At 60.9% G+C, this 57,671-nt stretch carries 35 protein-coding genes and 2 pseudogenes; 15 read left to right on the top strand and 22 right to left on the bottom strand.

What is annotated here, in order from left to right:
- Positions 1-22: 22 nt before the first annotated feature.
- Entirely contained in the window at positions 23-3,964 is a 3,942-nt protein-coding gene (locus HMPREF2757_RS10010; protein WP_070576156.1) for a proline dehydrogenase family protein, read from the top strand.
- Positions 3,965-4,075: 111 nt separating this feature from the next.
- Here the strand turns inward: HMPREF2757_RS10010 and HMPREF2757_RS10005 are convergent, their stop codons facing one another.
- From HMPREF2757_RS10005 to HMPREF2757_RS09990, 4 genes are all read right to left on the bottom strand, one after another.
- A complete protein-coding gene (locus HMPREF2757_RS10005; protein WP_218079093.1) occupies positions 4,076-9,472 on the bottom strand; it encodes a DUF7507 domain-containing protein in 5,397 nt (1,798 codons plus the stop codon).
- Between the two features lie 424 nt (positions 9,473-9,896).
- Positions 9,897-12,050, bottom strand: coding sequence for a choline BCCT transporter BetT (betT, locus tag HMPREF2757_RS10000; protein ID WP_083304234.1), 2,154 nt, complete (start codon positions 12,048-12,050; stop codon positions 9,897-9,899).
- Entirely contained in the window at positions 12,047-13,795 is a 1,749-nt protein-coding gene (gene betA / locus HMPREF2757_RS09995) for a choline dehydrogenase (RefSeq protein WP_070576150.1), read from the bottom strand. The genes betT and betA overlap by 4 nt, the downstream gene beginning before the upstream one ends.
- 43 nt (positions 13,796-13,838) lie before the next feature.
- Positions 13,839-15,332: an aldehyde dehydrogenase family protein gene (locus HMPREF2757_RS09990; protein ID WP_070576147.1), complete on the bottom strand. Its 1,494-nt coding sequence runs from the start codon at positions 15,330-15,332 to the stop codon at positions 13,839-13,841.
- Positions 15,333-15,457: 125 nt separating this feature from the next.
- On the opposite strand from HMPREF2757_RS09990, the gene HMPREF2757_RS09985 reads away from it, so the two are divergent.
- Together HMPREF2757_RS09985 and HMPREF2757_RS09980 are read left to right on the top strand one after the other, a co-directional pair.
- Entirely contained in the window at positions 15,458-16,267 is an 810-nt protein-coding gene (locus tag HMPREF2757_RS09985; protein ID WP_176745923.1) for a TetR/AcrR family transcriptional regulator, read from the top strand.
- A gap of 281 nt (positions 16,268-16,548) precedes the next feature.
- Positions 16,549-17,481 carry a hypothetical protein gene (locus HMPREF2757_RS09980; RefSeq protein WP_070576142.1) on the top strand — a complete coding sequence of 311 codons (933 nt, stop codon included), beginning with the start codon at positions 16,549-16,551 and terminating at the stop codon, positions 17,479-17,481.
- A 228-nt stretch (positions 17,482-17,709) separates the two neighbouring features.
- Here the strand turns inward: HMPREF2757_RS09980 and HMPREF2757_RS09975 are convergent, their stop codons facing one another.
- The 3 genes from HMPREF2757_RS09975 to HMPREF2757_RS09965 form a co-directional block, all read right to left on the bottom strand.
- Positions 17,710-19,614: a heavy metal translocating P-type ATPase gene (locus HMPREF2757_RS09975; RefSeq protein WP_070576140.1), complete on the bottom strand. Its 1,905-nt coding sequence runs from the start codon at positions 19,612-19,614 to the stop codon at positions 17,710-17,712.
- A gap of 274 nt (positions 19,615-19,888) precedes the next feature.
- Entirely contained in the window at positions 19,889-21,457 is a 1,569-nt protein-coding gene (locus HMPREF2757_RS09970) for an L-piperidine-6-carboxylate dehydrogenase (protein ID WP_070576135.1), read from the bottom strand.
- 80 nt (positions 21,458-21,537) lie between these two features.
- On the bottom strand, positions 21,538-22,728 hold the full coding sequence (locus HMPREF2757_RS09965; protein WP_083304232.1) for an NAD(P)/FAD-dependent oxidoreductase: 1,191 nt from the start codon (positions 22,726-22,728) through the stop codon (positions 21,538-21,540).
- 218 nt (positions 22,729-22,946) lie between these two features.
- Here HMPREF2757_RS09965 and HMPREF2757_RS09960 point away from each other — a divergent pair, with 218 nt between their 5' ends.
- Positions 22,947-24,023, top strand: coding sequence for a LysR family transcriptional regulator (locus tag HMPREF2757_RS09960; RefSeq protein WP_070576132.1), 1,077 nt, complete (start codon positions 22,947-22,949; stop codon positions 24,021-24,023).
- A 184-nt stretch (positions 24,024-24,207) separates the two neighbouring features.
- Here HMPREF2757_RS09960 and HMPREF2757_RS09955 read toward each other — a convergent pair whose 3' ends face one another.
- From HMPREF2757_RS09955 to HMPREF2757_RS09935, 5 genes are all read right to left on the bottom strand, one after another.
- Positions 24,208-26,046 carry a thiamine pyrophosphate-dependent enzyme gene (locus HMPREF2757_RS09955; protein WP_083304231.1) on the bottom strand — a complete coding sequence of 613 codons (1,839 nt, stop codon included), beginning with the start codon at positions 26,044-26,046 and terminating at the stop codon, positions 24,208-24,210.
- Positions 26,047-26,177: 131 nt separating this feature from the next.
- The gene (locus tag HMPREF2757_RS09950) at positions 26,178-26,816 is read right to left on the bottom strand and encodes an SDR family oxidoreductase (RefSeq protein WP_070576130.1); all 639 of its coding nucleotides are present in this window, start codon (positions 26,814-26,816) and stop codon (positions 26,178-26,180) included.
- A gap of 172 nt (positions 26,817-26,988) precedes the next feature.
- Positions 26,989-30,744: a DEAD/DEAH box helicase gene (locus HMPREF2757_RS09945; RefSeq protein ID WP_070576127.1), complete on the bottom strand. Its 3,756-nt coding sequence runs from the start codon at positions 30,742-30,744 to the stop codon at positions 26,989-26,991.
- 34 nt (positions 30,745-30,778) lie between these two features.
- Positions 30,779-32,254: an alanine/glycine:cation symporter family protein gene (locus HMPREF2757_RS09940; protein ID WP_070576124.1), complete on the bottom strand. Its 1,476-nt coding sequence runs from the start codon at positions 32,252-32,254 to the stop codon at positions 30,779-30,781.
- A 170-nt stretch (positions 32,255-32,424) separates the two neighbouring features.
- The gene (locus tag HMPREF2757_RS09935; RefSeq protein ID WP_176745922.1) at positions 32,425-33,705 is read right to left on the bottom strand and encodes a dicarboxylate/amino acid:cation symporter; all 1,281 of its coding nucleotides are present in this window, start codon (positions 33,703-33,705) and stop codon (positions 32,425-32,427) included.
- A gap of 133 nt (positions 33,706-33,838) precedes the next feature.
- Here HMPREF2757_RS09935 and panB point away from each other — a divergent pair, with 133 nt between their 5' ends.
- The 3 genes from panB to HMPREF2757_RS09920 all read left to right on the top strand — a co-directional run bounded on the left by panB (position 33,839) and on the right by HMPREF2757_RS09920 (position 37,165).
- Complete coding sequence (panB, locus tag HMPREF2757_RS09930) at positions 33,839-34,786, top strand: 3-methyl-2-oxobutanoate hydroxymethyltransferase (protein WP_070576121.1); 948 nt, start codon at positions 33,839-33,841, stop codon at positions 34,784-34,786.
- 13 nt (positions 34,787-34,799) lie between these two features.
- Positions 34,800-35,861 (top strand): threonine aldolase family protein, encoded by a 1,062-nt coding sequence (locus tag HMPREF2757_RS09925; RefSeq protein WP_070576119.1) that lies wholly within the window; start codon positions 34,800-34,802, stop codon positions 35,859-35,861.
- A gap of 98 nt (positions 35,862-35,959) precedes the next feature.
- Positions 35,960-37,165, top strand: a complete 1,206-nt coding sequence (locus HMPREF2757_RS09920) for a CaiB/BaiF CoA transferase family protein (RefSeq protein WP_070576116.1) — start codon at positions 35,960-35,962, stop codon at positions 37,163-37,165.
- A gap of 56 nt (positions 37,166-37,221) precedes the next feature.
- On the opposite strand, the gene HMPREF2757_RS09915 is transcribed toward HMPREF2757_RS09920, so the two are convergent.
- The 4 genes from HMPREF2757_RS09915 to efeU form a co-directional block, all read right to left on the bottom strand.
- Positions 37,222-38,352 (bottom strand): aminotransferase class V-fold PLP-dependent enzyme, encoded by a 1,131-nt coding sequence (locus tag HMPREF2757_RS09915; protein WP_070576114.1) that lies wholly within the window; start codon positions 38,350-38,352, stop codon positions 37,222-37,224.
- A 90-nt stretch (positions 38,353-38,442) separates the two neighbouring features.
- Positions 38,443-39,738, bottom strand: coding sequence for an iron uptake transporter deferrochelatase/peroxidase subunit (gene efeB / locus HMPREF2757_RS09910; RefSeq protein ID WP_070576111.1), 1,296 nt, complete (start codon positions 39,736-39,738; stop codon positions 38,443-38,445).
- On the bottom strand, positions 39,735-40,985 hold the full coding sequence (gene efeO / locus HMPREF2757_RS09905; RefSeq protein ID WP_070576109.1) for an iron uptake system protein EfeO: 1,251 nt from the start codon (positions 40,983-40,985) through the stop codon (positions 39,735-39,737). The genes efeB and efeO overlap by 4 nt, the downstream gene beginning before the upstream one ends.
- Entirely contained in the window at positions 40,982-41,977 is a 996-nt protein-coding gene (gene efeU / locus HMPREF2757_RS09900) for an iron uptake transporter permease EfeU (RefSeq protein ID WP_070576106.1), read from the bottom strand. The genes efeO and efeU overlap by 4 nt, the downstream gene beginning before the upstream one ends.
- 209 nt (positions 41,978-42,186) lie before the next feature.
- Here efeU and panC point away from each other — a divergent pair, with 209 nt between their 5' ends.
- From panC to HMPREF2757_RS09885, 3 genes are all read left to right on the top strand, one after another.
- On the top strand, positions 42,187-43,080 hold the full coding sequence (gene panC / locus HMPREF2757_RS09895; protein ID WP_070576103.1) for a pantoate--beta-alanine ligase: 894 nt from the start codon (positions 42,187-42,189) through the stop codon (positions 43,078-43,080).
- Positions 43,081-43,170: 90 nt separating this feature from the next.
- On the top strand, positions 43,171-43,983 hold the full coding sequence (locus tag HMPREF2757_RS09890; protein WP_070576099.1) for a DUF805 domain-containing protein: 813 nt from the start codon (positions 43,171-43,173) through the stop codon (positions 43,981-43,983).
- 286 nt (positions 43,984-44,269) lie between these two features.
- Positions 44,270-45,751 (top strand): APC family permease, encoded by a 1,482-nt coding sequence (locus tag HMPREF2757_RS09885; protein WP_070576096.1) that lies wholly within the window; start codon positions 44,270-44,272, stop codon positions 45,749-45,751.
- Positions 45,752-45,808: 57 nt separating this feature from the next.
- Here HMPREF2757_RS09885 and HMPREF2757_RS09880 read toward each other — a convergent pair whose 3' ends face one another.
- A complete protein-coding gene (locus HMPREF2757_RS09880) occupies positions 45,809-47,056 on the bottom strand; it encodes a trans-sulfuration enzyme family protein (protein WP_070576094.1) in 1,248 nt (415 codons plus the stop codon).
- Positions 47,057-47,377: 321 nt separating this feature from the next.
- Here HMPREF2757_RS09880 and HMPREF2757_RS12245 point away from each other — a divergent pair.
- From HMPREF2757_RS12245 to HMPREF2757_RS09865, 4 genes and pseudogenes are all read left to right on the top strand, one after another.
- Positions 47,378-47,626: pseudogene (locus HMPREF2757_RS12245) on the top strand (MFS transporter); the annotation flags it as partial.
- A 115-nt stretch (positions 47,627-47,741) separates the two neighbouring features.
- Positions 47,742-48,770 carry an MFS transporter gene (locus HMPREF2757_RS09875; protein WP_256278307.1) on the top strand — a complete coding sequence of 343 codons (1,029 nt, stop codon included), beginning with the start codon at positions 47,742-47,744 and terminating at the stop codon, positions 48,768-48,770.
- Positions 48,771-48,957: 187 nt separating this feature from the next.
- A complete protein-coding gene (locus HMPREF2757_RS09870) occupies positions 48,958-49,680 on the top strand; it encodes an alpha/beta fold hydrolase (RefSeq protein ID WP_070576090.1) in 723 nt (240 codons plus the stop codon).
- A 66-nt stretch (positions 49,681-49,746) separates the two neighbouring features.
- Positions 49,747-50,223: a MarR family winged helix-turn-helix transcriptional regulator gene (locus HMPREF2757_RS09865; protein WP_070576087.1), complete on the top strand. Its 477-nt coding sequence runs from the start codon at positions 49,747-49,749 to the stop codon at positions 50,221-50,223.
- Positions 50,224-50,352: 129 nt separating this feature from the next.
- On the opposite strand, the gene HMPREF2757_RS11755 is transcribed toward HMPREF2757_RS09865, so the two are convergent.
- Positions 50,353-51,852 carry a hypothetical protein gene (locus HMPREF2757_RS11755; RefSeq protein WP_141750249.1) on the bottom strand — a complete coding sequence of 500 codons (1,500 nt, stop codon included), beginning with the start codon at positions 51,850-51,852 and terminating at the stop codon, positions 50,353-50,355.
- A gap of 1,135 nt (positions 51,853-52,987) precedes the next feature.
- Between HMPREF2757_RS11755 and HMPREF2757_RS09855 the strand changes: the two genes are divergently transcribed.
- Positions 52,988-53,887, top strand: a complete 900-nt coding sequence (locus HMPREF2757_RS09855; protein WP_083304230.1) for a DUF1206 domain-containing protein — start codon at positions 52,988-52,990, stop codon at positions 53,885-53,887.
- A gap of 117 nt (positions 53,888-54,004) precedes the next feature.
- Here the strand turns inward: HMPREF2757_RS09855 and HMPREF2757_RS09850 are convergent, their stop codons facing one another.
- From HMPREF2757_RS09850 to HMPREF2757_RS11945, 4 genes and pseudogenes are all read right to left on the bottom strand, one after another.
- A complete protein-coding gene (locus HMPREF2757_RS09850) occupies positions 54,005-54,370 on the bottom strand; it encodes a GntR family transcriptional regulator (protein ID WP_019174168.1) in 366 nt (121 codons plus the stop codon).
- Positions 54,370-55,362, bottom strand: a complete 993-nt coding sequence (locus HMPREF2757_RS09845) for a hypothetical protein (RefSeq protein WP_070576081.1) — start codon at positions 55,360-55,362, stop codon at positions 54,370-54,372. Before HMPREF2757_RS09845 ends, HMPREF2757_RS09850 begins: the two co-directional genes overlap by 1 nt.
- A gap of 237 nt (positions 55,363-55,599) precedes the next feature.
- Positions 55,600-56,253: a biliverdin-producing heme oxygenase gene (locus HMPREF2757_RS09840; RefSeq protein WP_061941810.1), complete on the bottom strand. Its 654-nt coding sequence runs from the start codon at positions 56,251-56,253 to the stop codon at positions 55,600-55,602.
- A 60-nt stretch (positions 56,254-56,313) separates the two neighbouring features.
- A pseudogene (locus tag HMPREF2757_RS11945) lies at positions 56,314-57,671 on the bottom strand (hypothetical protein); the annotation flags it as partial.

Genomic DNA, 57,671 nt, shown 5'->3' with positions numbered 1-57,671 from the left:
AGCTCAGTGAAGAGGAGTGATCATGTCGCAGACACAACCAGCAGATTTCGTCACCGACGCCGAACTGTCCGCAGTCAGCACCGACGCCATCAACACCGTCCGCACGTGGCTGCGCAGGGCGAGAGAAAAGGATGAGGCGAGCTCCACCTCGGGGACCGGGACAATCGCGAAAGCCCGCCCCAGCGGCTCAGCAGAATCCAGCGCGAACCCCCAAGCAAACGGAGCAGCCAACAAGGCCACCCGCCAGGCAGACAAGGGGGCCCGCCTGCTGGCGGCAGTGCTGAAAGACCCGAACGGACTGCCGTTCACGCAGGGCTTCGTGGACCGAGTGATCCGCACGGAAGACCCCCGGGCCGCCGCAAAAGCACTGACCGAAATCGCCGAGCTCACTCCGAAGTCCCTGCCTTTGGCCGAGCGCATGCAGATCAAAACCGGTGCGGCCATGGCTGAGAAGCTGCCGCACGTGGTCATTCCCATCGCCAAGGCTCGCCTGCGGCAGATGGTCGGGCACATGGTGATCGACGCCCGCCCCGAACCTTTCGGCAAGGCAGTCAAGGCCATGCACGAAGCCGGGCACCGCCTCAACATCAACCTGCTGGGCGAAGCAGTGCTCGGCGAACAGGAGGCCGACCGTCACCTGCAGGACACTCGCAGGCTTCTGGCCAGGGACGATGTCGACTACGTGTCGATCAAGGTGTCCTCGGTCGCCTCGCAGATCAGCATGTGGGACTACCCGGGCACCGTCGACTACGTGGTGAACCGCCTGCGCCCGCTCTACGAAGACGCCGTCGAACTCGAAGCCGCTGGCCGCGGCCCGAAGTTCATCAACCTCGACATGGAGGAATACCAGGACCTCCACCTGACAATCGATGTGTTCGAACGCTTGCTGAGCGAACCGGTATTCAAACAGCTGGAAGCCGGCATTGTCCTGCAGGCCTACCTGCCGGACGCACTCGAAGCCACCCAGCGGATCGCCGAATTCGGCGCACAGCGCGTAGCCGATGGTGGTGCTGGCATCAAGGTTCGGCTGGTCAAGGGTGCGAACCTGTCCATGGAACGCGTGCACGCCGAAACCGCCGAATGGCCCCTGACCGTCAACCCCTCCAAGCAGGCCACTGACGCCAACTACAAGCGGGTCCTCCACTGGCTGCTGACCCCGGAGAACATGAAGGGCCTCCGATTGGGCGCTGCCGGACACAACCTGTTCGACATCGCGTTTGCCCATCACCTATCCAAGCGGCGAGGTGTTGAAGACCGCGTCGAGTTCGAAATGCTGCACGGCATGGCCGAAGAACAGTCCGAGCAGGTCGCAGCTGACGTCGGCAATGTTCTGCTCTACGTTCCGGCCGTGGCACCCGAACAGTTCGACGTCGCAATCTCCTACCTGGTACGCCGCCTGGAAGAAAACGCCGCGAACGAAAACTTCATGTCCGGCATTTTCGACCTCACCGACGGTGGACCCATCTTCCAGCGCGAACGCAGCCGCTTCCTGGCCTCGGTAGGCGATCTCGAAACCGTGCTTGCCCGCGAAGGCGACACACCTCCCGGCCCCAACCGCACACAGAACCGACTGCACGAGGCGCCGCTCACCTCCCAGCCCGGCACCTCGGGTGAGAGCGCGGGCACCGGTGAGGGTGAGGGAAGCGCGGCAGACGGTATCGACGTGGCAGCCGAGGGCGCCTCGGGCGAAGCTCCCGCCGAATCCACCGCCGCCACCAGCACCGCGGCAGACCCAGCAAACCGGGACCCGAAAGAACCCACAGCGCTCCCGATGCGCGGCTTTGCAAACGAGCCGAACACCGACCCCGCCCTGCCGGCCAACCAGGAATGGTCGCGGCAGGTGATTGCGGCAGCTGAACGCATTGACATCAGTCCGCGAACAGCAGACGACTTCGACGTCAACGCAACTGTGCAGACCGCCAAGCAGGCTGCTGCCGACTGGGCGAAGCTCGGCTCGCGCGGCCGCCTGCCCTACTTCCAGCGGGCAGCTGAGCTGTTTGCGCAGCGACGCGGTGAATTCCTAGCAGTCGCAGCGGCTGAAGCGGGCAAAACACTCGCCCAGTCCGACCCCGAACTGTCCGAAGCCATCGACTTCATCCGCTACTACGCCGATCAGGCTCTTGAGATCGAAGAAATCGAAGCCCGTGACGGCGTGCAGTTCACACCTGATCAAGTAACTGTCATTACACCTCCGTGGAACTTCCCCGTAGCAATTCCGACGGGATCGACCGTGGCAGCGCTGGCCGCAGGTTCAGCGGTCATCCACAAACCGTCGGGCATGACGCCCGCGTGTTCGCGGATGATCGTCGAAACGCTGTGGCAAGCCGGCATCCCGCGCAACGTCCTGCAGCTGGTGCCGCCGATCGAGAGCGACACCGGCAAGGCCCTGATCAGCCATCCGGACGTTGACAGGGTCATCCTTACAGGAGCCTCTGACACAGCCGCGCTATTCCGCTCATTCCGCCCCTCGCTGGCCATCAACGCCGAAACCAGCGGCAAGAACGCAATAATCATCACCCCGTCAGCCGACCGTGACCTCGCCGTGGCTGACCTCGTGAACTCAGCATTCGGACACGCGGGCCAGAAGTGCTCAGCCGCATCGCTGGGCATTCTGGTGGGCTCGATGTACGATTCACAGCGCTTCCTGCGCCAGTTGGTCGACGCGACGGAATCCCTCATCGTGGACTCTCCTCTCAACCTGGCCTCCACCGTCGGACCGTTGACGGGAGCCCCCAGCAACAAGCTCCAGCGCGGGCTGACTCGCTTGGAAGTCGGCGAAGAATGGCTCATCAAACCGAAACTGCTCGCCGCGGCACCCGGCATCCCAACCGGGGATATTTCCCCTGGTGAGAGCCAGGTGGGAGCCGGCGGCACCTCGTCAGATTCTGACCGGCGCACACCGGGCATGCCTGGCCCGCTGTGGCGTCCGGGCATCCGCACCGGCGTGCAGCCGGGGTCGTTTTTCCACATGACGGAATGCTTTGGGCCGGTACTCGGGCTCATGCACGCGCGCAACCTCGACGAGGCAATCCGCCTGCAGAACGCCGTCGACTACGGTCTGACCGCGGGCATTCACTCGCTCGATCCGCGCGAAGTCGAAGAGTGGCTGCGCCGCGTGCAAGCCGGCAATCTGTACGTCAATCGCGGTATAACTGGTGCGATCGTGCGCCGGCAGAGCTTCGGCGGCTGGAAGAAATCATCGGTTGGGCTGGGCTCGAAAGCCGGCGGCCCCAACTACGTCCACATGCTGGGCACCTGGGCGGACGCGCTTGTCTCTGCTTCTCAGGCTGACGATGTGGAGGCACCGAAGACCTCGACATCTGCGGGTGATGCGGGTGGTTCAGTTTCGGGCACTGCGGCAACGCGTGATGAACGCGATTGGCTGGAACGCGCCCGCCGCTCTGATGACGAAGCCATTCGCCGTGAGTTCGGCGTTGCCCGCGACTCGGATGGTTTTGCTTCGGAAGCGAACATCTTCCGCTACCTGCCGACGGCTGTGACGGTGCGCGTGACTGCGGAGGCAAAGCCTGTTGAAATCACGCGCGTGGCCGACGCCGCCGAATGCCTGGGTGCGCCCCTGACCTGGAGTGTTGCCTCTGACGCAGAAGGGTCTGTCCGTGCTGCTGCCATTGCGGCTGCTGGCGCAGGAGGAAGTGCGGTCGGCACGGGCGGCAGCGTTGTTGTGGAATCGGCGTCCGAGTTCGGCAAACGCCTGTCCGAAGGCCAGCTTTTGGTGAACGGAGCAGCCCGTGTCCGCTGCCTGGGCGCGGCGGAACCGGAGGTTCTCGAAGCCATTGTCGACCGACCGGAAGTGGCCGTGCTCGATGAGCCGGTGACCGCCTCGGGCCGAATCGAAGGCCGCTACTACCTGCACGAACAGGCCATCTCGATGACGCTGCACCGCTTCGGCGACCCAGACCCCGGCTTCCACCGCCTAGCTGAGCGCCTGGGCCGAACCGCCTAAGCAAACAGCCAACTCTGCTCTTTTGGCAATAAACGGGGGCGAACACTGAGTGTTCGCCCCCGTTTATTGCCGAATCAGCAGGCTTTCGCTGTATTCAGGCCAGCCATCTGATCAGTTCTGGCGCTTGCGGCGGGAGCCCAGGATCACCAGCCCACCTGTAGCAACCAGAGCCAGTCCGGCAAGCACGGCGGCCGTCACCTCAACACCCGTCCGCGGCATCCAACCTGGCTTATCAGCGCCACCAGACTGATCCGGCTTAGCCGGTCCAGGAGCACCGGGCTTACCTGGTTCATCCGGTTCGCCAGGCTTAGTCGGTCCCGAATCACCAGGCTCACCCGGCTCATCGGTACCCGGCTCACCCGGCTCTTCGGTGCCCGGCTCACCCGGCTCTTCGGTGCCCGTTTCTTCCGGTGTGGGTGATTTGTCCATCGTGATCACAGCGGACGATTCATTGGACTGAACTGGCGTTCCGTCATCCTCGCCACCGCCGCGCGATGTGCCGACTGCAACGGCCGTGTTGACGACCTCTTCAGCCTTGGCATCGGCCTCGGTGACTGTGTATTCATTGGATTCGCACGTGGTTGCCTCACCCGGTGCCAGAGTCGCAGCCTCGCACGTCACTTCAACGCCAGCCTCATCCAGCATCGAGTCGTTGACCGCGACGTTATTTACGGTGACCTTGCCGCTGTTGGTGACAGTGAAGGTGTACTTCACTGCGTCACCAGCACGGTAGCTGTCCTTCTTGTCCTTGACCTTCTTTTCGAGCTCCAGCTTCGGAGTGCCGACCTCAACACTGGCAGAAGGTTCATTGGACTTGACCTTCTTGCCCTTGGGGTCTTCACCGTTTGCCGTTGCCTTATTGACGTACTCCGCCTGTCCTTCGACATCGGCGGCAGTCAGAACGTGCGAAGCAGTGCATTCAATCGACTCTCCCGGAGCAAGAGTTGTGCTGGCGTCACCACAGTCAATGTCTTCAACCTTCGGATCGTCGATCTTGACATCCTTTACGGTGACGTTGCCGTTGTTCGACACAATGAAGCTGTACTCGACCTTGTCACCTGTGGTCAGGGGCTCTGCGCCCTTTGCCCAGTTGGTGACAGTCTTCTCCAGTGACAGCGAAGGTTCGGATTTGGGAACCGTGACAGTCGCAGTGTCCTGCGCACTGACCTTCGTGCCAGCTTCAGGGTCCTTCTTCGTGTTGCCGGTCAACGTGACATTGTTCGGCAGCGGGTCTTCGGCATCGACCTGATCCTGAGTGATTTCACTTTCACCGGTGCACGTGAACTCAGCGCCGACGGGCAGAGTCACTCCACCAGCAAGCACGTCGATTTCCTCTTCACCCTGCTTACAGGTGAGATCAATGTCCCCACCGGCCCATTCATCAGCCAGCTTCACATTGTGCAGCGTGACATTGCCGGTGTTCTTGCCGGTAATGAACCATTCTGCCTTTTCACCGGCCTTCTTCTGGACCGACTTTTCACCGTCTACGGTCTTGGTGACCTCCACAGCGGGCTTCGCTTCGGGCACCGTGACAGTGGCCTTGCTCTTGTCTTCGACAGGCAGTTCTTTGTCCTCGCCGGTGGTGGCCGACTTGTACGGGTACTTGCCGGTCACATCAGCGTTATTCGGCAGCGTGACCTGCTCGTCAACGTCATCCTGCGTGACGGTGTAGGTGCCGGTGCACTTGTAGGCATCGCCTACCGCAAGTTTGGCCTTGCCTTCCTTGAAGTCTTCCGTGGCATCGCCGCTGTACACGCCTCCGGCCTTCGGCGTGATGGTGCAGGACAGATCAAGGGGTTCCTTATCCTCGACCCAGTCATCTGCCAGCTTCACGTCTTCAAGATCGACATTGCCGCTGTTCTCACCGGCCAGAACGAACTTTGCCTTGCCATCAGCAGCGACTTCGGCAGACTCTTTTTCGTTGACGGTCTTCTCCAGCGTGATCTTCGGAGCAGGTTTGAACACGCCGAAGTCGTACTTGGTGTGCGCCTGCGGCTTGCTGGCGTCGTATTCCTCCGGCTTCGGTTCAGTCACGGTAATGACCTTGCCGTTCCACGAACCGGGAGTACCCTTACCGGCTTCGGTGTTGATGTCGGTTTCCTCAAGCGGGCTGACCACCACACGGTAGTTGCCGCGCTTTACGGACTCGAACGTGTAGTTGCCGTCCTTATCCGACTTGGTGGTTCCCGCCACAACGGGTTCACCGTTGTCGTCCTTCTTGACCTCACCGTCTTCGTCTACTTCGTAGAGGGTCACGGTGTAGCCAGACAGGTTCTTTTCGCCGTCCTGCTGCTTCTCGTCCCGGTTCTTGTCGTGATAGACGGTACCCGAGACCTTCGCAGCGTAGACCTCGGTCTTGACGGGATCAGGCTGCGGCACGGGCAGTGCCCCAACGCCCGTTGTCTCTGCAGTGTCTCCATAGGTGGCGTGCATGGTGGCAACACCCGTGGAGTTGACGTACAGGTCGCCGTGCTTGTTTCCGTGCGGCTGGAAGTTCAGCTGGTAGGCATCGTTGGAGTTCGCTTTCACCAGGGGGCTGTCAAAGCGCAGCGCTGTAATGTGCCTAGCCCCGGGCTTCGCCTGTTCCTCGATGACTTCCTTGGTCAGCAGCTCCCAGTTGGTGTTGCTCGGGGCCTTGTCAATATCCCGCTTGGTGGCCTTAGCCGCGTTTTCACACGCGTTGAGGTCTCCCTTGCCCTTCGCGTTGGTCGGGCACACCGACACAGTCTTCGGGTCGTCGTAGGTGTAGTAGATCTGACGGCCTTCCACGCCGCTTGTGCCTACATATTCCGGCACGTCTTTCAGCCAATACTCACCATTGAACTCAGTGCCCCGCCAGTCGCCGTTGAACGGCAACACGTCAATGAACTGCGTGGCTCCCAGCTGTGCATCGGTGTGGTTGGTCAGCTTCAGCGAGTGCTGAAACGCAGCGTCATGATCAACGAGCTTGTCCTCAGCAGACTTCTGCAGGCCCACAGCGACAACGTTGGGGACAGTCAGAGTCGTCAGCGCTGCACGCGAGTCCAGCGGAGTGTAGTCCTTCGCCTTATCTTCACTCGGTGTAAAGGCGTTCTCATTGGCGGAGGAAGTGACGGTCTTAATGGACGTGTTCTCCTTCAGCGCCTTGACAGCTTCATCCAGTTTCAGCTCTGGCGTTCCCGTTATGCGGTACGAGTGCACGATGTCGAACTGCTGGCCCGGTCCTGCCCACGCCGGAGTCATGACCGTGAATGTCGGCTTCGGCTGACCGTTGTCCCACGGCTGGAAGAAGTCCGAGGACTTTCCGGCATTCTTATCCGCCCAGCCGATGGGGAAGAACGGGTCGTTGTTCGGGTCGTCAGTTTCGTTTTTCTTGTCTGACAGCGCCCACGTTCGTTCAATGTAATTGTCTGTGGAGGGAGCACAGTCCTTCGGGTCATTGGAGATCTGACCCTTGTGATACTTCATTCCCCGTGACAGCGATTCTTCGTCAGCGGTGACACACTTGGACAGATAGATCCGCATGTGAACACGTGTGGGCTTACCATCGGCGGTGCTCGAATTCACTGCAATATTGGTCCCGTTGTTGACAACAACCTGACCGGCCGTGATGAGCTCCTGCTTCTGCTGGCCGATACCGCCAACACGCTTTTCGCCAACGCTGCCCCAGATGTCGCGAACTCCTGCCGACGGCTTTTCGGCAAGGATTACGTCCTTCGAGTCGCGTTTCTTCTTATCGCCTTCAAAGACCTGCGCGAAGTTCGTTGTTTTGTAGTACTCCGCGTCGCCTTCCTTAGCCTTGACGGTGTCCTGTGTGCTCACCACGCGCGGGTCACCCGTTGTAGCCACGTAGCGGAAAGTCGTCGGTCTCTGAATGACGTTCTCGCCGGGAATGACAATCTTGATTCCGGCGATTTCATTGGACTTCATGCTTCCCGGGTCGGCAAAGCTATTGCCCGTCACTTTGGCGGAGGCGTCGTAGAAGACTTCCCAATCGGCGTCGCCAGAACAGTCAGGAGCTGTTCCCTTATTGGTTTTATCAGCCTTGGTGATGTACACTTTGGCATCCGGGAAGACGTCCTGGATGTTGACCTTGCCCTGGTTGCCTATTTGAATGGTGGGAACGTAGGCGTTTCCGGTAGCGACGACTCGCTGCACGCCGGGCTGCCACACTGAACAGATGGTCGGGTTGTCCTTAACGTCGACGGGCGTGACTTCCATGCGGACATTCGCGCTTGTAAGAGCCTGCTTGTAGTTGAAAGCCTGCTTGCCCTTTTCTTCGGTCTCCACCCAGTTGATTCCGACGTCGTACTTGGCTGAAGGACAGCCCCCGGGGTGCGTGCACTTCCACTTGGTCAGGTCAACCGTCTGCTTGGCACAGTTGTTGTTCGGGAAGCCGTATTTGCCCGCCAACAGACCCTGCCCGGCGTCAGCGGTGGATGCGCTGCACTCGGTCAAGCCGCCGGGGTCGGCAGTGTTATCGCCAAGTGCTCTATTACCCTTCGCGGTTGGAATGTTCGACGGCACTCCGCGGCTGTCTTTCACCCGCGCAGGCTTGCCGTTTTCATCCACGATGTCCATGCGGGTGATGAAATCCGTCTTGCCCGAGGGCAGGCCCTTGGTTGGGATGAGAAAACGGAAGGGCGGATTGGACTTGTCGTACTTGCCGTCGACGTACGGGTTGCCATTCGCGTCGACCGTGGCTTTCTTCCAATCGCTGCCGTCATAGGACACCAGCACCTCGTCGCCCTTAAAGGGAGCATTTTCCGGCATCACGAGGGTGTAGCGGCTGATGGTTTCCGGATCGATCGGCAGAATCCGACCTTTCGGTGTCGCACCGCTGGGGGCAGGACTGTGCTTTTGGTCGGCGGGATAAGCCGGCAATCCGGATCGAGCACTGATGCCGATATATTCAACGCCGTCACGCACAGTGGTGGTGACCCCGCTCTGCGGGTCTTCGATCATCTGGTCAAAACGAGGCTCGACGAGTACGCTGAGCTTCTTGTCTGCGACCGCGGTCTTCAGCGCAGAGCCGTCTTCCTTAGCGGCTTTGAGCCCAAGATTGAACGTGCCCTCAGGGTTTTCGCCGCCCCGGAGTTCCAGTGCCTGGATTGTCGATGCTGTGAGTTCCAGCGAAACAGTCGCGTTCTTATTCGGTTCCGCCTTCACAGTTACGGCGCCTTGAGCATCAACCGTGGCCGAAACGCCGGCATAGCTTGCTGAACCAGTCTTCAGAGTCGGCTTCACGGTGGGTTCGGGCAGACCAGCCGCACGAGCTTCGGCACTGAGCCACGTTGGCGTAACCGTGAACGTAATCGGATCAGCTGCTGTTTTGACGTTCAGGTCGATGCTGTAGTGGGCGATATCCCCGGCACAGATATTGCCGTCGTTCGAGGTGTTGTCACCGGGCTCATAGCCATTGGACTTGGTGATCAGACAGCCTGATCCGCCGTCTTTTGCCAGCCTCAGGCCATATTGAATATTGCTTTGGCCGATTTCGACTGCCTGTGATTCTCCAGGCTTTCCCATTTCCCCCGCGGCCTCTGCTGGCTGTGGCACAAGCACTGCTATTGCACAGAGAAGAGCAAGCACCGCGAAAACGGCAGTCATTCGCGTAAGCAGAGAGGAAGTCATCCGTGAACCCATAAGGCGTCCTTATTGCTGTCCAGCGCTGGCCTGAACGCTTGACGTGAAAATGGAGTGAAAAGGCCGAATATCATAAGATTACCAGCGAGTATATACAACGAACAGGCCTTGCGCACCTAATCGACCCGCCGAGTGCCGCAATAACTCTTCTCTGAGGGCAATAAAGGGGAGGCGGAAACGTAGTTTCCGCCTCCCCTTTATTGCCTAACCGGCAACACCTGGCTAAAGGGCCGCGCTCCAGCACAGCCCGACCGAAAGCCCGCGCCTGCGCCCTCAAGCACAGCCGTGGCCCCGGCTTAAACCAGCTTTAATCCGCCCGGCCGGTGTCTTCTGTTACCGCGACGTTCGAGTTCAGCCACCACGTGTAGTGGTCGAGAACGTCATGGGCGATCCGCTCGCGCGAATAGTCGAGGATGTCGTAGGTTCCTCCGCCGGGAACCTTCACTTCAAGCTGACTTGAAACATCGTCGGCTTCGCGCATTCGAGTGCCGTAGGTTGCAGCCTTGATCTGGCGGATCTGTGCCGTGTAGTCGAAGTTCTCAAGCATGTCGTGAGTCCCGAGCACGGTCAGCGACACGGAGTGCTTGATGTTCTTCGACACGTCGTCTTCACGGTTGATCTGCGCGTCAACACCCTGGGCGCGCAGTTCGGCTGCGACCTCTTCCAGCGCCGGAATGACAACCTCGGTCATGCGCTCCTGAGTCGAGCGCATCGACACACTGCCGAACTGACGGCGCAGACGGTTGCGCCAGTTGACAGCCGAACCAGCACCACCGGCAACACCGCTGCCGACCATGCTGCCAGCACCGACAACCTGCGAGCGCAGCGAGTCCATCATGGCGTTCGTCTGCTTGCGCTCACCTTCCAGCGCGCGCAACAGTCCGATGGCAACGAGGATCATGACGATTGCAAAGGGCAGTCCCATGACCACCGTCGCGTACTGCAGCGCGGTAATGCCGCCGACAACGAGCATGGCGATTGTCAGCACTCCGGTTGCCGCAGCCCACAGGATGCGCACCCACGGTTTGGCGTCGGTTTCAGCATCCGGCAGGCGGCTGGTCAGGTTGGCCATGACCAGCGCACCGGAGTCAGCAGATGTCACGTAGAACAGCAGCCCGACGAACGTTGCCAGTCCCACCAGGAAGAACGCCCCGGGGAACTGCTGCAGCAGCATGTAGAAACCGGATTCCGGTGTTTCGACAGCGGCTTCGGCAAATGCGACGTCACCCGAGCGGATGCGCTCAATGGCGGTGTTTCCGAACATGGTCACCCACATGAGGATGTAGATGAACGGAATGGTCAGCGTGCCGATGACGAACTGTCCCAGTGTGCGACCCTTGGAGATGCGGGCCAGGAACATTCCGACGAAGCTCGCCCAGGCAACCCACCAGGCCCAGAAGAACAGAGTCCACAGGTTCATCCATTCGTCCGGGTGGTCGAATGCCATCGTGTCCAGCGTCATTCCGGGGAACATGCTGACGAAGTCACCGACGTTCATGGTGGCCGCACGCAGCAGGAACGCGGTGTCGCCGAACACCAGCACCCATCCGGCCAGCACGAGTGCGAGCACCACGTTGAGCTGGCTGAGGATGCGGATGCCCTTGTCAACACCCGATGTTGCCGACACGATTGCCACTACAACCGCGACAACCACAAGTCCGATCTGTGCGGGGATGCCCTGCTCGATGCCGAACAGCAGATCCAGGCCCACGTTGAGCATGACCACGCCGATGCCCAGCGAGGTTGCAACACCGAAGATGGTTCCCAGCACCGTCGCGATGTCGACGGCGTTGCCGATGCCGCCCTTGATGCGCTTGCCGAACAGCGGGTAGAGCGCCGAACGGACAGCCAGCGGAAGTCCCTTGCGGTGGGCGAAGTAGCCCAGGGCGATGCCCATGAGCGTGTACATTCCCCACCCGGTGATGCCGTAGTGGAACAGCGTCCACACAGTGCCTTCGCGCGCGGCATCGACCGTGCCGGGCTCCGTCACGGGTGGCGCCAGGTACTGCGAGGCGGGTTCGGCAACCGCGAAGAACATCACGTCGGTGCCGATGCCGGCTGCGAACAGCATGGACGCCCAGGCGAACGTCGAATATTCGGGACGGTCGGTGTCCTTGCCCAAGCGGATTTTGGAGTACCGCAGGGCGAGCACCACCACGAACACGAGGATCCCGGTGGCCAGCAGGATGTAGAACCAGCCGAACCAGTTGCCGATCCAGCCCACGAGCAAGCCGAGTGTCGCCTCGGCGGACTCTGTGAAGAACAGCGCCCACCCGGCGACCAGCGCGATGAACACGCCGGTCACGCCGAGCACAACAGGTTTGATCTTGGGGCTTGTCACCTGGGGCTGAAGCTCGGGTTCGACTTCTGCCGGACCGTTTTCCGCAGAGGCCCCAGCTGACGAGGTGCCGCTCGCCGCAGTCTGCGCCTGCGGTTTGGAGTTTGGTGGGGTACCGCTCACTGGTCATCACCCGCAGCCATGGCCTCAAGGGCGCTGGGGATGTCCTTGCGGGCGTTCCACGCGCTGTTGCGCGGGTCGCCTTCGGGGTACAGCGGCATACCGGACTTGGCCTTGTAGACCGGCGGGTGTTCCGGCTTGAGCATGGTGTTGCCGGCAATGAGGTCGGCAGCGCGCTCGGCCACCATCATCACCGGTGCGTAGATGTTGCCGTTGGTGATGGTCGGGAACACGGATGCGTCCACAACGCGCAGACCCTCAGTGCCGTGGACCTTCATGGACGACGGGTCGACAACCGCCATGTCGTCAACACCCATCTTCGCCGAGCACGACGGGTGCAGAGCGGTTTCGGCGTCGCGGCGGATCCAGTCGAGGATCTCCTCGTCCGTTTCAACGTCCTTGCCGGGCGACAGTTCGCCGCCGTCGAACGGTGCGAACGCCGGCTGGGACAGGATGTGGCGTGCTGCGCGCACAACCTCAACCCATTCGCGGCGGTCGTTTTCGGTTGACAGGTAGTTGAACAGGATCGACGGGTGCTGCTTGGGATCGTTCGACTTGATCTTCACGTGACCGCGAACATCCGAGTTCATCGGGCCGATGTGCACCTGGTAGCCGTGTTCGTGGTCCCCGCCGGTGCCGTCGTAGCGCACAGCGATCGGCAGGAAGTGGAACATGAGGTTCGGGTAGACGACATCGTCGTTGGTGCGTATGAAGCCGCCGCCCTCGAAGTGGTTCGAAGCACCCACACCGGCGTTGGCGAACAGCCACTGAGCACCGATCCACGGGGCCTTCCACATCTTCAGCCACGGCTGAATCGAAACCGGCTGCACCGATTCGTGCTGCAGGTAGACCTCCAGGTGGTCCTGCAGGTTCTCGCCCACGCCCGGCAGCTCGACCCGCGGCTTGATACCAACCGAACGCAGGTGGTCAGGATCGCCCACACCGGACAGCTGCAGCACCTGAGGCGAGTTGAAGGCGCCCCCGCAGAGGATCACCTCACCGGCGGAGACGCTGTGAGGCTTCTTTCCGCCTCGTACGAAGTCGACTCCGGTCACACGGGTGCCGTTCCAGCGCAGCTGAGTGACGAACGCCAGAGTCGCAATGTCGAGGTTCTTGCGGTTCTTGACCGGCCACAGGTAGGAACGCGAAGCACTCATACGCGAACCCTTGTAGGTGTTGGCATCGAACGCGGCGAAGCCCTCCTGGCGGTAGCCGTTGACGTCATCGGTCGGGGCGTAGCCAGCCTGGCGGGTGGCTTCGAAGAACGCCTGGAACAGCGGGCTGTTGGCGGGCTTGCGCTCAAGGGTCAGCGGACCCGAACCGCCGCGCCACTCATCGGCCCCGGCCAGGGTTGTTTCCATGCGCTTGAAGTATGGCAGGCAGTGGGCGTAGTCCCAGTCCTCCATGCCCTCAAACGTGGCCCACTTGTCGTAGTCGCCGGCGTTGCCGCGCTGGAAGATCATGCCGTTGATGGAGCTTGAACCGCCGAGCACTTTACCGCGGGTGTGCGACACGCGGCGTCCGCCCATGTGCGGTTCCGGGTCGGTTTCGTAGCGCCAGTCGTACATCGGGTTGCCCGACGGGAACATGAGTGCAGCGGGCATGTGGATCAGCGGGTCGAACTTGAAGTCCGCGCGACCGGCTTCAAGCACCAGCACGCTGGTGCTGGGGTCTGCCGACAGACGGTTGGCCAGCGCCGAACCGGCCGATCCGCCGCCGACGATTACATAGTCGTAGTGTTGCTTCACTTAAATGCTCCTTGGAGTTGTGAACAGAAGATTGTGGGGTGGGTCAGGCTTTGCGGCCGGAGAACCAGTCGGCCGGTGCCGGCTTCGTGTTGTGCCAGATGTGCTTGACCTCCTGGTATTCGGCCAGGCCGTCTTCGCCGAGTTCACGGCCGATGCCCGACTGCTTCATGCCGCCCCATTCGGCCTGCGGCACATAGGGGTGGAAGTCGTTGATCCACACGGTGCCGTGGCGCAGGCGACCGGCAACCCGTTCCGCGCGGCCGGCGTTTTCGGTCCACACGGCACCGGCGAGGCCGTAGACGGTGTCATTGCCCAGGGCTACTGCGGCGTCTTCGGCGGCCTCCGTCGTGTCGCCTGAGAAGGTTTCGACTGTCAGCACGGGGCCGAAGGATTCGTCGTGGACGCAGCGCATCGACTGGTCGCAGCGGTCAAGGATGGTCGGCAGGTAGTAGGAGCCCTGCGCGAGTTCGCCTTCGCCGCGCTTGCCGCCGGTGCGCAGAACAGCGCCGTCTTCGATGGCCTCTTCGACGTAGCGGTGGACCTTGTTCAGGTGGTCTTCGCTGATGAGCGGGCCGGTTTCGGCATTGTCGTCGAAGGGACCGCCCAGGCGGATGAGTTCGGCGCGGCGCACGAGTTCGTCGACGACCTCATCGTGAATCGACTCTTCGACAATCAAGCGGGCACCGGCCGAGCACACCTGGCCGGAGTCCAGGAAGATCGCGGTGAGCGCGTTGTCGATTGCCGCTTCGAGATCAGCGTCGGCGAAGATGATGTTGGGGTTTTTGCCGCCGAGTTCCAGGGCGACTTTCTTCACGGTCGGAGCGGCAGCGGCCATGATGACGCGGCCGGTTTCCAGACCACCCGTGAACGACACGAGGTCCACCTGCGGGTTTTCCGTCATTTCGGCACCCACGGTTCCACCCGGACCGGTGACGAGGTTGGCAACCCCTGCCGGAAGCCCCGCCTCGTCAAGGGCATCCATGAGCCACATGGCGGTCTGCGGAGTCAGTTCGGCCGGCTTGAGCACGAAGGTGTTGCCCGCGGCGATGGCCGGGGCGATCTTCCAGGCCGTCTGCAGCAGCGGGAAGTTCCACGGGGTGATGAGTGAGCACACACCCACCGGTTCGGTGACGACCCGGCTGGAGATTGTCGGATCGCCCGGGTCGACCACGCGGCCCGCGTGCTTGTTGGCCAGGGCCGCGAAGTGGCGGAAGACGTTGATGATGTCGTCCATGTCCTGCTGGGACTCGACAAAGCGCTTGCCGGTGTCCTGCGATTCCATGCGGGCGACCTTGTCTTTGTCGCGCTCAAGGATATCGGCCAGACGGTCGACGATTGCGCCGCGCTGGGCGGCGGGGGTGGTTGCCCAGGTGCCTTCGTCGAAAGTTTGGCGAGCTGCTTCGATTGCCCGTCGGGCGTCAGCGCGGTCGCCTTCGCTGACAGTGATCACGTGCGATCCATCGGCCGGGCAGAGGATGTCTCGGGTTTGCTTTGATTCCGCTTCTTGCCACTGTCCGTTGATGTAGATGCTCGGCACGGCACTCCTTCGCTGATCGACTGTATGCTTCTCAGCCACGATAACGTACGTTATATCGAAAATGAAACGACCGTTATACTTAGGGTGCCTTGAGTGAGCCGCACAGAAGAGGTGCAGGAGCAGGATTGCCAGCCATAAAACCGACCAAGCCAGCAACTGAGCAGGCGAGCAAGCCCGCCACCAAACGGGCGACAAAGCCGGTGCGCGAAAGACTTTTGGACTCCGCCGACGCGCTGCTTTTCGTCCACGGTGTCATATCCACTCCCGTCGACCGGATCCTCAAGAACGCACAGGCATCCCCGCCGAGTCTGTATTCACACTTCGGAAGCAAAGAAGGACTGATAGCAGCAGCTCTTCGCCGCCGCCTGTACATCTGGACAGAGGTGTGGAACGCCGAAATCGCCGCCGCTGACAGCCCGCAAGGACGGGCGCTTGCCCTGTGGGACGCACTTTCGACCTACCAGGGCGAACACATGACCGAACGGTGGTGCGCCTTCAGCGGAGCCGCCGCCGCCATCGAACACCCCAGCGCCCAACTGCAGGAAGTCCTCGACGAAGAAACCCAACTGCTGCGCACACGACTGCTGGCCGCCGCCCGCGAAATCACAGGCGAGCAGCCTGGCGGTGAGCGGATGGCTGAGGCGAGTGGCACCTCGTCCAGTCAGGCAGGTGGCGCCCCGGAAAGTGGGGCTGGTGAGGTGAGCGGCACCTCGGAAGGTGTTGGTGCGGCGGGCAAGGTGAGCGGCACCTCGGCGGGTGTTGGCTCCCCAGGAAGTGCGGCGGGGTCCGGCAGTCGGGCGGAGGCTTTGGCGTCGGCGCTCATGGTCGTCTACACCGGCACGATGGCCTTGATGCTGCGGGAAGACTATCCGACGGCGATTGCCGAGGGTCGTGCGAGCGCCCAAGCACTAATCGAGGCATTCGCTGGGGCGTAAACCGGCTGACTCTGCTAGGCGCTCGGCCCTATCCAGCACCTCAGCCCGGCGCTCCAGCCCAGCCCGGCGCCACAAGTTACTCTGCCGTCTAGTCGGAAGAACGAGGCAAAAACGGCGATTTCGCATCAATATTCCACCTACAGAGCAGAGTTTGCCGTCGGGGTGGGTGGCTCTGACGTTGCGCAGTGACTCGTGCGCTTTGGGCTGTTGACGGCCAGCCAGTTATCCCCAGGGCTCACACGGGGATGGCCGCGGGGTTGTGGTCTTACTAGCTTCGGCGCATGGAGTTTCTGCAGAACGCCTCGCCCTATGGGCAATGGGCATCCAACCAGCTGCTGCGCCAAGCGGGAGTGTCGGAATGGCGGATTCGCACAAAGACCGGCAGCGCGCACCACGGTGTGCGCATCGTTGACGGCGGACCTCTGCCACCCTCGTTCCCGCCCCGGATTGATGAACGGTGGTTCCAGCAGTGGTCTGACTTGGCTGCTCTGCAGATGATCCGGCCCGATGCGATTGGTTCGCACTCGACTGCAGCGCTGCTCCACGGATTAATCCTGCCTCGAAGAATGCAGCAGTCGTCCACGCTTCACGTGAGCACCGGCACTCGCGGTAACAAGATCGAGAGAAAAGGAGTCCGCGGATACCGCAAGACGCCGGAATCAGTCGGAACTTTTTTCGGCGTGCGTCTGTCAACTGCTTCCGCAGCGGTGCTCGAACTCGCTCCGATGCTGGAGCTCGATGACATGGTCCGACTGTTGGATGGGCTTATGGGCACGTGGAACGGCGACCCGAGAGTCGAACACGCCAAACTCAAAAGCTTCATACGGGATCTGCCCCAGTCCCGCGCCTACAGAACTCTGCGCAAAGCCCTCCGCTTGGCCAGGCCGGGGGTGCAGTCACCTCGGGAAACGAGCCTGCGCCTCGAGATCGTTCGCGCCGGACTGCCCGAACCGACGGTCAACCCGCGCGTCTATCTGCCCAGCTTCGGCGACTACAGAAAACCCGACCTGGCCTGGGAGGACTACAAGGTGTGCTGCGAGTACGAAGGCGCCCACCACATGCTCGACGCGGAACAGTGGTCCACCGACATCCGCCGGCACCGCGCTTTCGAAGCAGCGGGCTGGATTGTCATCCGGGTGACTAAATCAATGAAGCCCGTCGAATACCTCGCGGCGATTAGAGACGCATTGCGGTCCCGCGGCTGGCGTGGGTGAGCAGCTCGCTCGGCCAGACACTAAAACACCGCTACCCAACTGACCCGGCGCCCAGCTCTGCAACTCAGCCCGGCCCGACACGACAGCCCGGCACCACAAGTTACTCTGCCGTCTAGGCGGAAGAATGCGGCAAAAACGGCGATTTCGCATCAATATTCCACCTACAGAGCAGAGTTTGCCGCCGGGGCGGGCGCGACCGCAAGGGCGAGCGCCCCGGCGGGCAGCCCGTCACACCTTGAAGCGTTCGGGGCCTTTCAGGGCTCGCAGGGCGTAGACGATTGCGGCCAGGTCGATGACTTCCTGCAGCAGCGCACCGACGACGGCCGGAATGAAGCCGAAGAACGCAAAGCCCATGAGCACCAGCGACAGCAGAATGCCGATCCAAATGGCGCTCTTCGCCACCGCCAAAGTCCAACGCCCAATGTCGACAGCCTTGCCAACACGCGAAATGTCGTCACGGGTGATCACGACATCAGCAGCTTCGGACGCCTCGGTATTGCCGCAAGCGCCCATCGCAAGGCCAACCCCAGCAGCCGCGAGAACCGGGGCGTCGTTAACACCGTCACCGACCATGATCACCGGCTTCGGCTCAATCTCGTGCAGCAGACGAACTTTGTCCTCTGGCAGCAGCGAAGCGTGAACCTCGTCAATCCCGACCTCAGCAGCAATCGCCTGCGCAGTGTGCGGGTTGTCGCCAGTGAGCATCGTGACCTTCTCAAAGCCATGACGCCTCAGCTCCGAAACCAGCTGTCCGGCATTGTCGCGCGCCTGGTCATTGAGTATCAGCGCGCCGGCGTACTCATTGCCGATCGACACATAAGCCGCAGTCTGACCGGCCTCGAACTCAACCTCTGAGGCGTCGGACGCCATGTCACGGACAAAATCAAGCGTGCCAACACGAACCACGACCGAGCCAGCACCAGCGCTGCCCGCCTCACCAGCCGAACCAGCCGAACCGGCCGCACCTGCAACACAATCAACCTCAGCCTCGACACCTTCGGTCGCAACCTCACGACCATTCCGCGCCTCGGGCAGGTCAAGCCCCTCAGCGGCCTCAATCACACCGAGCGCCAAAACGTGCGATGAGAACTGTTCGGCCGCAGCCGCAGCCGCCAGCAGTTCGTCCTCGGACACGCCAACGGCGTGGACGGCAGCAACCGTCGGCCTGCCGTAGGTCAGTGTTCCCGTCTTGTCGAAGGCAGCCGTCGAAGCCGAACCCAGTGCTTCAAGGACAGCACCGCCCTTGACGATGATTCCCGCATTCGACGCCCGGCTCATGCCGCCCAGAAACGCAACCGGAGCCGCGATCAGCAGCGGGCAGGGCGTGGCCAGAACCAGCACTTCAGCAAACCTGACCGGGTCACCGCTGAACCACCGGGCAAGCCCCGCGATCAGCAGAGACACCGCCGTAAACGGCATGGCGTAGCGGTCGGCCACGCGAACAATCGGCGCCTGCTGGTCCTCGGTCTGGCGCACCAGCGTGATGATCTTCTGATACTGCGAATCCGCCGCCGAACGTGTTGCCCGCATCCGCACGGCCTGCGTGCCGTTGACCGACCCGGACAGAATCGTGTCGCCAACGTCCTTTGCGACAGCAGCAGATTCACCCGTCAAAGACGATTCATCGAACGAGCCCGCGTCGATTGCCTCGCCGTCAACGGGAACAACTTCGGCAGGGCGCACAAGCAGAACATCGCCGGGCTCCACTTGATCGATTTCAATGTTTTCGGCCTGGTCAACAGGGGCGTCAACCCCGGGCAGGCGGTGCGCCCGCTGCGGTGCGCGGTCCAGCAGGCTGCGCAGATCCCGCTTGGCTCGGGCAGCAGCGTAGTCTTCCAGCGCCTCACCGCCAGTGAGCATGAGCGCAATAATCGACGCCGCCAAATACTCCCCAACCGCAAGTGAGGCGGTCATCGCCACCACGGCCAGAATGTCGAGCCCGAATTCTTTGCGCAGCAGCTGTTTGACCATGTCGATCACGGTCAGCAGAATGACGAATCCAACGAAGACCGTCGCCACCAGCTGCGCGGCACCCGTGTGCCCCGAAAAATGGAGCACGAGCACCACGATCAACTCCACCAGCACCGCGGCCAGCAGCCTGTATTCACGGAAGATGCGCGCCACTGTTCCCATACTTCAATACTGCTCAGATTTCGAAATACCGCCACCAAGCACCGCCTTACTGAGCCCCACCTAAGCCGCCGCGGCACCAACTGAGTGCTGACCCTCCAGCGCTGCTTTCACTCCCCCTGTCCCAGGAAAAACAAATCACGAGGCGCCGCTCCCCCTCCCGCTTCTCCCTCCCCGAGCGTACGGGGAGGGGAGGGTGATAAAGGTGCGGCGCCTCGTGATTTGTTCTGCCGGTCAGCCAACTGACCCATTAGCCACTCGGCCCATCAAGCAGAACTCAGATGAATTCGACGCCCTGAGCCAGGGGCAGTTCGCCCGAGTAGTTGATGGTGTTCGTCGCCTGGCGCATGTAGGCCTGCCAGGAATCGGTGCCGGATTCGCGGCCCCAGCCGGTTTCCTTGTTGCCGCCGAACGCGCCGCCGATTTCAGCTCCGGACGTTCCGATGTTGACATTGGCGATGCCGGTGTCCGACCGAGTGAGGAACCCTTCGGCTTCTGCAAGCTCCGCCGTGAACACAGCACTCGACAGGCCCTGCGGAACCGCGTTATTGAGTTCTACGGCGGCGTCGAAGTCGTCGTATTCCATGACGTAGAGGATGGGTGCGAAGGTTTCGTCTTCCACGATCTCCGTCTGCGAGGGCATGCGGACGACGGCCGGTTCGACGTAGTAGGCGTCATCAGCTTCGTCGGCCAGCACGCGCTTGCCGCCGCAGACAATCGTTCCGCCCTGCTCTTCTGCCGCACGCAACGCGCTCTGCATGGCGTCGAATGAGGCCTTGTTGATGAGCGGTCCCACCAGGGTACCGTCATCGGTGGGCGAACCAATGGCCAGCGTGCCGTAGGCCTTGGCGACACGATCAACGAGGTCATCGGCAATTGACGAGTGCACAATCAGGCGGCGCAGCGTGGTGCAGCGCTGACCGGCCGTGCCCGCTGCGGCGAAGACAACACCGCGCAGAGCAAGGTCAAGGTCGGCACTGGGGGCGACGATCGCCGCGTTGTTGCCGCCGAGCTCCAACAGCACCCGGCCGAAGCGCTCAGCCACAACCGGCCCGACCTTGCGGCCCATGGCAACCGAACCGGTGGCCGAAACCAAGTCGACGCGCTTGTCGGCAACCATGGCCGCACCGAGGTCACGGTCGCCCAGCAGCACCTGGCTGAGGTCTTCCGGCGCACCGCAGTCCTTTGCGGCCCTTCGCAGCAGAGCCTCCGCGCCAATCGCCGAGAGCGACGAGGTTTCGGACGGCTTCCACACCACCGTGTCACCGGCAATGAGCGCAAGCGCGGTGTTCCACGCAAACACGGCCACGGGGAAGTTGAACGCCGTGATGATTCCGACCACGCCCAGCGGGTGCCAGGTTTCCATCAGCCGGTGGCCGGGGCGTTCCGACGGCAGGGTTTTGCCGAACAGCTGACGCGATTGGCCAAGTGCGAGTTCGCAGATGTCGATCATCTCCTGCACTTCGCCAGCAGCTTCCGACGGAATTTTTCCGGCCTCAATTGTGACGAGTTCGCCCAGGTCAGCCTTGTGCTCTTCCAACAGCTGACCCCAGCGGTGCACGACTTTGCCGCGCACGGGCGCGGGAACATCGCGCCACTGTGTGAAGGCTTCGCGGGCGGCGTCGAGCTTAAGCCCCATGGCGACTTCGTCATCGGCAGGAATCTGGCCGAGTTGTGCTCCGTTGATGGGCGAGCGCAGGGTCAGGTTGGCCGAGCTGCTGCTCGCACCGCTGTCTGCGGCAGCTTCCCCTGACGAGGCGGAGGTCAGCTGATCGAAATCGGCACCGCACGCTGCGAGCGCCTTTTTGGTGGTTTCGAGGATCTGCTGCTGTGTCGGCAGTGACATGTGCGTGTCCTTTCTGATTTGGTTCATCGGTCGCTATCAGTTCGAAATTCGTATATTTGTGATGTGGGTGGCTGCGGTGCCTACACGACGTTCATTTCCTTGCGGACTTCACCGGACGCGAATCTGTCCAAGCTCAGGCCCGAAATGTCGATCAGCGGGGTGCGGTCCAGGTAGAGGTCGGCCATGATTTCGCCGACCGCCGGGCCCTGCAGGAAGCCGTGGCCGGAAAAGCCCGTGGCGTACATGAAGCCCTCTACCTGCGCCGACTTTCCGATGAGCGCATTGTGATCCGGCGTGATCTCGTACAGGCCCGCCCAACCGCGGCGCAGCTGAACATCGGCCAGTGCGGGAGTGCGCCTGTCCATGAGTTCAGCCAGCTGTTCAAGCCACGCGGGGTCCTGTTGGGTGCTGAAGCCCCACGAGTCTTCGACCTCCGGGGCGCCGAACAGCAGGCCGCCGCCTTCGGAATGGAAGTAGTAGCAGGTTGAAAAGTCGATGGTGAACGGCAGTCTGCGCGGGTCGAAGTTCACCGGTTCGCTCACCACAATGTGGCGGCGCAGCGGTTCGACGGGCAGATCAATGCCCACATCGGCACCGATCTTCTTCGACCACGCACCGGCCGCGCACACCACGGTGTCAGCGGCTATCGGCCCAGCCGATGTTTCAACCCCGGTGATCCGACGGGAGCCGAGCTCCGCCTCGTCACCCTCTGCAATGACCCGGGTGACTTCCACCCCGCGCAGGATTGTCACACCCAGCCGGCGGGCGTTCTTGGCGTAGCCGGCCACGGCAGCCTCGGGAGTGCAGTGGGCATCAAAGGGGTTGTAGGCACCGGCAACCAGGTCGTCGGTGCGGATGACGGGGTTGAGTTCGCCGCATTCGGCCGGTGAAATCACCCTGGAGGCCTGACCCAGGGAGGCCTGGAGGTCGACATTGGCGGACATCTTTTCGGCATCGGCTTCGTTGTCCAGCAGGAACAGGTAGCCGGACTGGACTATGTCGATGTTCTGGCCCACCTGCTCTTCAAAACGGCGGAAGATCTCCAGACTGCGCGCGCCCAGCATGATGTTGGCTTCATCTGAGAACTGACAGCGCAGACCACCGGCAGCGCGGCTTGTGGAACCGCCGGCCAGTTCGCCGCGCTCAATGAGCACGATGTCTTCGACACCGGATTTCGCAAGTTCGTACGCAGTGGCTGTGCCCATAATGCCGCCGCCGATGATGACTACGGAAGCAGATGCGGGAACAGTCTGGGGAACATTCACAATCACGGAAGCTCCTCTCGTCAGGCTGCCGATCAACGCTGATGGCAGCGGGCTGTTCAACGCTGAACAGTGCCCGAGGGTGCGGCGTTGAGGTCGACGCTGACCTCTTCACCGGTGGACCCAGCGGGCCACACCCCAATGGTGAACCCGGCGAGCAATAAGGACAAGCGATATATTTTTAAGATTCCGTTTAGCTTTTCTAACGGGTCGTGTAGCTTGCTGATATGCAGTGGACACTGACCCAGCTGCGCACATTCGTCGCAGTCGCCGAACAGGGAACAATGGCCGCAGCCGCTGCCCGACTGGGCTACACGGCAGGCGCCGTCAGCCAACACGTGTCCGCACTCAGCCGAGCCGTCGGATCGCCCGTCGTTTCACCTCGTGGACGGTCTGTTGTCCTCACCGAAGCCGGGCGAGCGCTGCTGCCCCGTGCCCGGGCCGTCGTCGCCGCCGAACGCCAAGCCGCCCGAGCCATGCGCGGGGCCTCCGCCGACACAACCGTGACCGTAGGCGTTTTCGGGTCAGCATCGATTGCCGCCATGCAGCCGGCCTCACGGCAGCTGGAAGGCACCGGCGTTGATGTGCAGACCATTGAGGTGGACGTCGAGGAAATGCAGGAGGCCGTCGCGTCGGGCCTGATCGACATCGGAATCGGCATTGACTACCTGGATGCGCGGCTGCCACCGCGGCGTGGTGTCCACATGAAGCCCGTCCGCCGCGAACGCCTGTCAGTTGCCGTCGGACCCGGCGGCATGGACGCCCTCGTGGCCCAAGGGCAACATGTTGGGGCTGACGTTGGTCCTGCACTCGCTAAAGCTGACGAGGTTGATGAGTCCGGGCCCGACGCCGCACCTCTGGCTGCCGGTGAGGCTGGTGAGGCTGACGTGGCTGATGGGACGGCGGCAGCTGCCGCCGGGGCGGCGTTTGCTCCTGGCCGCGGCGATGTTTTCCGCGATCAAGAAATGCTGCGCCGCGCACTCAACCGCGTACCGTGGATTCTGCCGCCACCGGATTCCACGTGGGGACGAGCATTCCGCTTAGCCTGCCGGGAACTTGGTCTTATGCCTCGTGAAAAGCACGTTGTCACTGATTCGGCGGTGGCCTTGGCCATGGCGTCATCCGGTCTGGGTGTCACATTGGCGACCCCGTACCTCATGCTGATGGCACCGGCAAACGTCCACATTCTGCCCAGGACCATCTGCGGCAGCCGCGACATCGCCATCCTCACGTCAACTGATGCGCCGCTGACACAGGCCGCACACACCGTCGTTGACGTGCTGACGTCGGTTTTCAGCGCCTGAGGGTGGGTGCCGCTGAAAGCTACTCTGCCGTCTAAGTGGTGTAGATTCACGCTTTAATGCAGGGTCACGCGCTAATGCGCTGCATTAAAGCGTGACTCTGCATTTGCGCGTGAGAACGCGTCGGCGAAGGGACGGCTGGGCGCCGGAAACGTGCTGAGCACCCTGCACCCAGCGCCCCCGCTGCTCAGTAGCCTTCTGTGACGACTTCGATGAACCGCAGACCGGGTTCCGAGGCGAACTCGGCAAGGACTGCATCGAACTCTTCCGGTGTGCTCACCTTGGCGGTGCGGGCCCCGTAGGCCGCTCCGAGGGCAGCGAAGTCCGGGTTGTTCAGTGCAGTGAAAACGGGTCGGCCCGGGTATTCGCGCTCTTGGTGCATGTGGATGGTGCCGTAGAGCGAGTTGTTCACAACGATCACCAGCACGTTGAGGTTATTGGCGGCCATGGTGGCGAGTTCTTGGCCGTTCATCATGAAGCAGCCGTCACCGGCGAATGTCACAACCGTCCGGTCTCGGTGCTCCAGTGCGGCCGCGAGTGCCGCCGGGATCCCGTAGCCCATTGACCCAGACTGCGAAGCAATGTGCGAGGGGTACGTCGAGTAGGTGCGGTTCTTCTGCACCCACGATGTGTAGTTGCCGGCACCGTTGGTGATGATGGTTCCAGCATCGAACCGAGCGTTGAACTTCTGCATGAACGGCCCGCCCAGGGAGGACTGCAGGTTGCGCTCAATGTAGCCGACCCAGTCGTCGTGCAGCTTCTTCTGCCAGGCCCGGCGAGCATCGGAAAGTTCGAAATCAGAACGATCGACCCCGGCGCCTGCCGCACCGCCTACAACGCGACCATCGGAAGCACCGCTGGCCGAAGCGCCCACAGCAGCGCCCGCGCCGTATTCAACCAGTGCGCGCATGAACTCAAGCGGGCTGGCGGCCGTCCCGACGTGGGCGGGGAAGAACCGGCCGATCACGTTCGGATCTGGGTAGACGTGAATGACGTCGGGCCCCGCTTGACCATCAGCTCCTGCTGCTCCCCCGCGGTAGTTCGCCCATCCGCCACGGTAGTTCTCCCATTCCTCACCCGTGTTGGGATCGGGGCGAGAGCCGAGGAAGAAGATGACATCCGCCTCGTCAGCATTGGCTTCCAGCACTGACCGGCCGAACTCAAAGGTGCCCGCGTAGGCGGGCGAGGAATTGTCCACCAGGTGCATCCGCCTGTGCGCGGCGGCGAGCGCAACCCCGTTCCGCTCGCAGTAGTCCGTGACAAGCGGGCCCAGTTCCGGCGCGTAGCCGGTGGAGCCCAGGATGATGAGCGGCTTTTCGGCCTCGGCCAGCAGACGGTAGGCTTCCTGTACCGAGTGCGCATCCGGCAACACGGGCGCTGGGGTTGTGCGCGATTTCAGCGGCGCGTCGGTCTGTTCGACCAGCATGTCTTCCGGCAGGACTACAACAACCGGACCGGGTTCGCCGGATACCGCTGAGTTGAGCGCCCGCACGGTGAGTTCGGGAATCCGCTCAACCGTGTTGATTTCGATGACTTCTTTGGCCAGTTCACCGAACATCTGCCGGTAGTTGACCTCTTGGAAGGATTCGCGGTGCTGGTGATCGCGCGGTATCTGGCCGATGAACAGCACCATCGGACTGGCGTCCTGTTTGGCCACGTGCACACCGATGCTGGCGTTTGTCGCACCCGGTCCGCGCGTGACCATGCAGATGCCGGGCTCACCGGTGAGCGCACCGTGGGCGGCCGCGGCCATTGCCGCACCGCCCTCTTGTCGGGTGACGATGATTTCAATGTCGTCGGTGTGGTCGTACAGTCCGTCGATTACCGACAGGTAGCTTTCGCCAGGCACCCCGAATACGCGCGTCACACCGCTGGCCACCAGCTGTTCGACAAGGGCGTGCCCGCCTTCGCGGACCGCACAGTCGAGGGGGCTGTCGTGTTCTCCCGCGCACGAGGCGGGGTCATGGTGCACTTCCGTGCTCAGGCTGGTCTGGGCTGAGGTGTGAAACGGCTTGGCGGACTGCACGTTCGTGCCCCCTCGCAGTGGTTCGTCGTTGATGTCTGGCTCTACCCTAATCGCAGCACAGCACCTATACCAGAGTTGCGGTTCCGCGGTGCTGAGCGGGCTGGCTCAGCACCGCGGACGTGCGGGTTTGATCAGTGAATCGCTTCGGCAATGGGGGTGTCGCCGTCGTCGAAGTTGATCGTGCGGCCGATGGTGTTGGCATCCTCCACCACGGCGGCAATGACCTGGGCGACGTTTTCGCGCGAGACCTCACTGCCCTTTCCGTCGACGGTGATTGTGCCGCTGCCCGGTTCGAGTGTGAGCAGACTGGGACCGAGGATGGTCCAGTCGAGATCCGTCCCGCGCAGGTGTTCGTCGGCAATGCTTTTGGCTTCTGCGTAGTGCCAGAACCCGTCTTCGGGGTCCACGCCGTGATCACGGCTGGAGTTGAAGTAGGAGACCATCACATAGCGCTTGGCACCAGCGTGTTGGGCGGCGTCCATCGTACGGATTGCGGCGTCCTGGTCGACGGCTTTTGTGCGGGCCGGGTTTCCTCCGCCTGCGCCAGCTGACCAGATGACGGCGTCTTGGCCATCAAACAGCTGGGCAAGCTGTGCGGTGTCGAGCTGTTCGACGTCGGCGACTTTCGGGGCTGCGCCGGTTTTGGCGACGTCGGCTTCGTGATCGGGGTTGCGGAACACCGACGTGACCTCGTGGCCTGCCTTGACCAGCAGGGGTGCTGCCAACAGGGCGATCTTTCCGTGTCCGCCGATGATCGTAATGCGTGCCATGAAGACCTCCTCGGATCGTGGTCGTCACGTACAGCACGGCAGCCGGGCAGCTTATTCCATCTGCTGCGGGCTGAAGGGAAACCGCCCAGGCCAACGAGGCGGATCCCAGCCACCGCCTAGCCGTCACCACCGCCCAGACTCCGCTTAGGCGTCGCCTCCGCCTAGCATCCCCTCAGCCGTCGGCCTCCCCGAAGAGCTCTCGCAGGTCATCCGCGGAGATTCCGCGCGCAAAGCCTGCTCCGCCATCCATGAGCGAATCGAACAAGTGCGCCTTGCGCTGCTGCAGTTCGACGACTTTTTCTTCGATGGTCCCCTGCGCCACCAGCCGGTAGACCATGACCTTTTTGTCCTGCCCGATGCGATGGGCACGATCGACCGCCTGCGCTTCGGCTGCCGGATTCCACCACGGGTCCATGATGAACACATAGTCAGCGGCAGTGAGTGTGAGCCCGGAGCCTCCGGCTTTGAGCGATATGAGGAACACCGGTGCACTGCCTTCCTGGAACTCGGTGACCAGATCCGCTCGTGCGCTCATGGGAACCGAGCCGTCCAGGTACAGGTGGGCGGCACCTCGGGAAGTGAGTTCATCGGAGATGCGCTGCAGGAACGACGTGAACTGGCTGAACACAATCACCCGGTGGCCCTCGTCTATCACCCGGCCCAAAGATTCGAGCAGCGTCTGCATTTTCGATGATTCAATCGACGAATAGCTGCCGCCTTCGACAATTGCCGGGTCGAGCGCCATCATCCGCAGCAGTGTGAGCGACCGGAACACCGTCATCCGGTTGCCGTCAACATCCATGTCGTCCAACAGCCGCAGAACCTTTTTGCGCTCACGCTGCAGCAGCGTGTTGTACGCCCGTGAATGCGCGGGCGTGAGTTCGACACTGATAATCGATTCCTGTTTTGCCGGGAGGTCTTTCGCCACGAGTTCCTTGGTGCGCCGCAGCATAAACGGCCGCACCGTCCGCCGCAGCAGAAGCATGCGTTCGGGGGCTTCGCCGGATTCGATCGGCTTGGCGAACTCCTGGTTGAACCGCCGGTAGGCGCCCATGAGCCCCGGCACCGCAATCCGCAGCAGCGACCAGAAATCTGCGAGCGCATTCTCCATGGGCGTACCCGTGATGACCAGGCGAAACGGCGCCTGGATCTTGGAGGCCGCCGCAAAGCCCTTCGACTGTCGGTTCTTGATGGCCTGCGCTTCGTCAAACACCGCACCCGCCCACGGCAGCGCGGTGTATTCCTCGGAATCGCGTCGCATGAGGGTGTAGGACGTGACGATGACATCCGCCCCGCTGCGCGCCTGTTCCAACGACGTTCCGCGCTTCTTGCTGGTCTGGTTCATCACCCGAACATCGAGCCCGGGGGTGAACCGGGCGGCCTCCGCCTGCCACACGCCCACAACCGACGACGGCGCAACCACGAGGAACGGGGCCGAGGTGCCGGTCACGCTATCCGCACCCGCCGGGTGGTCTGTGCTTGCCGGGGCCGAGGTGTCGGCTGGCGGTTCTGCTTCCTCACCCGCCGCTGTTTCGCGGGCGTGGGCAATGAGTGCGAGCGTCTGAACGGTTTTGCCCAAGCCCATGTCATCAGCCAGGATTCCGCCGAGACTCGCGTCATACAAGAAGCTCAGCCATTGAAAGCCTTCGCGCTGGTAGTCGCGCAGTGTGGCGTGCAGCCCCTTAGGCAGCGCAGCGGTGGGCAGTTCTTCTGCTTGGGCGAGCCCGCGGATGCGCTCAAACCATTCCGTGTCGCCTTCTATGCTGTCCGCAATGTCTTCGAGTGCTTTGAACTGATCGACCTGGTGTTTGTCGATGCGCTGCTTGGTGGGCGTCCATTCCTGCAGGACTGTGGCTTCGCGAATGAGGTCGCGCAGCTTGTCAAAGACCGGGTGGTCCAGTGTGATGTAGGAGTTATCCGGCATGAGCACTGCGTCTTCACCCCGGGCAAGAGCCGTGAAGACCGTGGCAAAGGGAAGTTCGCGCTCCCCCACGTGCACCGACATGGCAAGGTCGAACCAGTCGTTGCGCTCATTGACCACCGCGCTGACGTTCGGTGTGCCCTCGATGTGAACGTAGTCGGGCCGCGTGCCGAAAACCGAAACTTCAATCAGCGGCGAGGCTTCCAGCTGCGGCAGGACTTCGGCCGTGAACTGGGCGGCCTCCACACCTTCAAACACCAGCGTGTCTTCGCGCGCCTGATCTGGCCACTGCCGGTGGACTTCGGCGAGTATGCCGCGTTCAGCTTCGATATTGCGCTGCCCACTGGCACCGGCACTGCCTGCAACACCCGCGGAGCCTTCGAACTCACTGCCGGCCGGCGGGTTGAGCGGAAGACACCGGTTGGGCAGCTGATACCGCCATTGCCATGACAGGTCCACGCGATCCCCTGTAAACGAGGCTGTGAGGTTCAGCTGCGGAGTACTTGAATCCGGAAGTTCGATCGAGGGATCCGCGCTGACTACAGCAGCTGCCTGACTCAGCACCGACAGCCCCTCATCGAAGAACTCCTCACGGTCCTCAGCGGGGACAGTGAAACCGTCTGACAGCAGCAGCTGCTGCATGCCTTCGTGCGCCGTGCGGTCCAGACGGCCAATGCGAAGCTGAACTCCGCGCCGCGACTGCACACCCGGCCGGGACGCAGCCGTGGGTCCGGTCGCGGCACCTTCGCCTGCCGAAGTGTTGTCGTCAGACTCCCCCGCCGCGTCGTCCTCACCGGGGATGATGATGTCGGCCAGCGCATGTGAGCCCAGGAACTTAGGTCTCCGCACGGGTTCGCCGTCGATGGTCAGAGTCGGTGTCAGCTGGAGTCCGCTGTGTTCCCGCGTACCCTCCGTGTTGGAGCCCGTGCCCTCCGCATTGGAAATCGAGAACTCGAACGAAGCATTGTCTGCCCACTGCACGGATTCAATGGGCGCCACGCCAATAAACGCCACACCCATCTGCCGGGCACGATCCAGCAGTTCAAACATGAACTTGCTGCCGGCGATGCTCAGGTTGATGTGGTCCTCGCTCATAGCTCGACCAACACCCTCAGACAGGTACAGGCGGTAGATCTGGCCCAGCATACTGGCCTGTTCGCGGTCGAACCGGAAGTCCCCGCCGGACATAAAGGAACGCCACGTCAGCCCTCCTTTGATCCAGGAGTCACGCTGCCCACGGCACATGGGCCGAATGATCACGTGCACATCTGAGTCCACGGCGTCTTCAGCAGACACCACAGCACTGCCCCTTGAGCGGTGTTCAAACCAGCTGGTGCGCTGCTGCAGTTCAAAGGCAATCGCCAAACCGCCGCGTGCCGGAGGATCCTCAACATAGAGCGACTGGAGGGCCTTCCGCCACGCAGGCGGGGTGTTCTGCACGGGCTCTTCGGCAGGCAGTCCGACCGGGTTTTCGCTGGCCAGAGTCCCGCGCCGGTCGTGTGGAATGGGTGCCAGCTGGCGGAAGGGAGCCTCAGCTTCATTACGGCAGACCACGGCTTCAGCCACGCTGTCTACGGCAAAGCCCAGCGGTGCGTCTGCCAGAGGCGACAGGTGGCCCACTCCCCCGAACTTCTGAACACAGGCCAGCGCGGTCACCCAGCGCAGAAGGGCTGCCGCGTGTTTGCAGTCCCGCTGCACCGGGCACGTGCAAAAGCACATCGAGGGTGCGAACCACTGGAGTTCATCCGCGCGATCGCGTGCAAGGAGGGGCAGATCCATAAAGTCGAGCTCGCGGGGACCTTCAGCCTCCACGAGCTCGACATGAACAGAGTAGGAATAGCTTCCGTCAACGAACGCTTCGATCACGCTGTCGTCAGGAAACCACGCAACTTCGACAATCCGCTTTTCCTGCGCATAGGCAACGCCGCGGTTGAGTGACCCGGGATCAAAATATTCAGTCAGTTCCCGGTAGGCAACAGCGGGCAGCAGCAGTGGCGGTGTTCGCATGGGCCCATCATGCCACTGCCCACTGACACGGCACTCAGCCGCGCGAGGAACCTACGCGATTGCCCGCCTTCCATTCGGCCCAACCTGGCTGGTCGGCCATGAAGGCTTCGATTTCGTCCTTCGAGGCGACGAGTTTGGGGTCGTGCTTGAGGTAGAACCGGGTTTCGCGGGCAATGAGTCCCGACAGGATCAGGATGCCCACAAGGTTCGGCAGAGCCATAAGCCCGTTGGCCACGTCAGCGAAGTTCCACACAACCTCAAGTTCCGTGGTGCAGCCGACGAACACGACCAGCGAGAAGAAGATGCGGAAGGGAACGACCGCACGACGGCCGAACAGGCGCTCGATGTTGCGCTCACCGTAGTAGGACCAGCCGAGGATGGTCGAGAAGGCGAACAGCACCAGGCCGATCGTGACAATCCAGTGGCCCCACTGACCGGGCAGGCCGAAGCTGAAGGCCTCACCGGTCATAAGCGACGCCGAAAGCTGTTCGCCGGCTTCGTCCGTTGCCTTCCACACGCCGGTGGTGATGATGACCAGACCGGTGAAGGTCACAACAATGATCGTGTCGATAAACGTCTGGGTCATCGACACCAGGCCCTGGCGCACGGGGTGCGAGGTCTTGGCGGCAGCGGCTGCGATCGGAGCCGAACCCAGACCGGATTCATTGGAGAACAGACCGCGGGCAACACCCATCTGGATGACAACCAGGATGACCGAACCGGCAAAGCCGCCGGCAGCAGCGGTGCCGGAGAAGGCACCTCGGAAGATTTCACCGAAAGCGGCCGGAACGTCAGAGATGTTCGCAAGGAGGATGTAGATGGCAGCGCCGACGTAGAAGACGATCATGATCGGCACAAGGGCCGAGGTGACCGAACCGATCGAGCGGATGCCGCCGACCAGAACAACCAGGGCCAGAACAGTCAGCACCAGACCGGTGACCCAGGTGGGCACGTGCCAGGAGTTCTCAACATTCGAGGCAATCGAGTTGCCCTGCGTGAGGTTGCCGATGCCGAAGCAGGCAAAAGCAGCGAAGATGGCGAAGGACAGACCGAGAACCTTGCCCAGCGGGCCCTTGATGCCGCGTTCGAGGTAATACTGGGGGCCACCGCTCTTTTCACCGGCGGTGTCAGTCGTGCGGAAGCGCACGGCGAGGAATGCTTCGGCGTACTTGGTGACCATACCGAGCAGACCGGTCATCCACATCCAGAACAGCGCGCCGGGTCCGCCGATGCTCAGGGCGGTGGCAACACCGACGATATTGCCGGTGCCGACGGTGGCTGCCAGCGCTGTGGTGAGCGCCTGGAACTGCGAAATGTCGCCTTCCTCTTCGCCCTTGTCCTTGCGCTTGACCAGACCCAGGTTGATAGCCGGGATCAGCTTGACGAACTGCAGGCCACCCAGGCGGATGGTCAGGTACAGACCAGTGCCCAGCAGCAGGGGGATGAGCAGGAAGGGTCCCCAGATAACGCCGCTGACGGCAACCAGCGCGTTGTTGATTGATTCGACCATCGTCTTCTCCGTGAGTATGTGAGATTTCTGAGCAAACGCTCGGAAACGAATGGAAGAAATGTACACCATGTGACACAAACCACCAAAAATGTGCGCGGTGAGTCACACAGAACACTCACGGCAGTGCCGACATTCGGCTCACAAGAGCCGAAAGCAGGCGAGAAAGCAGGTCAGGCGTCCGGCGCCTCGGCAGTGGGATCCTCGGCGACCTCGTCCTTCTTGTGCATCCAGTCCTTCCCGTCGACAACTCGTGCCACCAGCATTGATGACACGTTGTCGCCCACGGCGTTGACCGTGGTAGCAGGCGGGTCGACCACGGTGCCGATGACCGAAATGACCGGCAGCGCAGCCGGTGGGAAGCCGTACATGGTGATGATCATGAGCTCACCCAGGAAACCGCCCGACGGCACACCGGACATCACCATGCCCGACAGCAGGGCGATGAGAACCGCAATGAGAATCGCCTGCGGAGTGAAGAGATCGCGCTCAAACACGGCGAACAGGAACGCGATCTTGAGGATCGCCGACAGGCACGAACCCTCCATGTGGATGGTCGCACCAATGGGAATGATCGTTTCGCGAATATCCTGCGGAACCCCGATTCGCTTGGCCGCCCGCAGATTCGCCGGAATCGATGCTACAGAGCTTCCCGTACCCAAGGACACTGCGGCAGGCTCCAAAATGTTGCGCCACATGCGGCGCATAGCCGGAACACCGCCGGCCAGCAGGGAATACAGGGTGAAGGCCGCGAAGAAGTAGACGATCGCCACCGGGTAGTACACCGCGAACGCCTTGACGTAGCCTCCCACCAGCTGCGGGCCGAGTTCGCCGACGAGTGCCGCGAAGTACGCGCCCAGGCCAATGGGCGCGTAGAACATCACGAGGCTCGTGAGCTTCATGAACACTTCGTTGCCGGAATTGAGAAACGTCTTGAAGGGCTGGCCCAGCTTGCCGATAGAACCGCAGGACAGCCCCACCAGCACCGCAAAGATGATCAGCGGCAGCATGTTCTCCGCCGACAGGATCTTGCTGAAGTCGTCAACCGTGAACGCGCCGACAATCTGGTCGCCCAGTGAAACCTCTTCACCGGCATCGGGCTTTTCGTCCATGCTGACTTTCAGCCCGTCAAACGGCCTGAAAGTCCCCAGTGCCGCAAGCATGATGATCGAGGCGACGATTCCGGTGCTGATGAACACCGCCATCATCGAACCCATGATCTTGCCCAGCCGCTTAGCCGAATCCATATTCGCCACGGCAGAGCCAATGGAGAAGAACACCATCGGCACCACGAGCGTGAACATGAAGTTGATGAACAGCGAGCCCAAAGGCTTGAGAACAGCGGCCTGCTCACCAACCACCAACCCGATGACAGCGCCGAGGGCAATCCCGGATAAGACGAAGATGGGGAACCTGTAGTTGCGCCAGCCGTTCTTCACGCCGTCGTTGCTCATACTGTCCTTTCGAAGGTTTTCGCCGGTGGGCGATGCGGCCCGGATTCACCGGGCTTCGCGCCTGATTCTTTCACGATCTCAGTCGGTGTCAGTCTCTGAGCTCATGTCTGAGCCCCCGACTATGGTTAGGGCCATGAACGCTCAGAGCGCAGAGGAACAGCCGAACCCCTACGGCGGCCAAGCCCCGGCCCCCGGAAGTCAGAAGCGGGAAGCCGAGGGCGCCTCGGCAGGTGGTGCCTCCCCCGCCCCCGGAGGCGCGGAACAGGCACAGCAGCCGCGCAGGCGCACCCGGATTGTGCACCTGCAGCGTATGAAAGACGAAGGTCGGAAGTGGGCCATGCTCACCTCCTATGACCAATTCACGGCCAACATTTTTGACGAAGCCGGGATCCCCGCCCTGCTCGTGGGCGATTCCGCGGGCAACAACGTGTACGGCTATTCCACAACCCTGCCTGTCACACTCGACCAGTTGATCCCGCTGACGCGGGCTGTGGTGGAAGCTGCGCCGCACACGCTGGTTGTGGCGGATCTTCCCTTTGGGTCCTACGGGGCCAGCCCTGAACAGGGCTTCCATTCCGCTGTCCGCCTGATGAAAGAGGGTCTTGCCCACGCGGTCAAACTCGAAGGCGGAGTGCAGATGGCCCCAACCGTCAAACTGCTGACCGACGCCGGAATCCCCGTCATGGCGCACCTGGGCTTCACACCGCAGTCCGAACACGGTCTGGGCGGTTATCGCGTGCAGGGTCGCGGCGATGCCGCAGTGCAGAAACTCGTTTCTGACGCGCTGGCGCTGCAGGAAGCCGGTGCGTTCTCAGTCGTCCTGGAAATGGTGCCGGTGGCTGCAGCCCGCGCCGTCACAGAAGCGCTGCGCATTCCCACCGTGGGGATCGGCGCGGGCCCGGACTGCGACGCTCAGGTGCTCGTCTGGACTGACTTTGCGGGCATGGGCTCCGGCCGGACACCGCGGTTTACGAAGAAATACGCCGATGCCCGTTCTCTGTTGCGCGAAGCCGCGGTCGAATACGCATCCGAAGTGGCCGACGGCAGCTTCCCATCCGAAGAACACAGCTTTCTCGAGTGATTGCAGGACGGACATGACTGAGCTCAATTCCCCTGAACTGACATCCCACGACCCGAGCGTCTATCACTTCGGGTCGGACAACTACGCGGGAGCCCACCCGGAAGTCCTCGACGCGCTCAAGCGGGTCAGCGGCGGACACGTGCCCGCTTACGGCGACGACCCCTACACGCAGCGGCTGCGAGCGTGGGCGCGCGACACCTTCGGCCAGCAGGCCCTCATCTACCCCGTCTTCAACGGAACAGGGGCCAACCTGCTGTCGCTGTCATCCGTCGTTCCACGCTGGGGCAGTGTGATTGCCGCACCCACCGCGCACATCAACACCGACGAAACCGGCGCGCCGGAAATCACGGCGGGGCTCAAAATCCTGCCCGCACAGACCGAGGCCGGCAAGATCACACCGGAGGCCGTGCGGGCTGCAGCATCCAACCGGGCATTTATCCACGAATCTCAAAGCTGCGCAGTTTCGGTCAGCAACTCCACTGAACTGGGCACCGTATATTCACCAGAAGAATTCCAGGCGGTTGCCCACACCGCTCACGAACTTGACATGGCCGTTCACCTGGACGGATCGCGGCTGGCCAACGCTGCAGTCAGCTGTGATGCCGCCTTGGCCGACATGGTGGCCGGGGCTGACATCGTGTCCCTGGGCGCCACAAAGAACGGCGCCATGAGTGCAGAGGCCGTTCTGGTGCTCCAGCCCGACCGGGTTTCCGGCATTGACTATCTGCACAAAGTGCTGCTGCAGCTGTCCTCTAAAGCCCGCTACCAGTCGGCACAGCTGCTGGCCATGTTCGAAGGCGATCTCTGGAAGCGCAATGCACAGCACGCCAACCGGCAGGCGGTCCGGCTGGCGCAGAAGCTTTCGGATGCCGGATTCACGGTGCCCACGCAAGTGCAGGCCAACACCGTCATCGCCCAGATCGACCCTGAAGTCGCCCAGGCTGCCCACGCCGCAGGGCTTCTGTTCTACGCCTGGCCGGCTGTTCCCAGCGGCCATCGCTTTATGTGCGCGTGGGACACACCGGATCACGCCATCGACATGCTGGTTGAACGGTTGGCAGCACACCGGGCCTGAAAGTGATCCACGCCACCACATACGATGGGGCGGGACATATAAGCGGCAGCGCGGGCTGCGAAAGTGTTCGCCGCAGAGCTAAGGAGTGTTAGGGCCGGATGAAGAATTCACTGCAGGACATCACAGTTCTCGACCTTTCCCGGGTGTTGGCAGGACCGTGGTGCACACAGAACCTCGCTGACCTCGGTGCTGACGTCATCAAGGTTGAACGGCCCGGTCCCGGTGATGACACCCGCAGCTGGGGTCCTCCCTACCTTGAGGGCACAACCCCCGAAGACGGCTATTCGGCCTACTACATTGCGGCCAACCGCAACAAGAAGTCCATCACCGTCAACTTCCGCTCCGAAGAAGGCAAAGACGTCATCAAACGGCTGGCGAAAGATGCCGATGTGGTTGTTGAGAACTACAAGACCGGTTCGCTGGCTCGCCTGGGCTTGGACTACGACGACCTGCGCGAAATCAACCCAGAGCTCATCTGGGTGTCCATCACCGGCTACGGACCCACCGGCCCGAAAGCTGAAAACCCCGGCTATGACTACGTGTTTCAGGGCATGAGCGGCTTTATGAGCTACACCGGACGGGCGCAGGGCGAAGAAGGCGCCGGGCCCATTCGCGCCGGTGTCGCCATCATTGACCTCATGACCGGCATGTATGCCACAACCGCCATCCTTGCGGCCCTCCACGAACGTGAACGCACCGGCAAGGGCCAGCGCATCGATGTCACGCTGGCTGATGTTTCGGTTGCACTCAACGCCAACCAGGCATCCAACTACCTAGTCGGGGGTGTGCCACCAGCCCAGACCGGCACCTCGCACCCCAATGTCGCCCCGTATGACGTTTTCGAAGTTGCCGACGGCCACATGATCCTGGGTGTGGGCAACGACGAACAGTACCGACGACTGACTGAACTGCCCGACTTCGAACTGCTGCGCGGGGACGACCGTTTCCAGTTCAACCGCGATCGCATTCGGCTGATCGGCGATCTGCGGCCGATCGTCGCCCAGATTATGAAGCAGAAGACCATGGACTACTGGACGCACGTTCTCGACGAAGCCGGTGTGCCCTTTGGGCCGATCAACACCATGGACAAGGTCTTCGAAGATCCGCAGGTCAAGCACCGGGGAATCAAGATCGAAGCCGATGGGCACTACGGTTCGGTGCCGATGGTGCGCAGCCCGCTTGTCGAAGACAGCGCCGATGCCACAGCACCTCCGGCACTGGGCGAACACACCGACGAAGTCCTCGCACAGTTCGGATTCACTGCCGAACAGATCGCTAAGATGCACGACTCCGGCACAGTGTGAAGACAAATGTGCGCCGTTGGTCACTGGGCGGCGCACACCATCACGCTTGACTGGCCTCAGCTTGTGCGGGCTTTGTCGATTCCGTCCAGCAGGCGCTCCACGGTGCCTTCGATGTCGTCCCATTTGTCGAGGCCGAAAAGTCCCAGGCGGAAAGTGCTGAAGTCTTCGGGTTCGCCTACTTTGAGCGGAACTCCGGAAGCCACCTGCAGGTCACCGGCCTTGAACTTCGCACCGGACTGTTCCTGTGGGTCGTCGGTGTAGACGACAACTACCGACGGAGCTTCCCAGCCTTCGGCGGCAACGGACCGGTAGCCGCGCTCAGTCAGCCCTGCGCGGACGCGCTCACCGAGTTCGATCTGCTGGCGCATGATCTTGTCCAGTCCGCGTTCTTTGGCTTCGCGCATGATTTCGAGGTTGTGCAGCATGGCGTCGGTCGGCATAGTCGCGTGGTACATGTGCTTGCCGGCGCGGTAGGTTTCCGACACGGTGTGCCACTTCTTCAGGTCCATGGAGAAGCTGCTGGATTCGGTTTTTTCCAGGCGGGCGAGCGCGCGTTCGCTCAACATGACGTAGGCCATGCCGGGCCAGCCGCTCCAACCCTTCTGGGGTGCGGAGATGAGCGCGTCAACGCCGAGTTCCCGCATGTCGACCCACAGCGCTCCGGAGGCAATGCAGTCGAGAACAAAGAGTCCGCCCTGTTCGTGAACGGCATCGGCGAGCGCCTTGATGTATTCGTCGGTCAGCACGATGCCGGACGCGGTTTCCACGTGTGCTGCGGCAACGACTTTCGAGCCCTGCTGTTTAATCGCGTCGACCACTTGGTCGACTGCAGGCGGGGCGAAAGCGGGTGTGGCTGAATCGTCAGAGGCGACAGCGGACACGACTTCGTGGTCGGTCAGTTTGCCCATTTCGATGATCTGCGTCCAGCGGTAGCTGAAGAATCCGTCGCGCACGATCAGCGTGGGCTGGCCCTCCATGAACTGGCGGGCAACCGATTCCATGCCGAAGGAACCGCTGCCGGGGATGACGACAGCCGCGTCTGCGCTGTAGGTTTCACGCAGCAGGCCGTAGAACTCCTGCATTGCGTCGACGAACTTCTGGGACATGTGGTTGACGGCCCGGTCGGTGAACACCACCGAGAATTCCTGCAGGCCGCCCGGGTCAACGTCTTCGCGTGGCAAACTCATGTCTCCAGCGTACCGCCGCGCAACTCCCGAGGTGCCTGTCCCTACCCGCTTGGCACCTCGGGATCCGTGTGGTCATCCGGGCTGTGCGGTTCAGTTCGATTCGAACAGGCCCTGCCCTATGTACTGGTCTGCGCTGACACCGGGAGGAACAAGGTAGGTTCCCGTGCCGGTGGTCTTGAGGTATTCCACGAACAAGTCGTCGCGCGCCATGTTCTTGTGCACGCGTGCGAATCGTTCGGGGCTGTTGACGAATGCGATGAAGAACAGTCCCGCATCCAGTCGGCCCTGTTCGTCATTGCCGTCGACGAAGTTGTAGCCGCGGCGCAGCATGCGCACTCCCCCGTTGTTCTTCGGGTGGACGCGGAACACGTGGGAGCGTTCGTCGATGACGGGACGGCCGCGTTCGTCTTTTGCGGTGAAGTCCGGTTCGCTGAATTCTCCCCCGCCGGTCAGGGGTGCGCCTTCTGCTTTGTCCCTGCCGGTCACGCGTTCCTGTTCGCCCAGCTGCAGGGTGTCCCACACTTCGATTGTCATGTTGATGCGGCGGGCCACGAGGTAGGAACCGCCGTGGGTCCAGGTTGGTCCTGAGCTGATCCACACGTGTTCGTCCAGTGCTGCGCCGTCTTCGGCTTTGATGTTGGCGGTTCCGTCTTTTTGACCGAAGAGGTTCCGCGGCGTTTTCTGGTCTTGTGTGGTTGATGAGGTTCGGCCGAAGCCCAGCTGTGACCAGCGCAGACGTGCTGTTCCGACGGCTATGCGAGTGAGGTTGCGGATTGCGTGGACGGCCACCTGGGGGTCATCCGCGCAGGCTTGAACACACAGATCGCCGTGGGAGCGTTCAGCGTTTATGAAGTCGTTGACCATCACCGGCATGGTCGCGAATTCTTCGGGCATGTGCTTCTTCAGCCCGAACCGGTCTTTCCCTTTTTCGTCTGTGAACAGCGTGCGTCCGAAGCCGAAGGTCAGTGTCAGCCCTGATGCGCTGAGGTCGACGGCTTCACCTGAATCGTCCGGTGGGAAGAGTTCTCCCCCGCCGAAGGCGCCCTTGGCGGTGACGTCGCCGCCCATCGTCAGCCGGCGGGCGGCTTTCGTCCATTTCTGAAGGAGTTCGATGACATCATCGCGCTCAGCCTTTTCTGTGAGGTCAAAGGCTGCGAAGTGCATGCGGTCTTGGGCCGGGGTGACGATCCCGGCTTGGTGTTTGCCGTCGAAGTCGTAGATGAGATCGCCGGGTGTCTCTTCTTGGTGCTGTGCTCGGGTGCTGGCGTATACCGCACCTGCGGCAATTGCCGCCCCGGCCGCCCCGCCGCCGAAGACTCCCAGGAGTCCTCGGCGGCTCAGCGTGTTCGCACCGCCGCCGTCTGGTTGGGCGTCCTCGCCGGTCATTCGCTTTCCTCGATGCCGAGCACCGTTCCGGTGAGCTTGGACAGCGGTTCGCGCAGCTCGTCGATCTGAGCGGTGAGTTCGGCCTGCTGTTCGGCGTTTACGGTCGCGTAGCTGGGGAAGCCCTTTTCGAGGCTGCCGTATTCGCCCAGCAGGTCTTCGAGCTCTCCGTATTCTGTGTCGATTTCGTCTGCGAGCTTTTTGCCTTCTTCGCCTTTGGATTCGGCGATGGGGCGAACGAGGTCAAACGCAATGCGCGATCCTTCGATATTCGCAGCGAAGTCGTAAAGGTCGGTGTGGGACCACCAGTCTTCTTCGCCGGTCACTTTGGACACGGCAACCTCTTCGAGCAGACCGGAGGCTCCGTTGGAGACGGTGTCGACGTCGATCTGGTTGTCTTTGATGAAGTTTTTGTCGTTGACGGTTTCGTTGAGTTTCTTGACATCGGACTTCAGCGCGTCAGCGATTCGCTTCCGGTCCTCTGGGGTACTGGGCTTCCAGGCTTCAAATGCGTCAGAGCCGTCGGAGTTGCGGTCGCCCTTCTTCGGCTCCCACAGGTCTTTTTCCATGCGGTGGAAGCCGGTCCACTCCTTGATTTCGGGGTCGTCTTTCTTCAGCTGATCTTCTTCTGCCAGGTAGTCGACTTCGCGGTAGTCGATGCGCGGGTCCAGTGTTCCCAGGGCTTCTGCGATCGGCTCGATCCGTTCGTAGTGCACGCGGGTCGATGCGAAGAGGTCCCGCGCTTTTTCGTCTTCGCCAGCCGCGTAGGCGTCAGCGAACTTTTCGACCTTGGGTTCGAGTTCCCCGGTTTCCTTTTGGACGAACTTGACGTAGTCGGCAACGACTTTGTCGAACAGCTCTTTGTCGCTGCCGGAGACTTCGACTGCTTCGCCGGTGACCTTGAAGTCTGTTTGGCCGATGTTTGCGCCGCGCAGGCCGGGTTTGCATGCAGTGAAGTAGTCGCCCGGCTGCAGTGAGACGGTGAGGTCGGCTGTTGAGCCCGGCGCGATGTTCTCTTTTTCTGCCACAACGCGCAGGCCGTCGTCGCCGAGGATGTAGAACTCAGTGACCTTGGTGCCGGTGTTCTCGATGCTGAAGGTGCGTGTGCCGCTGTCGGCAGAATCTGCTGAGACGTCGCACTTGTCGTCGGCTGCGCTCACGCTGATGCTGTCGCCGTCTGCTGCTGGTTCGCACGCGCTCAGCAGGGCGGTTCCAGCGATGACCGCCAAGGCAAGGCCGGTTTTCTTCATGATTCTCCTTGTTCTGATGAGCTGACGAGGTGCCGCTCGTCTTGGGTGTTTGTCTTCGGGTTGGCCGTTTTCGCGTCTTCGATGCGCTTTTTCTTTGCCCTGCGGGTGCCCAGGGTTCGACGCACAAAAGGTGGGATGACCAGGACCATGTAGATGAACCAGGCTGTGACTTCCAGCCAGCTCATCTGCGGTACGAAGCCGACTGTGCCTTTGAGCAGTGCGGCGATGAAGCTGTCCGGGGCGAAGGAATCGGAGAAGTCGAAGGCCCATCCGAAGGGGAACGCCGCACCCCAGAAGGGGTAGTCCGCGAATCCGGTGAGGACTTCTCCCGTACGGGGGTGTGTCGGACTGATGGGGGCGCCGGAGAACGGTCCGGGCAGAACGGCGGCTTCCTGCAGGTCGTGGATGCCGTAAGCGAGGATTCCTCCGGCCACGATGAGCAGGAATGCTCCCGACCAGGTGAAGAACCTGCCGAGGTCGATCTTGAGGACTCCCTTGAACAGTCCCCAACCCATAAGAACGGCTAGGCCTATGCCGAGGAATGCGCCGGCGAGCGCGGTGACGGTGTCGGTCCAGCCCCACAGGATGAGGGTTGTTTCGATGCCTTCGCGTGCAACTGAGACGAATGCGAGGACGGTCAGCGCTGTCCCGCTGCCCGCCGTGACTGCGGCGTCAACCCCGGATTCGAGGCTTTTCTTCAGTTTGGGGCCGCTGGTGACCATCCATACGACCATGGCGGTGATCATGACGACTGCCAGCAGGGACATTGATCCGCCGATGATTTCCTGCGCTTTGAAGCTCAAGCGGGAGCGACCGAACGTGAATACTGCGCCGAGCACGGCCGACAGGATGACTGCTGAGACGACGCCGAACCAGATTCGGCGGCGCAGATCATCACGGCCCAACTTGCGAGCGTAGGCGATGAGGATGCTCACGATGAGCGCGGCCTCAAGGCCTTCGCGCAGGCCGATGAGCAGAGCGGCTAGAAACATGGTGTCCTTTTATCGGGCAGCGGTATTCGCTGTGTTCTCACAAAACCCTGCCTGTTTCACCACCGCGCATCAGCATTACGCAAGACTTTTCAGTGGTAATGAGGTAAGGCTCACCTAATATACCCCTATTTGCATGTCTTCTGCACCATTCCGCCGCGGGTCTACCATTGGTGCGGCTGGTTGAACGCCGACTGTGCCTGGGAGGTTGTATGTCTGTTGTCGTTGCCCGCACCGTGAAAGAGCTGCGCGCTGCTCTGCAGCGTCTGCTGCGCGAACGAGACGGCGACACTGTCGGCCTCGTTCCCACGATGGGTGCGCTGCATTCGGGCCACGAAGCGCTGTTCCGCGCCGCCCAGGGCAATTCCGTTGTTGCCGCATCGATCTTCGTCAACCCTCTGCAGTTCGACGATGCTGAGGACTACGACAACTATCCGCGCACCCTGGAAGCTGATATCGAGGTGCTCGATCGTGCCGGTATTGACCTTGTCTTCGCCCCCAGTGTCGAAGAAATGTATCCCGGTTACCCGGACGGTCCGCTGGTTTCCGTGACAGCAGGAAACATGGGGCGCGTTCTTGAAGGCGCGTCGCGTCCCGGGCACTTCGATGGTGTGACGACGGTCGTGGCGAAGCTGTTCAACATCTTCAGCTCCCCAGCACAGCTGCACGCGTACTTCGGACAGAAGGATGCCCAGCAGCTCATGATCGTCAAGCGCATGGTTGCCGACCTCGACATCGACGTTGAGATTGAGCCGGTCCCTACGGAACGCAGCCTCAAGGGCCTTGCCATGTCCAGTCGCAACCAGCGGATGACCCCGGAGGAAAGCGAAGCCGCGCTTATCCTGTCCCGCGTGCTCACAGAACTTGCCGAACGTGCCGAAGCCGGTGGTGAGCTCCACCTCGACCGGCTGCGCGAAGAAGTCAACAGCACAGAGGGAGTCACCCTTGACTACCTGACCCTGGTCAATCCGGCAACGCTCGAGGTGACCGAGCAGCTGCCCGCTCTAGCGCTCATTGCCGCTCACGTCGGGCCGGTCCGGCTGATTGACAACATGATGATTCCCGCGCCTGCAGACAGTCGGTCCTCTTCTGAAAGCCAAGCTTGACGGCATCGGCATAATGGTTGCTGGTTATGCTCCGGCCGCTGACCTTAGAACCTCACCACACTGGCCGGGACACCTAAGAAAGCAAAGACTATGAGCAGCTACCCAGGCAGCAACGACCCCTACAATCCGGACTTCAATCAGCAGAACGACGCCGGCCAGAACAACCCGCAAGACCGGTACGGTCAGCAGGACCCCTACAGCCAGCCAGGTGCGTATGAACAGCCGAACCAGCCATCGCAGCCTGGCGCATACGGCGGACAGACTCCCTACAGCCAACCTGGCGCATACAGCCAGCCCGGCGCCCAGCATCCAGGTGCCTACAGCCAGCCCGGCCAGCAGGACCCCTTTGCCCAGCCCGGCCCGTTCGGTGCGAATGCAGCCTACGGCCAGCCGGCACCTCAGCTGCTGACAGCTGATGACTACCGCGCGCAGGGAATGCCGCTTCCGCTCAGCCAACCGGTTTATGGCGTTTCCATGATGGAGGCGTACAAGCGCTTCTGGAAGAAGTCCTTCCGGTTTTCCGGATACGCTTCGAAATCCGAGTACTGGTGGCCGCAGCTGATCAACGGCGTCATCATGCTGGTTCCCATGCTCGCTGTGATCATCATCCAGATCGTCATCGCGGTTTCAGCAGCGACAGCCTCGAACCCCGACGCCGCCGCCATGGGGGCCGGAATCGCCGGCATCTTCGTGTTCCTCATTTGGGGCGCAGTCGTTCTGTTCAGCCTCGCCGTGATGATTCCGTCGCTGTCAGTCGGCTGGCGGCGCCTGCAGGATGCCGGATTCCCCGGCGCACTGACATTCATCAGCCTCGTTGTCAGCATCGTCGTCTTGGTCATGTGCGCGCTGGAAACCAAGCCGGAAGCACGCCGCCCAGAATGGGAAGACACGACCGGCGACTGACACACGCAAACTGAACACATCGCTGAATCGATGAGGACTGGGGGCGCCAGCGTGCTGAAGCACTGGCGCCCCCAGCGTGTTGTTGGCCGGTTCTCTCGTTGCGTGCTGCCCGCTCTTGGGTGCGGATCTGCTCTGATCCCGTGGCGAATGCTGCATGGTTTTTGACGGGGCCGTGTAAGCACAATGTGATTTTGAACATAAAAGGCTTTATTCTTGCTGGGCACAGTTCCACAGACCCTCGGACTCGTCGCACTTGCGTGCGAGGGCCGCTGACAAAGGAGACAGCATGAACGCGCCGGAACAACAGGCGGGAAGCTACACACAGGTTTCCCACGACTCCATCTTCAAGAAAGCCATGGGCCGACTCGATGCGCTGTTCGTGGGCTTCGGCGCCATGATCGGCTTCGGCTGGATTGTTCTGGCTGGCGGTTGGATTGAACAGGCAGGGACAATGGGCGCACTTCTGGCATTTGCCGGCGGTGGCGTCATCATGGCGTTTGTCGGTGTTGTGTACTCCGAACTTGTCGCTGCCATGCCGCTTGCAGGCGGTGAGCACAACTACCTCATGCGCGCTATGGGGCCGAAACTGTCGATGATCGGTTCATGGTGCATTGTCGGCGGCTACATCACAGTGGTCATGTTCGAGGCCGTCGCAGTTCCGAAGACCGCGCTGTACCTGCTGCCGGACATTGAAAAGATCTTCCTCTGGAACGTCGCAGGCTTCGATGTGTACCTGACCTGGGCGCTCATCGGCGTTGTCACTGCGATTGTTCTGACCTACATCAACATCCGCGGCGTGAAGGTCGCGTCGCTCGTGCAGACGTTCGTTGTTTCGTTCCTGCTGATTGTCGGTCTGCTGCTGGTCACCGGTGCGGGTGTCGGCGGCGAAATGAAGCACGTCGAACCGTGGTTCTCCGGAGGGTTCACCGGCTTCGCACTGGTGTTGACCACCGTGCCGTTCCTCTTTGTGGGCTTCGACGTGCTGCCGCAGGCTGCTGAAGAGATCAACGTCAAACCTCGTCAGATCGGCAAGCTCGTTGTTCTGGCCGTGCTCATGGCCGCCGCCTGGTACGTGGTGATTATCTTCACCACCTCGATTTCGATGCCCCACAGTGACATTGCCGTGCTCAACGCCGACGGGGGTCTGGTCACGGCCGATGCGCTGTCAGCCATGCTGGGTCATCCCACGTGGGGCAAGATTGTCATTGCCGGTGGTCTGGCGGGCATCATCACCAGCTGGAACGCGTTCCTCATGGGTGCGTCCCGTCTGATGTGGGCACTTGCACAGTCGGGCATGCTGCCGGCGTGGTTCGGCAAGATTCACCCCACCTACCGCACGCCGATCAACGCGCTGCTGTTCATTGGTGCGCTGTCGGTTGTTGCGCCGTTCCTCGGTTCGGCAATGCTCGGCTGGGTTGTCGATGCCGGTTCCCCAATGATCGTCATCACCTATTTCCTCGTGTCGATCGCATTCGTGCAGCTGCGCAAGAAGGAACCTGAAATGGAACGCCCCATGCGCGTCGGAGGCAAGGGCAACGGCGGCATTGTCATCGGTGTCATCTCGGCTTTGCTCTGCCTGTTCCTGTTCTTGCTGTACCTGCCGGTCACCCCGTGGTCGGCTCAGCTTGAATGGCCGTCATGGCTGATGTTCGGCCTGTGGCTGGCTGTCGGCGTCGTCCTCATGCTCCGCCTGCCCGGCGGTGTGCAGCCGGGACCGAATGCCGAAGCTGAGCTTCTGAAGAAACTCGGTCGCGAGTCCCACCGCTGACCAACGCACGAGGTGCCGCTCACCTTCTCAGGTGAGCGGCACCTCGTGCTTTGTCAGTCAGGCAACGGGGCCGAAGGTGGCATCGAGAGCCGCTGCGAGATCGCCGATGATGTCCTCAGCTGCTTCCAGGCCGACGGAGAACCGCAGGTGACCCCACTTTTGGAACTCGGGTGGGTAGGCGGCAACGCGAGGACCCTCGGTGCCGACGTGCACAATGAGCGATTCGTCATGTCCGAGCGATACCGCGGAGGTGACCACGCGCAGATTCGCCACAAAGCGGTTCTGGGTGTCGGAATCTCCTTCAACAGCAAAGGCCAGAACACCACCAAAGCCGCGGTTTCCGAACAGACGTATGGCGACCTCATACTGTGCGTGCGACTTCAGACCCGGATAGGCGACGTAGGCAACTCGAGGATCAGCGTCGAGGAACTCGGCCACCTTCTGGGCGGAGTCCAGGTGCTGGCGAAGCCGCAGCGGCAGGGTGATCGAGCCGCGGTTGATCAGCCACGCGTTGAATGGCGAAATGATGCCGCCCACATCGACCATCGCGTCCTGTTTGATTGGGCGGATGGCGTCGCGGCTGCCGACGACCGCACCGCCCATCGCGTCGCCGTGACCGTTGATGTACTTGGTCAGCGAGTGCACCACCAAGTCCGCACCGTCTTCCAGCGGGCGGTACAGGGGTGGCGGGGTGAACGTCGAATCAACCACCAACAGGGCATCGGCCTTGTGGGCAATGTCCGCAATCTTCGGGATGTCAGTGATCTTGGTTGTCGGGTTTGCGATGACCTCAACGTGCACCAAGCGTGTGTTCGGGCGAATGGCGCTTTCGACTTCTTTGGGGTCGCTCGCGTCAACGAACGTGGCCTCAATGCCGTACTTCTGCGGCAGCAGTTCTTTGAACAGGCGCCATGTGGCCTCATAGGTGACATCGGCAACGACAATGTGGTCACCTGACTTGAGATAGCTGAAGAACACCGCGTGCAAAGCGGCAACACCGGAGGCGAGCGCGACAGCGTCCTCGCCGCCTTCGAGTGCTGCCAGTTTCTGCTGCAGAGCCAGCTGGTTAGCACCCGAATTGCGGGTGTAAAGCGGAACATCGGTGCCGGACCAGCTGACGTTGGATGGGTCCTCGGGCAGAGCGTAGGAGTTCGCCAAGACAATCGGCGTGCGAATGGCACCCGAACCTTGATCAATCTCATTGCCGACGTGCACCGCCTGAGTCGTGAAGTCGAGACTTGAGGGGTCGGATTTGTCGGGACGTTTGGCTCGGGGCTGGAAAGACTGAGGTGTGTGCGTGCTCATGCGGTCACGATAAAGCTCGGTGGTGGTTCCCGGTGTTCTTCTGTACATGATTTCGTCACACAGAGCCCAGGGATCCCCCGTGCAGCGGCTTAAGCGGCCGCTTTGCCACTGTCTATGAAGCGCGTCACGTAACTTACGGGCCGAGTGGAAGTCTTGTTAGCATCCGGATGCGGCACCTTTTCTTTCTGCAGCCGCCGTCACCCCTCGTTATGGGGCCCTCCAAACTGAAGGCTTTTCAACGTGCCTGAAACGTCACCAAACGCTGTTATTCCGTCGACGGTGAAATGGGTCCTCACCGTTCTTGTGTCAACCGCATTCGTCATGATGTTGAACGAAACCACGGTCGCGGTTGCGCTTCCGTCCATCATGAAAGACCTGGGGATCGGTGCGGACCTTGCTCAGTGGTTCCTCACCGGATTCCTTCTGACCATGGCGATTGTGCTGCCCATGACCGGATGGATTCTGGGCAGGTTCACCACACGATCGGTGTTCTTCTTCGCCACCATCATCTTCCTGGTCGGCACGATCGGCGCGGCGCTCGCACCAAACTTTGTGATCATGCTGCTTGCCCGCGTTGCCCAAGCAATCGGCACCGCGATCATCATGCCGCTGCTCATGACCGTCACAATGCTCATGGGTTCCGGCCAACCGGCGCGGCACCATCATGGGTCTGATCGGTGTAGTCATGGCAGCTGCACCCGCCCTTGGCCCAACGGTTGCCGGTCTGATTCTCAGTGTGACCAGCTGGCACGGAATCTTCACCATCATGGTGCCGCTGGTGGCTATCGCGACGATTATCGGCGCCGTCAAACTGACCAACGCCAGCGAACGCACCTCCGAAGGCATTGACGTGCTGTCCATGATCTTGTCTGTATTCGCCTTCGGTGGCCTGGTCTACGGTTTGAGCTCGATCAGCGTGATCACGGCTGGTGGGCCGGAGGCACGCACCCCGGTAACCATCCTGGTCATCGGCATCATCGGTCTTGCGCTGTTTGTATGGCGCCAGATTGTGCGCGGCAAACACGGCAACGCACTTCTTGACCTGCGCCCGCTGACCAACCTCAACTTCACCCTGTGCCTTCTTGCCATGATGGGCTTCTTCGCAGCCCTGCTGGGACTCATGAACACTCTGCCTCTGTTCATCCAGGGCGGGCTGATGGCCACCGCACTTGTTACCGGACTTATCACCTTGCCCGGCGGCATCCTGGAATCCGCGCTCTCTCCCATTGCGGGGCGCCTGTTTGACCGTTTCGGCCCCAAACCGCTGCTGATTCCCGGCATGCTGATTGCAGTGATCAGCATGTTCGTATTGGCTGCCGTCAGCGAGAACACCAGCCCGTGGCTTATTGCTGTGATCTTCACGGCTTTCGCAGTTGGCTTGGCCATGATCTTCACACCCGTCATGACCACGGCACTGGGTTCGCTGCCAAAGCAGCTGTACGGTCACGGTTCAGCCATCTTCAACACGATGCAGCAGCTGGCCGGTGCTGCTGGAACCGCGCTCATGATCTCGATTTACGGTTCCGCTCAGGCCCGTGCACTCAGTTCTGGCCTTTCCGAACAGGGCGCACACGCCGATGGTGCGGGTGCCGCTTTCATCACGTGTGGTTTCGTAGCACTCGGAGCGCTCATCGCAGCAGTTTTCATACGCCGCGTCCCCACGCAGGAACGCGAACGCGAACTTGTGGAGCTCGAAGAGCAAACTGTCAGCTGACACCATCGGCCGAACAGGCGCCGCTGCCGCCCCGACCCCGCCGGAAGACGGCGAGGAAGGGTGTGGTGTGCGGCGCCTCGTTCTTTGTGCTGGGGAACTGAGCCCGGCGGTGGGTGCTGTGGTCAGCACTGGGGCCGGCATCGCGTGTGATTTAGATGTCGTGACATCTATGTCATAGGATTTAATTATGGAGTTACCCACGCTTGTCTACGTCCCCTGCTTTTCCGGCGCGCCCTGGAACACCGAGAGGCTTACCGCCCTTGCTGGCTATCCCAGCCTCTCCCCCGCTTTGCCCGAAGGGGTTAACGACATTGAACGGTACGCGGATGTCCTTGCTGCTGAAGTCTCTGGCCTTAATCGCTACGTATTGGTTGGGGATTCTTTCGGAGCGAATATCGCTCTGGCACTTGCTGTTCGCCAGCCGGAAGGGCTTACTGGTCTTGTGATGTCGGGAGGTTTTGCGGCTAACCCGTTGTCCTCAGCCCTGTCGAAGAACGTGATGCTTGCTATGGCCAAGTTGCGCGGTGCGGCGTACAGACAGCTTGTGCTGCGGGTCCACGCGCATCGTCTGTCCTCACCACACGATTTCGAGGGTCAGGTGCCGTGGTCAAAGGATGACAGTCGTAGCCTCTTCTTGGAGAACACACCGGCACAGTCTTTCGGAGCGCGCGTGAGAGCGGTCGTAGCCGCTGACTACACCGAGCAGCTGAGCCAAGTGAATGTTCCGACACTTATACTGACACCATCACATGACACCCTGATTGGTGATGACGCCGCCCGGGTACTGCGGGAGGGAATACCGCACGCGCGAGAGCAGGTTCTTGAAAGGACTGGGCACATGTTTCGGTTCAGCCACCCAGAAAGCTATGCCCAAGCGGTCGCAGACTTTCTTGCCGGCGAGTCGCTGTAGGTTAGCAGCTGTTGGGGTTGCAGGCTTAGTCGTTGTTGTGGGCTATAGGAGGAATTCGGTGATCTCATGGAGGCTGCGGAAGAGCTTCGCTACTTGATTCTTGCTGCCCAGCGCGAGGGAAACCGGGTGTTAGCGCAAGGCCTGCGGCCATTGGGCCTGACGCCGTCACAGTCCGAAGTGTTGCGAATCGTCCAAGTGCACCAGCCACTGACCTTGCGTGAAGTGGGTGAGCTGCTTGTGTGCGACAGCGGGCAGAGCCCCAGCAGACTTGTGGACAAGCTTGTGGAAAAAGGCTTTATTGACCGCGCCGTGGCAGAGAACGATCGGCGCAACGTGGTGCTTTCGCTGACAGAAGCTGGCGCTGGTGTCTGCGAACAGGTTATTGCCATTGAGAATGAGCTGTATACGCTGATCGACGAGGCGATTGGGGACAGCGACCCTCGGTCGACGACTGAGTTGTTAAGGAACATAGTCGCAGGGACAGTTGCTGAAAAAGCACTATCAATCCGAACCGGATACTCCCCTTCCGATGACAAGAATTAACCAACATTGTTGCAGATCCTAACGACGGAAATGTTGCCGCTTGCCTGATCTATTCAGTCACACACCAGGTCCGACGTTGACAACCGGGCGTAGCGACTATCAAAACCGATCTGTTGATTTCAGCAACAACTAGTTGCGCCGATATGAAGAAAGTCTTGAACAGTCTGAAGTTGAGGGCGAGAACGGCGAATCCGGTACTGGGCTCTTTCCAAAGTATAGCTTCTTGTGGCCAAAGCGCGACAAGCGGTCAGCCCCACAACTGCACTGGATTGCGGCAAGTTGTTCGCTAGCCGCACCTTCCAGTTCGATAAGAGCTGCTGACACCGAAGCAAAAGTTCTTTTAGAACAAAAACACAGGACTAGATCACACAAAATTACAAACGCTAAGAGACTGAGCAACGGATTGAACCATGGATACCAGATAAGGTCTTCACAATCCTGAATTATAAGAAAACTTCCAGCCGGAAGCATTAGGTTAAAGCCCACACAAAACGCAGTCACTACAACACGGAACCAATTGACAAGTCCTTTTGAGCTGATTTTAGAACGCACAAAAGAACCATCTACGACAAAAGAACAGAATATTATGCAGGGAAACACCAATCCTATTACACAATAAAATAGGGTTATCGTTACCTGCTCAGATGGCGTGCCGTATCGGCTGTCGACACCGTCAGTAAGTTTAATTCCAATAGCCACAAGAGTCACAAACCAAACTATCTTAATCGCTACCGAATCTTTAAGCTTCCTAAGACGTCCGGGACTCGGAGCAACGAAATGTTTAGAACCAAACTCAATTCGGCGGATTAAGTATTTAAGTGGTTGTACGGAGCTGTCTCCCAAACTGGCATGGTTTAATAGACTACGATACTTCCATATATCGTTTTGAACTACGAGGAAGACCAGAACGTGCAGCAAAACCAAAGGAAGCGTCAACCAGAATGGCATCACGTCTACCGGGCGTCCATCCCCACAAGTGTGCTTCCGGAACATTTCGGAAATTATCCCTAACAGCAAAACCGCTGAAGATAAGATTATAACAAAAACAAAAATAACAACTTCGCTCCCCTTTAGCTGCGTGGCACGTGAAGTGAAGCTATTTAAGTTATCCTTGATGTTTTTTAGTTCATCATTCGCAGACTGCCACCCTTTTATGGCACCGTTCCCGCCTCTCACATCACTTCTAAATTGTTCTCTATTGCCGGAGGACCACAGGCTATATTGTTCGATGAACCTCCTGCATCTATTTAGAAACCCAACTTTTAGTTTTGTTAAATTTGAGGATTCTTCTTCCACACGTTTCGTAAGGATTCGAATTACAAACTGCCAAATCGCAATGGCCGTGACCACAGAGCTGCTGACTGTTACGACACTTCCAAAATCCTTATTGTTGATCGAATCCAGAAGATCAACAAGCGCTGGTATCCTGGAACTCCCTTTTTGCAGGGCTTTAATGATACCTATTGTCCAGAGCATTATTGCGGCGACGACAATGGAACACAACATGAACCCGGCCACACTGAGGAAGACAGAAAGTCTTTTGCTGTCGCTATAAGTGCGTTCATCAGTAGATTTTGGTGAAGATTCATCTTGGATGTTCGTGGGCACCTGGCCGTACTTCCAGGCCACGTACCAATTATACCCGTTCCCGATTTTATTAAGCGAAATTTTGTCGCATTTTGACTTTTTATTTTGTGTTCTTGTGGTGTTTGGCAAATGTTTGTATTTCATCGCGTTTGCTCTTCAAATATTGTTTTATACCAGACGTTATCGAAGTTTACTGCGTTGGCATCGCTTGTGTTCTCTAACAATTGCGGTTTCTCTCAACGATCCTATGGTCCCATTGTAGATTCTTTCGACTATCTACGCTGCTTAGTATGGTGGATTTAGTTTCTGCGCTTTATCTTAGATTACATACTGAAGGCCTTTTCCACTAGTTTACGTTTTACGAGCTGGTGTTAGCTGGCCTGGTGCCTACAGGTTTGGGGTCTAGTAGTATCGACGCAGAATTTTCCTCTACGTTAGCGATTCTTGTCGTTTTTGGTCTTACGAATGCAGGTCAGGGCGCCACACTCTTCACAGCGAGCTTCGTTCCACCCTCCCACAGGCCGTATCCTCTGCTGAAAGTGCTTGGTCCGACTTTGCAAAACTTCTTGTTTGGTTAGCAACTCTGTAAGTAGTAATGCGTTGATTTTAAGTTTTTAAGGAAACTCGCACGCTGATTAGTATTTCGGTGCCTGTTGAGAACAGACTGATTTGTCCTTTTTGTTTCTTCATGTAATCGCGCACTGGAGCACCCGTCGACTTTGTACACATTCTCTCATTCAAGTGGAACTTCTTTGTTCTCTCTGCGCATAGTTCGAACCTCACCCCCGCTAGATGTCAATTTACTTCGGCGCCTAGTTGTTCGTCATTTTAAATCTATACGTGCTACGAGATTTGCTACTGCCGCCTCCACATTCGAATTCATTAGTTCAAGTTGGCTCTAAAAGCTAACCCATCTTCTGATGGTTCTTGAATTCACGCTGGGCCGCTCAGTTTCTCGGGTGAGCGGTACCTTGTGCTTCGTTGTTGAGCCTGGAACACGTCGATGGGTGCGGCGTCGTGCAGTGACTGAGTTTCGAATAGGTAAGCGGTGTCGAACAGGTTGGCCTGACACAGGTCCACTACTTTCTTACAGACCTCCACACGCTCGATCGCGCTCGACTGTCGGCAGGCGCGTATGACCGGGGCATGCCCCGGAGCGCTGAACTAGATTGATCCCATGAACGACATTTCCGAAACGGCCAAGAACGCAGCTGCAGAAGCAGAGAACGCAGCCGACAAAGCTGGCAACGCCGATAGCCAAACCGTCCAAAAGGCAGGTAAAGCTGTTCAGCAGAGCAGGATTTACCGAGCATTCGTGACCGTCGGCCTCCTGGCCTACGGCTTCGTGCACTTGATGATCGCCTTCATCTCCGTGCAGATCGCCTGGGGCGGCGATGCGGGCGGCCAAGAAGCTTCGAACTCCGGAGCACTGCAACAGGTCGCGCAGCAGCCGATGGGCTCTGCTGTACTGATTGTCTGTGCAGTCGGATTGGCTGCCCTCGTCATCTGGCAGCTGATCGAAGCGGCCATCGGAAACCAGCAGTATACGGACAAAAGGCGCCTCTGGAAACGCTGCGCCTCTGCCTGCCGCGCTGTCGTCTACGCCGTCCTGTGCTTCACGACCGTTCGCGCTGTCACTGGCAGCGGCGGAAACAGCGAGAACAGACAAGAAGGCGTAACAGGAAAAATCCTCACTGTGCCCGGCGGTGTCGCCATCGTACTGCTTATCGCGCTTATCATCGCCGCTGTCGGCGTCGGGCAGATCGTCACCGGTGTACTTAAATCGTTTGAGGATGACCTCGACGGCGGAGTTCACACATGGGTCAAGCGCTTGGGCCAGATCGGATACATCACCAAGGGCCTAGCCATCATCCTGGTCGGCAGCCTGTTCGGGTGGGCTGCTGTCTCCCACGACCCTGACAAGGCCGGCGGCACCAACTCGGCACTGCGCACGCTCGTCGACCAGCCCTTCGGCCCCTATCTGCTCACACTCGCAGCGCTGGGCCTCGCCGCCTTCGGAGCCTTCTGCGCCGTGTGGGCCTTCAATGCTCGTCACGAAAGGCCTAAGAACAACTGACCAAACCCCATTAAGCACGAGGTGCCGCTCACCTTTTCAGGTGAGCGGCACCTCGTGCGTTGTGTTGTGGGCCTGAACCCGGACAGCAATTGCGGCTAGTACTGTGACCGCAACCAATCACCCTTTCTTCAGTTCAGCGAAAGCCCGCTGCAGCAGTCGGACTGCCGCGTCGACGTCGATGCCCTGTGCGCTGAGTGCCCTGGCGTGAGCGCGGGAGGCCTCCAGTGCGGGATCGGTGTCATCCGGGGTGTCTTCCGTGACGATCGTTCCGTTACGCCCGGCCGTGCGCACATAGCTACGGCGTTCCAATTCCCGGTACGTGCGCGCCACGGTGTTGGGGGCGAGTCCAAGGTCACCGGCCAGGCGGCGCACCGCCGGCAGACGAGCCCCCGGCGGCAGCTGACCCGATTCGATTTGGGCCATGAGCTGATCGCGCAGCTGTTCATACGGCGGAACATCACTCTTGGGGTCGATGCGCAGCATTACTTGCCCTCCCCCTGTTCGCCGGTGGCTGGGTTCTGGTTGCCGGGTGCGGCAGCTTCCGAGGTGCGGCTGATCTCAGCCGGCGCGTTCGGCCACAGCTTGCGCCACGGGGTGCGGTTCAAACGTCCCGGCAGAAGGGGCAGGGTGACCATCGCCGCAGCAACAAGGCCGATGATGAAGGCCGCGAAGGCGAGCGTGATTGTCAGGTCTTCTGCTCCTTCCCGCACAGCTGGGCGCGATACGACGTCAACAACGCTGATCAGCGAAAAGATTGCCGCGACGACTGCCATGGCCACCGCGTTGTCACCCAGTGCACGCAGGGCTGTTGTGCGTTCTGCGTCATCCCATGCCAGTTCGAGGTCGTTCCCTGCGTGCTGCGGGCTTGCCACAAGTTTGTGAGCGGCGTAGAACATGACGGCCCACATGGCCAGAAGCACAATATTTACCCCGGTAAGAGCAGCAAATCGACCGTCGAACTCAGCCGGCATGTGCGGAACTTTGGCGGCGAGCACCCACATTCCGACGGTGCTGATAACCAGTGATGCGGGGACCAGGAAGAAGCAGATCACTTCGCTCTTGCTGACGTAGTCCGGCACGGTTGTGTGTATTGCTCGGGCCACCCGTGGGCGGTCTTCGGCAAGGGGCGTCGTGCGCAGCACCGGCAGCAGACTGCCGAAGGCGCTTCCCACCGCGAGCCCACCCAAAACAAGCGGTGCGTAAACGGCTTCTCCGTTATCCCAACCGGCAATCAGCCGAAGGAGAGCCACTGCGAGGAAGCCGATCAGCAGGCCCCCAATTGCCCACGTGAGCGATGACCGTTCACGGCCGACCAGCCGATCGGTGATCGCCGGACGAAGATCACCGGGAAGTGGGAGTCCCTGTTTGGCTGCGTGCTTATCGATTTCTTTGGTGTTCACTTTGCCGAACCCGCCCGTGAAGGGAGCTTGGGCCAGCACTACGCCGATGATGATCACAATCCAGAATGTCTGCATCGCCTCTCCTTTCGTATCAATACATAAAACAATGTACTGATACAAAGCTGGGGTGCGCAACCCCCTTCAGGAAAAACACAGAAAAAAGGACGAGGTGCCGCTCACCTTCTCAGGTGAGCGGCACCTCGTTCTTTGTATGGGGGTGGGGCCCCAGCGGGGCACGCCGCGGCGAAGCAGCGCTACAGCACCAAAGCGCTCATCACCTCGACACCCACCACGCTTGTCAGCTGGGAGCGGTCACAGTCCGCGCGCTGCTCCGAGTTCGCGGAAGATCGCCTTGTTCAGGCGGAAGCCAAGTTCGGCTTCGGCGATGAGAGCTTCCTGCTGTGCTTCGCTCAGCGACACAGCGTCAAGCTTGGCCCTGTAGTCGTCCTTGAACAGCTTCGGCTTGTCGATTCCGGGGAAGCGCCACATGTTGAGTGCTTCGTCTTCGATCGAGTAGTGCCGCTTGACCAGTTTGCCGATTGCCAAGCCGCCGGACAGGTCACCCAGGTAGCGCAGGTAGTGGTGGGCCAGCAGCTGTTCGGGCTCAAGCCCAGACTGGAAGCGCTCTGCCAGCAGGCGCGTTGCTGTGACCGGCACCGGCGGCTTCCTGTCAGTGCCGAGCAGCTGGTCGAGGTCGTCATTGATTGCCTGCGTGCGTGCCAGTCCGGGGTGGTCGAACATTGCGAGCACCGAACCCGATGATGCGGCCTGCACAGCCGATTCCAGTGCCGGATACAGCACTGCGTACTGTTCCAGCAGCGCAATGTAGGCTTCGCGGTCGAGTTTTCCTCCCATGAGGTCGACGATGAACCGTTCGGATTCGGCCGCGCTGTGTTCGCGCTGGGTTTCTTCGCGCAGTCGCTGTGAGAATGACGCGGTTTCCGCGGGTGGGACTGTGATGGTCATGTTTCCTCCACGAGGTGTTGGCCCGGTTTCGGGGTTTCTTTCTTTTTGTCTGTAAGTGGTTTAGGTCCAGGTGCTCGGGTCGAGCCCGATACTTCTGCGCAGCAGCCAGCCGATTCCGACCGTTGCGGCAATGCCTGCGGCTGCGGTTGCTCCGCCAAGCCCCCAGCTCTTCGCACTGATTGAGCCCATACCCTCGGATCGGCGAGCTTCGGCTGCGGTGGCAGCGAAAGCGGTCTTGTCTTCCACGTCTGCCGGCTGAGCATTGGGGCTCTGCGGCAGAGCGCCCGGCCCACCGCCGGACCCGGCAGCACCGGGGCCGCCAACAGTGCTTCCACCGGGCACGGTTGAACCGGTTCCGGCTGCACCGCCTGCACCGGCTGCGCTTTGACCAGGTTTGGCCGGTTCTGACGCTGGGGGCTCGAAGCTGTTGTCAAAGGCAACCGTCAGCGGCAGCGCGGGTTTGCGTGCGTCTGCAATTCCGCCCGAGGAGTACCAGTAGGAGCTCTGCCCGGTTTTGACGTTGAAGTCGACAAAGCTCTTGGGGAATGAACCCCATTCGCTTCCGGTGCGGTCCTGCGGCGTCAGACCGCCGCCGGCTTCGTATTCAACTCCCTGGTAGTCGGGGGTGACGGTGAATCCGCCGTCCTTGACTGCCTTGTCCACATCGAGCCCGGAGAATGTGGCCAGTGTGATGGTTTCGGACTTCAGCTTCTCCCATTTCGACAGGTCTTCCATGTCTGCGCCGTAGCCGGATGCGGTACCCGTCAGCTCGCCCTTGCCGTCCTTTGTGACGGTCAGCTTCGGATCGGCGACCGACCAGTAGGTCATGCCGGAGTAGAACACGATCGTGAATCCGCCCTCCCAGCTGGCAGTGATTCCGCCGTCCTCGAAGTCAATGCTTCCGGCGCCCATGTTCAACCGCGATTCGTGGTGCGAGTTCTTGTCCGCTGCCACGACTCGCCCGCCGTAGCGGTCATCGCACTTGTTCTGCCATGTTGCGGTGTGGAACTTGCCGGATGCGTCGGGCTTTTCGATTTTCACGTTGCCGTCGCTGGGCTTGTACAGCTTTCCGGGTGCGTCCCACACAACCGCTCCGCCGTTGTCCGGGGACACGCCCGCGGACAGGAAGTTGCAGGTGCCGGGTGCGAACCCACCGGCGCTGCTTTCCTTGTTGATCGCCCAGAACAGGGTCGCGTCTGATCCCTTCGGGGTTTTCGATGGCTTCTTTTCTTCTGACGAGGTGCCGCCCGGCTTCTCCTTGCTGTCTCCCCCGGTGTCGGGTTTCGGCTTGGGCTGCTGCGAATCAGTCGGAGGCTGTTCGGGCACGATCGGGGTGCCCGTGAACGACACGCTCAGCGGACTGGGCTTCTTGCGCACATCAGCGGCTCCGCCGGAGGTGTACCAGTACTGGGTCTGGC

This window comes from Brevibacterium sp. HMSC063G07, assembly GCF_001810665.1.
Lineage (GTDB): Bacteria > Actinomycetota > Actinomycetes > Actinomycetales > Brevibacteriaceae > Brevibacterium.
The sequence above is the reverse complement of the archived record's forward strand: the minus strand, read 5'-3'. Positions and strand labels throughout refer to the sequence as shown.

Bases quoted from the DNA above. Each gene is read 5' to 3' on its own strand.
- HMPREF2757_RS09935 (WP_176745922.1), bottom strand. From the start codon at position 33,705: ATGAGCAACGACGGCGTGAAGAACGGCTGGCGCAACTACAGGTTCCCC.
- HMPREF2757_RS09925 (WP_070576119.1), top strand. From the start codon at position 34,800: ATGACTGAGCTCAATTCCCCTGAACTGACATCCCACGACCCGAGCGTC.
- HMPREF2757_RS09970 (WP_070576135.1), bottom strand. From the start codon at position 21,457: ATGTCACTGCCGACACAGCAGCAGATCCTCGAAACCACCAAAAAGGCG.
- HMPREF2757_RS09960 (WP_070576132.1), top strand. From the start codon at position 22,947: ATGCAGTGGACACTGACCCAGCTGCGCACATTCGTCGCAGTCGCCGAA.
- panB (WP_070576121.1), top strand. From the start codon at position 33,839: ATGAACGCTCAGAGCGCAGAGGAACAGCCGAACCCCTACGGCGGCCAA.
- efeB (WP_070576111.1), bottom strand. From the start codon at position 39,738: ATGACCGGCGAGGACGCCCAACCAGACGGCGGCGGTGCGAACACGCTG.
- HMPREF2757_RS09885 (WP_070576096.1), top strand. From the start codon at position 44,270: ATGAACGCGCCGGAACAACAGGCGGGAAGCTACACACAGGTTTCCCAC.
- HMPREF2757_RS09870 (WP_070576090.1), top strand. From the start codon at position 48,958: ATGGAGTTACCCACGCTTGTCTACGTCCCCTGCTTTTCCGGCGCGCCC.
- HMPREF2757_RS09890 (WP_070576099.1), top strand. From the start codon at position 43,171: ATGAGCAGCTACCCAGGCAGCAACGACCCCTACAATCCGGACTTCAAT.
- HMPREF2757_RS09940 (WP_070576124.1), bottom strand. From the start codon at position 32,254: ATGGTCGAATCAATCAACAACGCGCTGGTTGCCGTCAGCGGCGTTATC.
- efeO (WP_070576109.1), bottom strand. From the start codon at position 40,985: ATGAAGAAAACCGGCCTTGCCTTGGCGGTCATCGCTGGAACCGCCCTG.
- HMPREF2757_RS09845 (WP_070576081.1), bottom strand. From the start codon at position 55,362: ATGCAGACATTCTGGATTGTGATCATCATCGGCGTAGTGCTGGCCCAA.
- HMPREF2757_RS09975 (WP_070576140.1), bottom strand. From the start codon at position 19,614: ATGGGAACAGTGGCGCGCATCTTCCGTGAATACAGGCTGCTGGCCGCG.
- HMPREF2757_RS09840 (WP_061941810.1), bottom strand. From the start codon at position 56,253: ATGACCATCACAGTCCCACCCGCGGAAACCGCGTCATTCTCACAGCGA.
- HMPREF2757_RS09880 (WP_070576094.1), bottom strand. From the start codon at position 47,056: ATGAGCACGCACACACCTCAGTCTTTCCAGCCCCGAGCCAAACGTCCC.
- panC (WP_070576103.1), top strand. From the start codon at position 42,187: ATGTCTGTTGTCGTTGCCCGCACCGTGAAAGAGCTGCGCGCTGCTCTG.
- HMPREF2757_RS09950 (WP_070576130.1), bottom strand. From the start codon at position 26,816: ATGGCACGCATTACGATCATCGGCGGACACGGAAAGATCGCCCTGTTG.
- HMPREF2757_RS09850 (WP_019174168.1), bottom strand. From the start codon at position 54,370: ATGCTGCGCATCGACCCCAAGAGTGATGTTCCGCCGTATGAACAGCTG.
- HMPREF2757_RS09855 (WP_083304230.1), top strand. From the start codon at position 52,988: ATGAACGACATTTCCGAAACGGCCAAGAACGCAGCTGCAGAAGCAGAG.
- HMPREF2757_RS09980 (WP_070576142.1), top strand. From the start codon at position 16,549: ATGGAGTTTCTGCAGAACGCCTCGCCCTATGGGCAATGGGCATCCAAC.
- HMPREF2757_RS10005 (WP_218079093.1), bottom strand. From the start codon at position 9,472: ATGGGAAAGCCTGGAGAATCACAGGCAGTCGAAATCGGCCAAAGCAAT.
- HMPREF2757_RS09915 (WP_070576114.1), bottom strand. From the start codon at position 38,352: ATGAGTTTGCCACGCGAAGACGTTGACCCGGGCGGCCTGCAGGAATTC.
- HMPREF2757_RS09875 (WP_256278307.1), top strand. From the start codon at position 47,742: ATGGCAGCTGCACCCGCCCTTGGCCCAACGGTTGCCGGTCTGATTCTC.
- HMPREF2757_RS09920 (WP_070576116.1), top strand. From the start codon at position 35,960: ATGAAGAATTCACTGCAGGACATCACAGTTCTCGACCTTTCCCGGGTG.
- efeU (WP_070576106.1), bottom strand. From the start codon at position 41,977: ATGTTTCTAGCCGCTCTGCTCATCGGCCTGCGCGAAGGCCTTGAGGCC.
- HMPREF2757_RS09865 (WP_070576087.1), top strand. From the start codon at position 49,747: ATGGAGGCTGCGGAAGAGCTTCGCTACTTGATTCTTGCTGCCCAGCGC.
- HMPREF2757_RS09945 (WP_070576127.1), bottom strand. From the start codon at position 30,744: ATGCGAACACCGCCACTGCTGCTGCCCGCTGTTGCCTACCGGGAACTG.
- HMPREF2757_RS10010 (WP_070576156.1), top strand. From the start codon at position 23: ATGTCGCAGACACAACCAGCAGATTTCGTCACCGACGCCGAACTGTCC.